The organism is Cupriavidus phytorum (assembly GCF_003254285.1).
GTDB lineage: Bacteria > Pseudomonadota > Gammaproteobacteria > Burkholderiales > Burkholderiaceae > Cupriavidus > Cupriavidus phytorum.
In genome coordinates this window covers 324,849-382,519 of the sequence record NZ_QKZN01000001.1, presented here as the reverse complement: position 1 = coordinate 382,519, position 57,671 = coordinate 324,849, and the positions used below count along the sequence as shown (strand labels likewise).

General features: G+C 67.5%; 50 protein-coding genes and 1 pseudogene (2 of these 51 cut by a window edge). 37 read left to right on the top strand and 14 right to left on the bottom strand.

Annotation, left to right across the window (positions count from 1 at the left end; translation table 11 throughout):
- Both C7416_RS01680 and C7416_RS01675 read right to left on the bottom strand, forming a co-directional pair.
- On the bottom strand, positions 1–1,047 hold the 5' portion of the coding sequence (locus tag C7416_RS01680) for an MFS transporter (protein WP_111516820.1). 279 nt of this gene lie to the left of the window's left edge; 1,047 of the gene's 1,326 nt are visible here — the first part of the coding sequence; its start codon is at positions 1,045–1,047; its stop codon lies off the left edge, out of view.
- A 216-nt stretch (positions 1,048–1,263) separates the two neighbouring features.
- Positions 1,264–2,280: a helix-turn-helix domain-containing protein gene (locus C7416_RS01675; protein ID WP_111516819.1), complete on the bottom strand. Its 1,017-nt coding sequence runs from the start codon at positions 2,278–2,280 to the stop codon at positions 1,264–1,266.
- A gap of 236 nt (positions 2,281–2,516) precedes the next feature.
- Here C7416_RS01675 and C7416_RS01670 point away from each other — a divergent pair, with 236 nt between their 5' ends.
- The 15 genes from C7416_RS01670 (at position 2,517) to C7416_RS01600 (ending at position 19,524) form a co-directional block, all read left to right on the top strand.
- A complete protein-coding gene (locus C7416_RS01670; RefSeq protein ID WP_111516818.1) occupies positions 2,517–3,635 on the top strand; it encodes an aromatic ring-hydroxylating oxygenase subunit alpha in 1,119 nt (372 codons plus the stop codon).
- 27 nt (positions 3,636–3,662) lie between these two features.
- Positions 3,663–5,129, top strand: coding sequence for an aldehyde dehydrogenase family protein (locus tag C7416_RS01665; RefSeq protein ID WP_111516817.1), 1,467 nt, complete (start codon positions 3,663–3,665; stop codon positions 5,127–5,129).
- Positions 5,130–5,216: 87 nt separating this feature from the next.
- On the top strand, positions 5,217–6,947 hold the full coding sequence (betA, locus tag C7416_RS01660) for a choline dehydrogenase (protein WP_111516816.1): 1,731 nt from the start codon (positions 5,217–5,219) through the stop codon (positions 6,945–6,947).
- A gap of 177 nt (positions 6,948–7,124) precedes the next feature.
- Positions 7,125–8,012, top strand: a complete 888-nt coding sequence (locus C7416_RS01655; RefSeq protein ID WP_111516815.1) for a TorF family putative porin — start codon at positions 7,125–7,127, stop codon at positions 8,010–8,012.
- A gap of 48 nt (positions 8,013–8,060) precedes the next feature.
- Positions 8,061–8,372, top strand: a complete 312-nt coding sequence (locus C7416_RS01650) for a CBU_0592 family membrane protein (protein ID WP_111516814.1) — start codon at positions 8,061–8,063, stop codon at positions 8,370–8,372.
- Between the two features lie 364 nt (positions 8,373–8,736).
- Positions 8,737–10,371, top strand: coding sequence for a trimethylamine N-oxide permease (locus tag C7416_RS01645; RefSeq protein ID WP_373425137.1), 1,635 nt, complete (start codon positions 8,737–8,739; stop codon positions 10,369–10,371).
- 88 nt (positions 10,372–10,459) lie between these two features.
- A complete protein-coding gene (locus tag C7416_RS01640; RefSeq protein ID WP_111516812.1) occupies positions 10,460–11,413 on the top strand; it encodes a PDR/VanB family oxidoreductase in 954 nt (317 codons plus the stop codon).
- A gap of 101 nt (positions 11,414–11,514) precedes the next feature.
- Positions 11,515–11,979, top strand: a complete 465-nt coding sequence (locus C7416_RS01635; RefSeq protein WP_111516811.1) for an SRPBCC family protein — start codon at positions 11,515–11,517, stop codon at positions 11,977–11,979.
- The gene (locus C7416_RS01630; RefSeq protein WP_111516810.1) at positions 11,960–12,319 is read left to right on the top strand and encodes an ArsR/SmtB family transcription factor; all 360 of its coding nucleotides are present in this window, start codon (positions 11,960–11,962) and stop codon (positions 12,317–12,319) included. The genes C7416_RS01635 and C7416_RS01630 overlap by 20 nt, the downstream gene beginning before the upstream one ends.
- A gap of 91 nt (positions 12,320–12,410) precedes the next feature.
- The gene (locus tag C7416_RS01625; RefSeq protein ID WP_111516809.1) at positions 12,411–13,625 is read left to right on the top strand and encodes an efflux RND transporter periplasmic adaptor subunit; all 1,215 of its coding nucleotides are present in this window, start codon (positions 12,411–12,413) and stop codon (positions 13,623–13,625) included.
- A gap of 11 nt (positions 13,626–13,636) precedes the next feature.
- Entirely contained in the window at positions 13,637–14,329 is a 693-nt protein-coding gene (locus C7416_RS01620; RefSeq protein ID WP_026164489.1) for an ABC transporter ATP-binding protein, read from the top strand.
- A gap of 12 nt (positions 14,330–14,341) precedes the next feature.
- Positions 14,342–15,496: an ABC transporter permease gene (locus tag C7416_RS01615; protein ID WP_111516808.1), complete on the top strand. Its 1,155-nt coding sequence runs from the start codon at positions 14,342–14,344 to the stop codon at positions 15,494–15,496.
- A gap of 15 nt (positions 15,497–15,511) precedes the next feature.
- Positions 15,512–16,678, top strand: coding sequence for an ABC transporter permease (locus C7416_RS01610; protein WP_111516807.1), 1,167 nt, complete (start codon positions 15,512–15,514; stop codon positions 16,676–16,678).
- A gap of 91 nt (positions 16,679–16,769) precedes the next feature.
- Positions 16,770–17,960, top strand: coding sequence for a sodium/glutamate symporter (gltS, locus tag C7416_RS01605; protein WP_111516806.1), 1,191 nt, complete (start codon positions 16,770–16,772; stop codon positions 17,958–17,960).
- A gap of 1 nt (position 17,961) precedes the next feature.
- Entirely contained in the window at positions 17,962–19,524 is a 1,563-nt protein-coding gene (locus C7416_RS01600) for a TAXI family TRAP transporter solute-binding subunit (protein ID WP_373425015.1), read from the top strand.
- 26 nt (positions 19,525–19,550) lie between these two features.
- Here C7416_RS01600 and C7416_RS01595 read toward each other — a convergent pair whose 3' ends face one another.
- Positions 19,551–19,784: a hypothetical protein gene (locus C7416_RS01595; protein WP_062803537.1), complete on the bottom strand. Its 234-nt coding sequence runs from the start codon at positions 19,782–19,784 to the stop codon at positions 19,551–19,553.
- A 162-nt stretch (positions 19,785–19,946) separates the two neighbouring features.
- Between C7416_RS01595 and C7416_RS01590 the strand changes: the two genes are divergently transcribed.
- Positions 19,947–20,420: a DM13 domain-containing protein gene (locus tag C7416_RS01590; RefSeq protein ID WP_111516805.1), complete on the top strand. Its 474-nt coding sequence runs from the start codon at positions 19,947–19,949 to the stop codon at positions 20,418–20,420.
- A 185-nt stretch (positions 20,421–20,605) separates the two neighbouring features.
- Here the strand turns inward: C7416_RS01590 and C7416_RS01585 are convergent, their stop codons facing one another.
- Positions 20,606–21,673, bottom strand: coding sequence for a porin (locus C7416_RS01585; RefSeq protein WP_111516804.1), 1,068 nt, complete (start codon positions 21,671–21,673; stop codon positions 20,606–20,608).
- Between the two features lie 332 nt (positions 21,674–22,005).
- On the opposite strand from C7416_RS01585, the gene C7416_RS01580 reads away from it, so the two are divergent.
- Positions 22,006–24,645, top strand: a complete 2,640-nt coding sequence (locus tag C7416_RS01580; protein ID WP_111516803.1) for a penicillin-binding protein 1A — start codon at positions 22,006–22,008, stop codon at positions 24,643–24,645.
- A gap of 36 nt (positions 24,646–24,681) precedes the next feature.
- Here C7416_RS01580 and C7416_RS01575 read toward each other — a convergent pair whose 3' ends face one another.
- Positions 24,682–26,013, bottom strand: coding sequence for a DUF1501 domain-containing protein (locus tag C7416_RS01575; RefSeq protein ID WP_111517456.1), 1,332 nt, complete (start codon positions 26,011–26,013; stop codon positions 24,682–24,684).
- A gap of 17 nt (positions 26,014–26,030) precedes the next feature.
- On the bottom strand, positions 26,031–27,635 hold the full coding sequence (locus C7416_RS01570) for a DUF1800 domain-containing protein (protein ID WP_111517457.1): 1,605 nt from the start codon (positions 27,633–27,635) through the stop codon (positions 26,031–26,033).
- Positions 27,636–27,829: 194 nt separating this feature from the next.
- On the opposite strand from C7416_RS01570, the gene C7416_RS01565 reads away from it, so the two are divergent.
- Positions 27,830–28,753 carry a DMT family transporter gene (locus C7416_RS01565; RefSeq protein ID WP_111516802.1) on the top strand — a complete coding sequence of 308 codons (924 nt, stop codon included), beginning with the start codon at positions 27,830–27,832 and terminating at the stop codon, positions 28,751–28,753.
- Positions 28,737–29,501: a helix-turn-helix transcriptional regulator gene (locus C7416_RS01560; protein WP_111516801.1), complete on the top strand. Its 765-nt coding sequence runs from the start codon at positions 28,737–28,739 to the stop codon at positions 29,499–29,501. Before C7416_RS01565 ends, C7416_RS01560 begins: the two co-directional genes overlap by 17 nt.
- Before the next feature lie 32 nt (positions 29,502–29,533).
- Here the strand turns inward: C7416_RS01560 and C7416_RS01555 are convergent, their stop codons facing one another.
- Complete coding sequence (locus C7416_RS01555) at positions 29,534–29,983, bottom strand: group I truncated hemoglobin (RefSeq protein ID WP_062803544.1); 450 nt, start codon at positions 29,981–29,983, stop codon at positions 29,534–29,536.
- A 226-nt stretch (positions 29,984–30,209) separates the two neighbouring features.
- Between C7416_RS01555 and C7416_RS01550 the strand changes: the two genes are divergently transcribed.
- Entirely contained in the window at positions 30,210–31,013 is an 804-nt protein-coding gene (locus C7416_RS01550) for a BPL-N domain-containing protein (protein ID WP_111516800.1), read from the top strand.
- Between the two features lie 11 nt (positions 31,014–31,024).
- On the opposite strand, the gene C7416_RS01545 is transcribed toward C7416_RS01550, so the two are convergent.
- Positions 31,025–32,179 (bottom strand): hypothetical protein, encoded by a 1,155-nt coding sequence (locus tag C7416_RS01545; RefSeq protein ID WP_240988215.1) that lies wholly within the window; start codon positions 32,177–32,179, stop codon positions 31,025–31,027.
- Between the two features lie 183 nt (positions 32,180–32,362).
- Here C7416_RS01545 and C7416_RS01540 point away from each other — a divergent pair, with 183 nt between their 5' ends.
- The 6 genes from C7416_RS01540 (at position 32,363) to C7416_RS01515 (ending at position 38,879) form a co-directional block, all read left to right on the top strand.
- Positions 32,363–32,677: a DMT family transporter gene (locus tag C7416_RS01540; protein ID WP_062803546.1), complete on the top strand. Its 315-nt coding sequence runs from the start codon at positions 32,363–32,365 to the stop codon at positions 32,675–32,677.
- A 137-nt stretch (positions 32,678–32,814) separates the two neighbouring features.
- Positions 32,815–33,804, top strand: coding sequence for a sigma-54 interaction domain-containing protein (locus C7416_RS01535; protein ID WP_111516799.1), 990 nt, complete (start codon positions 32,815–32,817; stop codon positions 33,802–33,804).
- Between the two features lie 195 nt (positions 33,805–33,999).
- Entirely contained in the window at positions 34,000–35,361 is a 1,362-nt protein-coding gene (locus C7416_RS01530; RefSeq protein WP_111516798.1) for an acyclic terpene utilization AtuA family protein, read from the top strand.
- Between the two features lie 26 nt (positions 35,362–35,387).
- Complete coding sequence (locus C7416_RS01525; protein ID WP_111516797.1) at positions 35,388–35,759, top strand: DUF4387 domain-containing protein; 372 nt, start codon at positions 35,388–35,390, stop codon at positions 35,757–35,759.
- Between the two features lie 105 nt (positions 35,760–35,864).
- Positions 35,865–36,899: a tripartite tricarboxylate transporter substrate-binding protein gene (locus tag C7416_RS01520; RefSeq protein WP_111516796.1), complete on the top strand. Its 1,035-nt coding sequence runs from the start codon at positions 35,865–35,867 to the stop codon at positions 36,897–36,899.
- Positions 36,900–37,022: 123 nt separating this feature from the next.
- Positions 37,023–38,879, top strand: a complete 1,857-nt coding sequence (locus C7416_RS01515) for an ABC transporter ATP-binding protein (protein WP_111516795.1) — start codon at positions 37,023–37,025, stop codon at positions 38,877–38,879.
- A gap of 46 nt (positions 38,880–38,925) precedes the next feature.
- On the opposite strand, the gene C7416_RS01510 is transcribed toward C7416_RS01515, so the two are convergent.
- Positions 38,926–39,252: a hypothetical protein gene (locus C7416_RS01510; RefSeq protein ID WP_111516794.1), complete on the bottom strand. Its 327-nt coding sequence runs from the start codon at positions 39,250–39,252 to the stop codon at positions 38,926–38,928.
- Between the two features lie 33 nt (positions 39,253–39,285).
- A complete protein-coding gene (locus C7416_RS01505) occupies positions 39,286–40,167 on the bottom strand; it encodes a helix-turn-helix domain-containing protein (protein ID WP_111516793.1) in 882 nt (293 codons plus the stop codon).
- Between the two features lie 241 nt (positions 40,168–40,408).
- Between C7416_RS01505 and C7416_RS01500 the strand changes: the two genes are divergently transcribed.
- The 10 genes and pseudogenes from C7416_RS01500 (at position 40,409) to C7416_RS01455 (ending at position 51,784) form a co-directional block, all read left to right on the top strand.
- Entirely contained in the window at positions 40,409–41,647 is a 1,239-nt protein-coding gene (locus C7416_RS01500) for an MFS transporter (protein ID WP_111516792.1), read from the top strand.
- Between the two features lie 71 nt (positions 41,648–41,718).
- Positions 41,719–42,567 carry a dihydroorotate dehydrogenase electron transfer subunit gene (locus tag C7416_RS01495; RefSeq protein ID WP_111516791.1) on the top strand — a complete coding sequence of 283 codons (849 nt, stop codon included), beginning with the start codon at positions 41,719–41,721 and terminating at the stop codon, positions 42,565–42,567.
- Positions 42,560–43,510 carry a dihydroorotate dehydrogenase gene (locus C7416_RS01490; RefSeq protein WP_111516790.1) on the top strand — a complete coding sequence of 317 codons (951 nt, stop codon included), beginning with the start codon at positions 42,560–42,562 and terminating at the stop codon, positions 43,508–43,510. Before C7416_RS01495 ends, C7416_RS01490 begins: the two co-directional genes overlap by 8 nt.
- Positions 43,511–43,526: 16 nt before the next feature.
- A complete protein-coding gene (locus tag C7416_RS01485; RefSeq protein ID WP_111517454.1) occupies positions 43,527–44,798 on the top strand; it encodes a hydantoinase/carbamoylase family amidase in 1,272 nt (423 codons plus the stop codon).
- A complete protein-coding gene (pyrC, locus tag C7416_RS01480; protein WP_111516789.1) occupies positions 44,795–45,838 on the top strand; it encodes a dihydroorotase in 1,044 nt (347 codons plus the stop codon). The genes C7416_RS01485 and pyrC overlap by 4 nt, the downstream gene beginning before the upstream one ends.
- Before the next feature lie 31 nt (positions 45,839–45,869).
- Entirely contained in the window at positions 45,870–47,291 is a 1,422-nt protein-coding gene (aspA, locus tag C7416_RS01475; protein ID WP_111516788.1) for an aspartate ammonia-lyase, read from the top strand.
- Between the two features lie 123 nt (positions 47,292–47,414).
- A pseudogene (locus tag C7416_RS01470) lies at positions 47,415–48,677 on the top strand (malic enzyme-like NAD(P)-binding protein); the annotation flags it as partial.
- Positions 48,678–48,736: 59 nt separating this feature from the next.
- A complete protein-coding gene (locus tag C7416_RS01465; RefSeq protein ID WP_111516786.1) occupies positions 48,737–49,804 on the top strand; it encodes a porin in 1,068 nt (355 codons plus the stop codon).
- A 188-nt stretch (positions 49,805–49,992) separates the two neighbouring features.
- Positions 49,993–50,553: a dihydrofolate reductase family protein gene (locus tag C7416_RS01460; protein ID WP_111516785.1), complete on the top strand. Its 561-nt coding sequence runs from the start codon at positions 49,993–49,995 to the stop codon at positions 50,551–50,553.
- 286 nt (positions 50,554–50,839) lie between these two features.
- A complete protein-coding gene (locus tag C7416_RS01455) occupies positions 50,840–51,784 on the top strand; it encodes a DUF808 domain-containing protein (protein ID WP_111516784.1) in 945 nt (314 codons plus the stop codon).
- 266 nt (positions 51,785–52,050) lie between these two features.
- Here the strand turns inward: C7416_RS01455 and C7416_RS29040 are convergent, their stop codons facing one another.
- The 4 genes from C7416_RS29040 to C7416_RS01440 form a co-directional block, all read right to left on the bottom strand.
- Positions 52,051–52,191 carry a hypothetical protein gene (locus tag C7416_RS29040; protein ID WP_181461123.1) on the bottom strand — a complete coding sequence of 47 codons (141 nt, stop codon included), beginning with the start codon at positions 52,189–52,191 and terminating at the stop codon, positions 52,051–52,053.
- 102 nt (positions 52,192–52,293) lie between these two features.
- Positions 52,294–53,541: a hypothetical protein gene (locus C7416_RS01450; RefSeq protein ID WP_111516783.1), complete on the bottom strand. Its 1,248-nt coding sequence runs from the start codon at positions 53,539–53,541 to the stop codon at positions 52,294–52,296.
- A gap of 109 nt (positions 53,542–53,650) precedes the next feature.
- Positions 53,651–55,516 carry an adenylate/guanylate cyclase domain-containing protein gene (locus C7416_RS01445; protein ID WP_258400919.1) on the bottom strand — a complete coding sequence of 622 codons (1,866 nt, stop codon included), beginning with the start codon at positions 55,514–55,516 and terminating at the stop codon, positions 53,651–53,653.
- 50 nt (positions 55,517–55,566) lie between these two features.
- Complete coding sequence (locus C7416_RS01440; RefSeq protein ID WP_181461121.1) at positions 55,567–56,937, bottom strand: FecR family protein; 1,371 nt, start codon at positions 56,935–56,937, stop codon at positions 55,567–55,569.
- Positions 56,938–57,152: 215 nt separating this feature from the next.
- Here C7416_RS01440 and C7416_RS01435 point away from each other — a divergent pair, with 215 nt between their 5' ends.
- A protein-coding gene (locus C7416_RS01435; RefSeq protein ID WP_111516780.1) for a Crp/Fnr family transcriptional regulator crosses the window boundary here: on the top strand, positions 57,153–57,671 show its 5' portion. The gene runs 201 nt beyond the window's last position; the window shows 519 of its 720 coding nt (coding positions 1–519); it begins with the start codon at positions 57,153–57,155; its stop codon lies off the right edge, out of view.

Below are 57,671 nucleotides of genomic sequence, written 5' to 3'. Positions count from 1 at the left end.
CATCGCCAGCACCGTGTTGTGCGGGAACAGCGTGCTGGCCCACATCCCCACCGCTGCCACCAGCAGCGGCAGCGCGGCGTGCAGGCGGCGCTCGCCAGTGCGCTCGGCGTGTGCGGCATTGAGGTTCATCGCCACGCACGCCACGGCATACGGAATCGCCGTCAGCATGGCGATCTCCAGCGGCGACGACATCCCGGTCGACTGGATGATGGTGGGCAGCCAGAACACCAGCCCGTAGTTGCCGATATTGAAGAGCAGGCAGATCGCCATCAGCACCCACAGGATCGGCGACTTCAGCGCGGCGCTGAAACGAGTGTTCTTCTTCGCGTTCTCGGTGTTGAGCGTGCGGGTGATGGTGGCGGCCTCGGCCGGCGTCAGCCAGGGCGCGGTCTCCGGTGATTCCGGCAGCATGCGCAACAGCAGCAGGCCCAGCAGGATGGCAGGCAGCGCCTCGATCAGGAACATCCATTGCCAGCCGTCGAGCCCGTGCAGGTCATGCGTGGCCGACATCAGCGCGCCGGAAATCGGCCCGCCCAGCACCATGCCGAGCGGCATCGCCAGGAACAGGATCGACATGATGCGCGACTGGCGGTCGGCCGGGTACCACTTGTTCAGGTACATCACCGCGGCCGGGAAGAAGCCGGCCTCGGTCACGCCCAGCAGGAAGCGCGCGGCGTAGAACTCCAGCGGCGTGGTCACGAACATGGTGGCGGCCGAGACCAGCCCCCACAGGATCATGATGGCCGCCATGCAGCGGCGCATGCCGAAGCGGTAGATCAGCAGGCTGCACGGCACCTGGCACAGCATGTAGCCCCAGAAGAAGATGCCTGCGCCGAAGCCGTAGACCACGTCGCTGAGCCCGAGCGCCTGCTGCATCTGCAGCTTGGCGAAACCGACGTTGACCCGGTCGAGGTAGCTGAAGAAGTAGCACAGCACGATAAACGGCACGATGCGGCGCGTGACCTTGGCGAACGCGGTATCGGCGGCATCCGGCAGCGCGCCGGCGTGGGCGGGCGCCTGTGGCATGGCTGGCTTGGCCAGGGACATGATGGTTTTCTCCTCCGTGGACAGGCGCGCGGGGGCCGGCGCCAGGAGATGCCATCATAGCCGGTCATGAAACAAACGTTCCAGCATGGTTTACACTGAAACAAACGATATTTCCCGGAACCAAGGTGACGGGAACGCCCCGCCCAAACGAAAAAGGGCGGCAACGCCGCCCTTCGATGATCCGGCCGCTGCGCGGCCAGCCTGTGCTACCAGCCCCTATCCGGGCGTAACGTCCTGCGACGCCCCCACCATCGTCAGCGCATTGCCATGCTCGTCCAGCGTGACCTCGCCTTCCTCATGGATGTCGCGATGGCTGCCGTCCGGCAGCTGGATGCGGTAGTCGACGCGATACGGCGCCTTGTCGACGATGGCGGCGCGGATCGCGGCCTGCACGCGTGGGCGGTCTTCCTCGACGATCGATGCCAAGTAGCGCTCCATGGTCACCTTGAACGCTTGCGGGGCCCAGCCGAAGATGCGATAGGCCTCGTCGGTCCAGGCGCAGTCGTCGGTCTGGATATTCCAGTACCAGCCGCCCAGGTGGGCAATCTGCTGCGCCTTGGCCAAGAGCGCCTCGCTCTGGCGCAGCGCGGCCTCGGCGCGGCGGCGCTCGGTGATGTCGAGGCTGACGCCGATCATCTTGACCGGGCGCTGGTCGAAATCGCGCACCAGCGTGGCCCGCGACGAGATCCAGCGCGTGTTGTCCTCATGCACCACGCGGAATTCCCACTCGTGCATCTCCTGCGCGCCGAGCGTGCGCGCCAGCACCTCCTTCAGCCGCGCCACGTCGCCGGGATGCACGCAGGCCCAGAAGTCGTCCATGTTGCGGATATGGCGGCCGAACAGCGAGACGTCGTTGGAGGAATAGGTCAGGCCATCGGTCAGCACGTTCCATTCCCAGGTGACGATGCCCGAGACCTCCTGCGCAAACTTCATCCGCGCCTCGCTTTCCATGATCTCGGCGAGGTGCTTCTGGCGCAGTTCCTTGATATGCGGGTCGGACGCGGTGCTGGCCTCGAGATCGGCGATGGCCTGCTCGCCGTAGCGCAGCCATAGCCAGTTGACGCCGAGGAAGCGCGCCAGCGCCAGCAGGCGCTCGTACTCGATCTCGCCGCCGCGCGTCCACTTGTGCACGGCCGACGGCGACACCGACAGGGCCTCGGCGACCTGCTTGAGCATGATCCTTTTGCCTTCCAGCACCCCCTTCAGGCGCGTGGCAAAAGTGTCTTCGGTCATGGGCGCTCCTCCGCTTTTTTTCAACCGATGGTGAATTGAGTAACTCGAACCTTACACCATCCCCGTAAATCGCGCGAATTGATAGTTTTTGATAATTAATTTTCCTCACAAGATCGCGTTTTTGAATTGCAACACTCCGATCCTCCTCACTACACTTCTTCTCAAATCACTGTTGGTAATTTAATTTACTTATAGTGAATTCATAAAGCACCGAGATCAACGAGGAGACACCCCAAATGCAAGAGACCGCAGCCCCCGTCTGCACCACGCCGTCGCTCGCCTACACGCTGCCGGCCCACTACTACACCTCGCAGGAAATCTTCGAGCATGAGAAGAAGACCATCTTCGCGCGCAGCTGGGTGTGCGTGATGCACAAGAGCCAGGTGGCCGGGAACAACCAGTACGCCACCGCCCAGGTGGCAGGCGAGAACATCTTCGTGGTGCGCGGCCGCGACGGCGTGCTGCGCGCGTTCTACAACGTCTGCCCGCACCGCGCGCACGAGCTGTTCGCCGACGGCGCCGGCAAGGCGAAAAACGTGATCACCTGCCCCTACCACGCGTGGTCGTTCGGCCTGGACGGCAAGCTGATCCATGTGCGCAACGCCGAAAACGTGCCGGGCTTCTGCAAGGACAACGCCGGCCTGACGCCGGTGCGGGTGGAAGAGTTCTGCGGCCTGGTGTTCGTCAACCTGGACATGGACGCGAAGCCGCTCGCAGAACTGGCCGCCGGGCTGAACGACGAGATCCGCGCGCGCTGCCCGGACGTGGACAAGCTGGTGCCGGCGCACAAGCTCAGCTACGAGATGAAGGCCAACTGGAAGGTGGTGGTCGACAACTACCTGGAATGCCTGCACTGCCAGACCGCGCACCCGGCGCTGGTGGAGTCGATCCGGATGGAGACCTACAAGCACGAAGTGCGCGGCCTCTACACCAGCCAGGTCGGCCAGACCCGCTCGGGCAGCGATGCCTTCACCTATGACAGCGACGCCCCCAACACCGACTTCGCCGCGTACTGGCTGTGGCCCAACGTGACGCTGAACGTGCTGCCGGGCGACGGCAACTACGGCGTGTTCTACATGTTCCCGGTGGATGCCGACACCACCATCCAGCACTTCGAGTTCTACTTCCGCGACAGCACGCCCACGGCCGAGCAGGAACAGCTGATCGAGTACTACAAGAACGTGCTCAAGCCCGAAGACCTCAGCATCGTCGAATCGGTGCAGCGCGGCCTGAAGTCGCGCGGCTACCGCAACGGGCAGGGCCCGCTGCTGGTCACCGACGACAAGACCTCCGCCATCGGCGAGCACGGTGTACAGCACTTCCAGCAGATGGTGCGCGACGCCCTGGCCGCCTGAACCACCAGATCAACCGGAACCGCAGCAATGATCCAGACCCAGCTTTACATCGACGGCCAGTGGCAGTCGCCCATCGACCAAGGCACGCGCGCCATCGTCAGCCCGGCCGACGAATCGGTGATTGCCCAGGCCGCCGAAGCCACCCGCGCCGATGCGCGCCTGGCGATTGCAGCCGCGCGCCGCGCCTTTGACGGCCCGTGGCGCCAGACCACGATCCGCGACCGGGCCAGGCTGCTGAACAAGATCGCCGAACTGATCGACCGCGATGCCGAAAAGCTCGCCCACCTCGAATCGCTCAACACCGGCAAGACGCTGACCGAGAGCCGCACCGACATGGGCGATATCGCCGCCACCTTCCGCTACTTTGCCGGACTGGTGGCATCGGAATCGGGCGCCGTCAACGAGGCGCCGCACCACGTCATCAGCCGCACGCTGCGCGAGCCGGTCGGCGTGTGCGGCCTGATCACGCCGTGGAACTACCCGCTGCTGCAGGCCGCATGGAAGATCGCGCCCGCGCTGGGCGCCGGCAACACCGTGGTGATCAAGCCCAGCAACCTGACGCCGCTGACCACGCATCATTTCACTCAGCTGGTCGCCGAGCTGGACTTGCCGCCGGGCGTGTTCAACCTCGTGACCGGCGGCGCCGAAGTGGGCGCGGAACTGGCCGAAAGCCTCGACGTGGACCTGGTGTCCTTCACCGGCGGCGCCTTTGCCGGCGAAAGCATCATGAAGGCCGCCACCGGCAACTTCAAGCGCATCGGCCTGGAGCTGGGCGGCAAGAATCCGAATATCGTCTTTGCCGATGCCGACCTCGATGCCGCGGTCGACTACGCGCTCAACGCCGCGTTCTTCCATGCCGGCCAGGTCTGCTCCGCGGGTTCGCGGCTGATGGTCGAGGACAGCATCTATGATGCATTCATCGGCCGGCTGGCCGAACGCCTGCCGCGCATCGTGATCGGCAACGGCTTCCATGGCGAAACCCAGATGGGCCCGGTGCAGTCGGCGCAACAGCACGAGAAGATCCTGGGCATGGTGCAGGCCGGCATCGCCGAGGGCGCGCGCCTCGTCCACGGCGGCAAGCGGCCGGCCGGCGACGTGTACAAGCAGGGCTACTGGCTGGAACCGACGCTGCTGGCCGACGTGACGGCAGACATGAAGATTGCGAAGGAGGAGATTTTCGGGCCCGTGATCACCGCCGAGCGCTTCCGCTCCGAGGAAGAAGCGCTGCGTGCCGCCAACGACACGCCGTATGGCCTGGCCGCCGCGGTCTGGACCCGCGACCTGGACAAGGCCAACCGCATGTCGCGCGCGCTGCGCTTCGGCACGGTATGGGTCAACGACTACCACCCGTACTTCCCGGAAGCGCCGTGGGGCGGCTACAAGGCGAGCGGCATCGGCCGCGAGCTGGCACGCATCGGCCTGGACGAGTACACCGAGCTCAAGCACAGCTATATCAACCTCGCCCCCAAGGCGATGGGCTGGTTCGGCGCCTGAGCGCAGCCGACTTCGCAATCGCGTGCGCGGCGGAGCCGTCCCCATGGGCCGCCACGCACGGCGTCACGCAAACAAGGAGATTGCACCATGCAGGCAATCCATGAGTACGACTACATCATCGTCGGCGCGGGCTCGGCCGGCTGCGTGCTGGCGGCGCGGCTGAGCGAGGACGCCGGTGTCTCGGTGCTGCTGCTGGAGGCAGGCGGCCCCGACTGGCGCCTGGACTGGCGCACGCAGATGCCGGCGGCGCTGGCGTATCCGCTGCAGGGCACCACCTACAACTGGGCCTATGTCACCGAGCCCGAGCCGCACATGAACAACCGCCGCATGACGCAGGGACGCGGCAAGGGCCTGGGCGGGTCGTCGCTGATCAACGGCATGTGCTATATCCGCGGCAATGCGATGGACTATGACGGCTGGGCGGAAACCCGGTCGCTGGAGAACTGGAGCTACGCCGACTGCCTGCCCTACTTCCGCAAGGCCGAGACCTACGACAAGGGCGCCAACGACTACCACGGCGGCAACGGACCGCTGCACGTGACCACGCCCAAGGCCGGCATCAGCCCGCTGTTCGATGCCTTTATCCAGGCCGGCGAGCAGGCCGGCTACGGCCGCACCGATGACCTCAACGGCTTCCGGCAGGAAGGCTTCGGCCCGATGGACCGCACCACCACCGCCGGCGGGCGCCGCTGCAGCACCTCGCTGGCCTACCTCGACCAGGCCCGCGAACGTCCCAACCTGACCGTGCATACGCGTGCGCTGGCCGACCGCATCCTGTTCGCCGGACAACGCGCCATCGGCGTGTCGTACCTGCAGGGCGACCACGTGCGCGAGGCCCGCGCGCGCCGGGAGGTGATCGTCAGCAATGGCGCGATCGCGTCGCCGCAGCTGCTGCTGCGCTCGGGCGTGGGCAATGCCGACGAGCTGCGCGCGTTCGGCATCGATACGGTAGTCGACCTGAAAGGTGTCGGCGAGAACCTGCAGGACCACCTGGAGATGTACCTGCAGTACGAATGCACCAAGCCGGTCTCGCTGTACCCGGCGCTGCAGTGGTGGAACAAGCCGGCGATCGGCATCGAGTGGTACCTGCGCGGCACCGGCACGGCCGCGTCCAACCACTTCGAGGCCGGCGGCTTTATCCGCAGCAGCGACGAGTTCGCCTGGCCCAACCTGCAGTACCACTTCATCCCGCTGGCGATGAACTACGACGGCAGCAACCCGGTGAAGTCGCACGGCTTCCAGTGCCACGTGGGCTCGATGCGCTCGCCCAGCACCGGCTTCGTCAAGCTGGCCAGCCGCGATCCGCGCGTCAAGCCGCGCTTGCTGTTCAACTACATGGCGCACGACGTCGACTGGCGCGAGTTCCGCGCCGCGGTGCGGCTGACGCGCGAGATCATCGGCCAGCAGGCGATGGACCAGTTCCGCGGCCGCGAGATCAAGCCCGGCATGATGGTGCAGAGCGATGCCGAGATCGACGCCTTCGTGCGCGAGCATGCCGAGACCGCGCTGCATCCGTCCTGCACCTGCAAGATGGGCGACGCCTCCGACCCGATGGCGGTGGTCGACACCCACGGCCGCGTGCACGGGCTGTCGGGCCTGCGCGTGGTCGACGCGTCGATCATGCCGAAGATCGTCACCGGCAACCTGAACGCGCCCACCATCATGATGGCCGAGAAGCTCGCCGACGTGATCCGTGGCCGCGCGCCACTGCAGCGTTCGACGGCGCCTTACTACAAGGCCGCACCCGCGCGCATGCAGACGGTGGCGGAACGCGCGCAACCGCCTGCCGCGCGCATGCCCCTGCCGATGCCTGCCTGACCCCAGCGGCGCGGCGCCCGGGCCTTCGGCCCGAACCCTGACTGCGGCACCTGTGCTGCCGGGACCGGCGTCCCGGCGGGCAGCGTGCGCCCGGTCGGACGCGTCGCGCCTCCACCACCACCAAAGCCGGCAACCCAACACACAAACCCAGACCGGCTGCACGGAGGAGACACAACCATGCTGCGCAAACCCTTTGCCGCCAGACCAACGCTGTCCTGCGCCCTGCCCCTGCTGTTGTGCCAGGCGCTGCCGGCGCTGGCGCAGGCCGGCGGCGACACCACGCTGGCGGTCGCGCCGGTGCCGCAGGTCACCGCCACCGTTCCGCCTGCGGAGACCACCGCGGCAACTTCGCCCTGGAGCGCCAACATGACGCTGACGTCCCAGTACGTGTCGCGCGGTTTCCGCCAGACCTGGGGCAAGCCCGCGGTGCAGGGCGGCATCGACTACAGCCACCCCAGCGGCTTTTCCGCCGGCACCTGGATGTCGAGCATCAGCGACAAGTTCATCGAGGGCGGCACGGTCGAATGGGATCTGTACGCCGGCTATACCGGCAGCGTCGGCGACTTCGTCTACGCCGGGCAGGTCTATTACTACCTCTACCCGGGTGCGAAGCTGCAATACGCGCAGACCAAATACAACTACGGCGAGGCAGTCGCGTCGCTGACGTGGAAGTGGTTCAACGTCAAGTACTGGCTGACGTATACCCCCGACTACTTCGGCTACAACAGCGCCTCGCTGCTGTCCGGCAACAACCTGCACAGCCGCGGCTCCGGCTACCTGGACATCAACGGCACCTTCGACCTGGGCCACGGCGTCACGCTGCTGCTGCACTACGGCCAGGAGCGCGTGCGCAACTTTGCCGCCTACAACTTCCGCGACGTGCGCGTGGCGCTGTCCAAGGCCTTCGAGGGTGGCTGGACCGTGACCGGAGCCTATACGCGCGGCTGGGGCCGCACCGACGTCTACGACAAATACACCACCGGGGCGCTGGACTCCTCCGGCAACCCGTCCGTTTCCAATCCGCTGAAAAGCACGTTCCTGGTCTCGCTGACCAAGACTTTCTGACGGCGTTTATCCACCGCTGTACCACTGCCTTACGAAGCACACACCACCATGGCCTCCCTGGGTCTTACCGACGCAACCGGACTTGTCGGCGTTGCCGCCTACGTTGCCGCGCACTTTGCCGTGCAGGTCCTGCACAAATCCCCGACCGGCAGGCTGGCCGTCGTCCTCAACGTGATCGGGCCGAGCTGCATCCTGATCTCGCTGGCGGGCGCGTTCAACCTGGCGTCGTTCCTGACCCAGTGCTTCTGGCTGGCGCTGACGCTGCTGGGCTGGTGGCGCAACCGTCGGCGGGGCCACAGCGGGCGGGCGGTGGCGGAAACGCTGGGCGCGCCGCGTCCCGGCCAGCCCGTGCAGCAATAGCCAGGTGGTGGCCAGGACGCCTGGCAACGGCGATACAAAACTTCCGTTGCCTTGCCTCACCGACCTTCCTATACTCACCGAAACACCATAGGTTATCTAATTAACTTCTGGTGAATCAAAAGAACGGGAAACGCCGGGCACCCTGGGAAACGGGTGTCTGGCAACCCCGGGATGACAACAGGAGACAACCATGACGAAGCCGCCCAAAATCGCCGCCACACATTCCCGACCGTCGTAACCCGGCAGGCAGTACCGCAACGTACCCACCCAGACCGCAGACGGCAGACCGTGACGGAGCCTCGCTCCTGCAACACGCAACACGGCAACCGGGAAGCAAGGAGACATCGTGTATTCACAAAAAGACGTGCTGTCGCTCGGCGCGCAGGCGCCGCTCGCCCCTGCGCAGCAGCAGCAAACCCAGCAACAAGCCCCATCGCATGAACTGCAGCGCACCCTGACCTGGAAGGATGCCTTCTGGGTTACCAGCGGCGTGCCCGCGGGCGTGCTCTTCACCATCGGCGGCGTGTCCGCCACCATCGGCAACCCGGCCTGGGTGATCTGGATCCTGGCCATCCTGGTCGGCTTTGCCCAGTGCTTCGTCTACGCCGAGATCTCGGGCCTGTACCCGCACAAATCGGGCGGCGCGTCGGTGTACGGCGCGATGGGCTGGGTCCGCTACAGCAAGTTCGTCGCACCGGTCTCGGTCTGGTGCAACTGGGTGGCGTGGTCGCCGATGCTGGCGCTCGGCACCAGCCTGGCGGCCGGCTACATGCTCAGCGCGCTGTTCCCGGCCGATTCCGTCATCAACACCTGGCAGCTGACGCTGGTGGACCTGGGCTTCGTCAGCAAGGGCCTGACGCTGCGGGTGAATTCCACCTTCCTGCTCGCCACCGCGTTCCTGCTGATCACCTTCAAGCTGCAGCACAGCGGCGCTTCCGCGGCGGCGACCACGCAGCGCATCCTGGGCATCGCCTCACTGACGCCGCTGGTGGTGATCGCGCTGGTGCCGCTGTTCACCGGCGACATGCCTTCGACCAGCTTCTTCCCGCTGCTGCCGCTGACGCATGACGCCTCAGGCGCCGCGGTGCTGGGCGGCTGGAACGCCGCGGGCATCAGCACGGCGATGGGCGCGATGTTCCTGGCGTGCTGGTCGACCTTCGGCTTCGAGACCGCGGTGTGCTACACGCGCGAGTTCAAGGACCCGCAGAAGGACACCTTCAAGGCGATCTTCTGGTCCGGCGTGCTGTGCCTGTTCATGTTCATCGCGGTGCCGATCGCCTTCCAGGGCTCGCTCGGGCTGCAGGGCATGCTGGCGCCGGACATCGTCGACGGCTCCGGCGTGGGCGCGGCCATGGCCAGGTTCGTCGGCGGCGGCGCGGTGGTATTCAACGTGATCGTGGTGATGCTGGTGCTGGCGATCCTGCTGATCGTGATGACCTCGATGATGGGTTCGTCGCGCACGCTGTACCAGGCCTCGGTCGACGGCTGGCTGCCGCGCTACCTGTCGCACGTGAACGAGCACGGCTCGCCCACCCGCGCGATGTGGACGGACCTGCTGTTCAACCTGTTCCTGCTGCTGATGTCGAACTACATGGCAGTGTTGTCAATCTCCAACGTCTGCTACATGATCTTCGTGTTCCTGAACCTGCAGTCGGGCTGGATCCACCGCATGGACCGCCCCGACTGGCCGCGGCCGTACAAGTGCAAGAACTGGCTGCTGGCGCTGGGCGCGTTCCTGGGCTTCTTCGACCTGGCCTTCGTCGGCGCCGGCGCCAACTTCCAGGGCGAACACACGCTGCGCAACGGCCTGATCGCCGCGCTGCTGATCGTGCCGGTGTTCATCTACCGCCATTACATCCAGGACAAGGGCCGCTTCCCCGAGTCGATGCGCCGCGACATGGAACTGCCCAACGCGCGCGCCGGCGTGCTGCCCTATGTGGCGCTGGTCGTCGGCGGGCTGGTGGTGTGGATTGCCGCCAGGCTGACGGTCATTACCTGATGGCCCGGGCGGGCCGGCGCGACGCCGGTCCGCCTTCCCTCCCGCATTTCTCGCGTCTCTAGCAATCCCTGAATTCCGAGGTACCGCCATGACTGACACGCTCCGCGTGCGCGTCGGCCGCGTCGAGCCGCTGGCCGCCGGCATCAAGCGCTTCACCCTGCAACCCTGCGACGGCGCCGCGCTGCCCGCCTTCGACAGCGGCAGCCACGTCGTCGTCCACATGGACGGCGGCCGGCTGCGCAACGCCTACTCGCTGACCAGCACGCTGGACGAGCCCCGCCACTACCAGATCGCCGTGCGCCTGGAAGAAGCCTCGCGCGGCGGCTCGCGCTTCATGCACGAACAGGTGCGCGAAGGCGACGAACTGCACATCGGCGCGCCCGGGAACCTGTTCGGTCTGGACCACGGCGCCGGCCGCCACCTGCTGATCGCCGGCGGCATCGGCATCACGCCGTTCATGACGCATATCCAGGCGCTGGCCGCGCGCGGCGCCGCGTTCGAGCTGCATTACTGCTTCCGCAACACGCAGTCCGCCGCCTTCCTCGACGTGCTGCCGGCCACGCTGCAGCCCGGCCAGCTACACCTGTATGAAAGCGACCACGGCACCCTGCTCGACATCCCCGCGCTGATCGCCGCACAGCCTGCCGACACCCACGTCTACGTATGCGGCCCGGCCCTGCTCAACGATGCCGTGGTCAACGCCGCGCGCGCCGCCGGCTGGGATGCCGCGCGCATCCACTTCGAGCAGTTCCGCAACGAAGTCGACGCCACCGGCGGCGCCTTCGAGGCCGTGCTGCACAAGAGCGGCATGACGCTGCAGGTCGGCGCCGACGAATCGCTGCTGCGCGCGATCGAGAAAGCCGGGATCAAGGTGGACTGCATGTGCCGCGAGGGCATCTGCGGCTCGTGCGAGACCGCCATCGTCGAGGGCGAGGCCGACCATCGCGACCAGTACCTGTCCGACGCCGAGAAGGCGGCGCAGAAAACCATGATGCTGTGCGTGTCGCGCTGCAGTGGGCAGCGGCTGGTGCTGGATCTGTGAGGGAATGGCAGAACTGCAACCTTTTGGTTGCATTTCACGGGCGGAGCTCCTACGATGCAACCATCGCGTTGCATGTTGATACCTGAACCAGGAGACCGCCCATGCCTTCCGACACCGACCGCATCGAACGCAGCATCCTGATCGAAGCCCCGGTCGCGCGCGTCTGGCACGCGCTGACCGATGCCGATACCTTCGGCAGCTGGTTCGGCGTCCGCTTCGACGGCGCCAGCTTCGCCCCGGGCGCACGCGTGGTGGGCAGCATCACCTATCCGGGTTACGAATACCTGAAATTCGACGTCCACGTCGAACGCATGGAGCCGGAACGGCTGCTGTCGTGGCGCTGGCATCCGGCGCCGCTGGAGCGCGGGCGCGATTACTCGGACGAGCCGGCCACGCTGGTGGAATTCACGCTGCGCGAAGTGGAAGGCGGGACCATGCTGACCGTGGTCGAGTCCGGCTTTGACCGGATCCCACCCGAACGCCGCCAGGAAGCCTTCCGCATCAACAGCGGCGGCTGGGACGAGCAGGTCAACAATATCCGCCAGCATGTTGCCGGCACTGCCTGATACGCTGCCGGACGCGCCGGAGCTGCGGCAGTCCGCCGCGGTCTTTGCCGCGCTCGGCGACGAAACCCGGCTGCGGCTGGTGGCGGCGCTGTGCGCCGGCGGCGCGATGTCGATCGCGCAACTGACGGCGGGCAGCGCGATGACGCGGCAGGCGGTGACCAAGCACCTGCAGGTGCTGGCGCAGGCCGGGCTGGTGCACGACAGCCGCGCCGGTCGCGAGCGCCTGTGGCAGTTCGAGCCCGGCCAGCTCGATGCCGCGCGCCGGTCGCTGGAAGCGATCGGGCGGCAATGGGAGTTTGCGCTGGGCAAGCTGAAGCTGGCGGTGGAGGGCGAGCATTAGCTGCCGGTTTGCTCGCCTCGCAATCAACGAAAGCCTTCTCCATCACCGCTATACTGACAGCCCCGCCCATTCCGGAAAAAGGAAGCGCGCAGTGGCTGACCACGACCTGTCCAGGCTCAAGATCGACCGGCAAGCCGCCGCGGCCGGCGCGAGTATCCGCCCCCGGCGCCGGTGGCTGCGCTACGCCGTCATCGCGGTGGTGCTGCTGGCGCTGGCCGGCATTGCCCTCCGGCTGGCCGGCCCGCGGCCGGTGCAGACCGCCACCGTTACCTCCGCCTACCCCACGCAGAACTTCACGCTGCTGAACGCCACCGGCTATGTCGTGCCGCAGCGCAAGGCGGCGGTCGCGTCGAAGGCGCAGGGCCGGCTGGAATGGCTGGGCGTGCTCGAAGGCTCGCGCGTGAAGAAGGACGAGGTGATCGCGCGGCTGGAAAGCAAGGACGTGGCCGCATCGTTCGCGCAGGCGCAGGCGCAGGTGCAGGTGGCGCAGGCCAACCTGGCGCTGCAGCAGGCCGAGCTGAAGGATGCCGAAGTGAACCTGCGCCGCTCCAAGGTGCTGATCGTGCCGAACGCGATCTCGCGCACCCAGTACGATGCCGACGTGGCGCGCTTCGACAAGGCGCGGGCATCGGTGAACAGCTCGCGCGCGTCGGTGGTGTCGGCGCAGGCCAATGCGCGCGCGGCCGAGGTCGCGGTCGAGCAGACCGTGGTGCGCGCGCCGTTCGACGGCGTGGTGCTGGTCAAGCATGCCAACGTGGGCGACAACATCACGCCCTTCTCGGCCGCGGCCGACACCAAGGGTGCGATCGTCACCATCGCCGACATGGAAACGCTGGAAGTCGAAGCCGATGTCGCCGAATCGAATATCGCCCGCATCCGCGTCGACCAGCCCTGCGAGCTGCTGCTCGACGCCCTGCCCGGCCTGCGCCTGGCCGGGCAGGTCGCGCGCATCGTGCCGACGGTGGACCGCTCCAAGGCCACGGTGCTGGTCAAGGTGCGCTTTGTCGACCGCGATGCGCGCGTGCTGCCGGACATGAGCGCCAAGATCGCCTTCCTGTCGCGCGCGGCCACCGCGCAGGATCGCCAGCCGGTGGTCGCGGTGCAGCCGGCCGCGATCGCCACGCGCGACGGCCGCCAGGTGGTCTACGTGGTCAGGGACGGCAAGGCGCACGAGATGACGGTCAGGACCGGCGACAAGCTGGGCGAGCTGGTGGCCGTGCAGGGCGTCAAGCCGGGCGACGTGGTGGTGCTGTCGCCCGGCGACCACATCGGCGACGGCAGCCGCGTAAGCACGGCCAAGCCATGAGCGAGGGCCGCATGCGCGCCGCGCCGCTGGTGCAGATCGACCACGTCGCCAAGTCGTACCGGCGCGGCGTGCAGACCGTGCCGGTGCTGACCGATATCTCGCTGGAGATCGGCGAAGGCGATTTCGTCGCGCTGATGGGCCCCTCCGGCTCGGGCAAGAGCACGCTGCTGAACCTGATTGCCGGCATCGACCGCCCCGACCGCGGCACGCTGCGCGTTGCCGGGCTGGACATCACGCAGCTGCCGGAAGCGGCGCTGGCCGACTGGCGCGCCGCCAATGTCGGCTTTATCTTCCAGTTCTACAACCTGATGCCGGTGCTGACCGCGTTCGAGAACGTCGAGCTGCCGCTGATGCTGACGCGCCTGCCGCGCGCGGAGCGGCGCGCGCGCGTGGAACTGGTGCTGGACATGGTCAACCTGGCCGACCGCATGAGCCACTATCCGTCCGAGCTTTCGGGCGGCCAGCAGCAGCGCGTGGCGATCGCGCGCGCGCTGATTACCGACCCCGCGCTGATCGTCGCCGACGAGCCCACCGGCGACCTCGACCGCACCTCGGCGGCCGAGATCCTGGCGATGATGCAGCGGCTCAACGCCGATGCCGGCAAGACCATCATCATGGTCACGCACGACGCGCACGCCGCCGCCGCGGCCGGCTCGCTGGTGCACCTGGAAAAGGGGGAGCTGATCCGTGGCGAGCCGGCATAGCCTCGATTCACCATGTACGCGCTCAAGCTGATCGCCCGCAATGCGCTGCGGCACAAGCTGCGCACCACGCTGACGGTGTTCGGGCTGGTGATTGCGGTGCTGGCGTTCGGGCTGCTGCAGACCGTGATCGATGCCTGGTATGCCGGCGCCTCGGCCGCCTCCAGCGCGCGGCTGGTCACGCGCAATGCGATCTCGCTGGTGTTTCCGCTGCCGCTCAGCTACGAAAGCCGCATCAAGGGCATCGACGGCGTGACCATGGTGGCGCGCTCCAACTGGTTCGGCGGGGTCTATCGCGATCCGAAGAATTTCTTTGCGCAGTTCGCGGTCTCCGACAACTACCTCGACCTTTATCCCGAATTCATCGTGCCGGACGCGCAACGCGCCGACTACCAGCGCGACCGCAAGGGCGCGCTGGTGGGACGCCAGCTCGCCGACCAGTTCGGCTTCAAGGTCGGCGACGTGATCCCCATCAAGGGCACCATCTACCCGGGCACCTGGGAATTCGTGGTGCGCGGCATCATGGACGGGCGCGACGAGAGCACCATCACGCGCCAGATGGTGTTCCACTGGGAATACCTGAACGAGACCGTGCGCAAGCGCACCCCGCGCCAGGCCGACCAGGTCGGTGTCTATATATTGGGCGTCGGCAATCCCGACAACACCGCGGCGATCTCGCGCCAGGTCGACGGCGTGTTCCGCAATTCGCTGGCCGAAACCCTGACCGAAACCGAGCAGGCCTTCCAGCTGGGCTTTGTCGCGATGTCGAACCAGATCATCGCGGCCATCCGCGTAGTGTCGTACGTGGTGATCGTGATCATCATGGCGGTGATGGCCAACGCCATGGCGATGAGCGCGCGCGAGCGCACCGTGGAATACGCCACGCTCAAAGCGCTGGGCTTCGGCCCCGGTTTCCTGGCGCTGCTGGTGTTCGGCGAATCGCTGGCGCTGTGCGTGGCCGGCGGCGCGCTCGGCATGCTGGCCACGCCGCCGGTGGCCACTGCCTTCAAGCAGGCGGTGGGCGGCGTGTTCCCGGTGTTCACGGTATCGCCTCAAACCATGCAGTTGCAGGCGGCGTGCGCGCTGGCGGTGGGCATCTTTGCCGGCATCGTGCCGGCGCTGCAGGCGGCGCGCGTGCGCATCGTCGAGGGCCTGCGGGCCATCGGCTAGCGCGAGGGGACCGCCATGGCCATCCCGCTGACCTATATCGCACGCAACCTGTGGGCCCGTCGCCTGACCACCGCGCTGACCGCGGCCGGCCTGGCGCTGGTGGTGTTCGTCTTCGCCACCATGCTGATGCTCGACGCCGGGCTGAAGAAGACGCTGGTCACCACCGGAGAGCACGACAACGTGGTGGTGATCCGCAAGGGCGCCGAGACCGAGATCCAGAGCGCGGTCAACCGCGACCAGGCGAGCATCATCGAGATGCACCCGGCCGTGGCCATGAGCGGCGCCGGCCGGCCGCTCGCGTCGCGCGAGGCCGTGGTGCTGATCTCGCTGACCAAGGCCAGCACCGGCCAGCCGTCCAACGTGGTGATCCGCGGCATCTCGCCGGCGGGCATGGACCTGCGCCCGCAGGTGCGGCTGGTGGCCGGGCGCATGTTCCGGCCGGGCTCGTCCGAGATCATCGTCGGCAGCAGCATCGCCGGCGGCTTTGCCGGCGTGCAGATCGGCGAGCACCTGCGCTTTGCGCAACGCGACTGGACCGTGGTCGGCCACTTCGACGCCGGCGGCAGCGGGTTCGATTCCGAGATCTGGGGCGACGTCGACCAGCTGATGCAATCGTTCCGGCGCAATTCGTATTCGTCGATGGTGGTCAGGCTGGCCGATTCCGCGCTGTTCGAGCGCTTTCGCGCCGACCTCGACGTCGATCCGCGCCTTGCCGACGAGGCCAAGCGCGAGCAGGCCTTCTACAGCGACCAGTCCAAGGCGCTGTCGGGCTTTATCAATATCCTGGGCTTTACGCTGTCGACCATCTTCTCGATCGCGGCGATGATCGGCGCCATGATCACCATGTACGCCTCGGTGGCCAACCGCGTGGCCGAGATCGGCACGCTGCGGGCGCTCGGATTCCAGCGTGCCAGCGTGCTGGCCGCGTTCCTGGCCGAAGCGGCGCTGCTGGGCCTGGTCGGCGGTGCCGCGGGACTGGCATGCGCGGCGCTGATGCAGTTCGCGTCGTTCTCGACGACCAACTTCCAGACCTTCGCCGACCTGTCGTTCCGCTTTATCCTGACGCCGGCGATTGCGCTGCAGACGCTGGCGTTCTCGATGGCGATGGGGCTGGTAGGGGGCTTCCTGCCGGCGGTGCGGGCGGCGCGGATGAATATTGTGGAGGCGTTGCGGGCGCGTTGAGGCTACGCCTTCAGCCCATCCTTTCCTTGCCTTCTCCCCGGTGTCCGACTACAACCCGTAGTGATGCATGCTACGCGTCAGGACGCCCCCGATGAACCTTGACCTGCTGGCCTCATTGCTGACTGCCGTGGTGGTGCTGTTGATCGGTACGCTGGTCAACCGCAGCGTCGGCGTGCTGTCGCGCTACAACATCCCCGATCCCGTCACCGGTGGCCTGCTGTTCGCGATCATCGCGTCGACGGCGATGGCGGCGGTGAAGTTCCGCGTGGTGATCGATCCCGGCATGAAGCCGGTGCTGCTGCTGATGTTCTTCGGCGGCGTCGGCCTTTGCGCCGACCTGCGCATGCTCCGGCGCGGCGGCAAGGCGCTGGTGATCTTCCTGGTCATCCTGCTCCCTTATATCGTGGTGCAGAACGTGGTGGGCGTGGCCATGGCACGGGTGCTGGACCTGCATCCGATCTTCGGCCTGGTGAGCGGCTCCATCACGCTGGTCGGCGGGCATGGCACCGGCGCCGCCTATGCCGAGCGCTTTGCCGAGGTCAACAACCTGCAGGCGGTGATGGACCTGTCGATGACGGTCGCCACGGTCGGCCTTATCATCGGCGGCATCATCGGCGGACCGGTGGCGCAATACCTGATTTCGCGCTACCGGCTGCGCTCGACCGCGCGCGAGGCCGGCGACACCGAGGAGGAAGCGGCGGCGGTCTCACCCATCACCACGGTGGGCGCGCTGGCGTCGCTGGCCGGCATCCTGGCCGCGGTGATCGGCGGGCGCTGGATCGCCGCGCAGATGCCGACCGGCGCCATCACCATCCCGGGCTTTCTCTGGTGCATGATGCTCGGCATTGCCATCCGCAACCTGCTGCCCTTTGCCGGCATGCGCTTCGACGACCGCGCCACCGACCTGATCACCAATGTCTGCCTGTCGCTGTTCCTGGTGATGACGATGATGGCGCTGGACCTGGCCGACGTGGCGATGTCCGCCGGTCCGTTCCTGCTGATCATCGCGATGCAGGTGGTGTTCATCATCCTCTACGTGGTGCTGGTGTGCTTCCGCTTCATGGGGCGCGACTACGAGGCCGCCGTCACTTCGGCCGCGTTCATCGGCTTCAACATGGGCTCGACGGCCACCGCCATGGCCAATATGCGCGCCATCACTGCGCGCTACGGCCCGGCGCCGACCAGCTACCTGATCACGCCGCTGGCCGGCGCGTTCTTCGTCGACCTGATGAACGCGTTCGTGCTGACCATGATGCTGGCGCTGCCGCTGATCGGAGGCTGAGATGGGGGCCGAGATGCGGTGCCGCGCCTTGCTCACCCTGCTGTTCGCCGTGCTGGCCAGTGTCTGGCTGGCGGGATGCGGCGGCGGCCCGTCCGGCGACGGCATCCGCGCCGGCGTCGAAGAACGGCTGGCGCTGGCGCTGCCGCCTGGCACGGTGCAGGTGGTGGAGCTGCAGCGCCGCGGCTCGCAGGCCGACACCAAGGCCCCGGCCGGCGAGATCCGCCGCATCGTCTATTTCGACGCGCAACTGAAGCTGCTGCGCGACTATGACTTCGGCGCCTGGGATTCGCCCGGCGTGGCCGGCCTGGTGTCGGCGCTGGGCGCGGGTCCGCGCGGCATCACCGGCATTACCAGCGGCGGCAACAAGGCCGGCGACATCATCCGCGCCCACGGTACCGCGCTGTACCGACGCGACGGCGAGCGCTGGGTCGGTGTGCTGCCGGCCGGCTACCGCCCCGCCGAGGCCCCGGCCGTCGCCACCAATGCCCAGACCGGCCCGGCGGCGATTCTCGACGCGATGCGCAAGGTGATCGACTCGGTGCAGAAAGATGCCTCGCCGGCGCAGCGCGCGGTGATCGAGCAGGAGCTGACCACCGCGCACGCCAATATCCGCGCGCGGCTGGCGCGGGTCAACGAAGGCTATGCCATCGCCGCCGGTGCCGAGCACGGCCAGTACTTGCGCTTTGCGCAGGCGCTGGTGGCCGGCACGCGCGTGCGCGCAATCCCGCTGGTCACGCACGGCGGCGAAGAGAACCTGCGGCTGCTGCGCGCGGGCAAGGTCTCGGTGGCGCTGGCGCAGGGCGATGCCGCGCTGGATGCCTACGAGGGCAAGGACGCATTTGCCGAGGACGGGCCGCAGGCGTCGCTGCGCGCCATCGGCAGCCTCTATCCGGAACCGGTGCATGTGCTGGTGCGCGAAGGCGATCCGGCGCGCTCGGTGTCGGACCTGCGCGGCAAGCGCATCGCCGTGGGAGAGCGCGGCTCGGCCTCGCGCCACACCGCGCTGCGCGTGCTGGCCGCGCACGGGCTGGCGGACAAGGACTTCAAGGCCGAGGAAGTGGGCCTGGGCACCGGCCTGGTGGCGCTGCGCCAGAACCAGGTCGACGCCGTGATCCAGGTGATCGGCGTGCCCGCCGACAGCATCCGCGATGCGCTCGCCGAAATGCCGCTGCGGCTGCTGCCGCTCGACGAAAAGGCCATCGTCGCGCTGGTGGGCCGCAAGGCGGGCTATTTCCGCGCATCGATCGCGCCCGGCACCTATCCCGGCCTGAGCGCGCCGGTGCGCACCATCGCCACCGCGGCCGTGCTGGTGACCGGCCCGGACCTGTCCGACAACGAAGTGGCCGACCTGACGCGGCTGGTCTACCGCAACGGGCGCGATCTGGTCGCGCGCGGCAGCGCCCAGGGCGGACAGATATCGGTGGCCACGGCGCGCCAGGGCCTGATGATTCCGCAGCATCTGGCGGCGGCCAAGACGCTCGACGCCATGGGCCCGGCCGGCACCGCGCCGGGCTCCGCCAGGCCTGCCCGGCCGCCGGCAGCGTCCGGAACGCAGGTCAGATAGGGGATGCGGGGACGCGCTGGCCGGCTTCAGCGCCGGCCCGATACGCCGTAGAACGTTCCTGCGCGTGGATTAGACACCACATAAGCGTGGCGCTGCGCCCAGAACTGTGCGGTACGGAAGGCTTCGGCCTCGCGCTCGCTCCAATCCGTTGCCAGCAACGGCAGGGCCTCGGCATCGGTGGTCAGGTAGACGCGCGCCTGGTAGCGCGCGGATTGCATCGTGCCGGTACGGATGGTGCGGATCGTGACGTGGAGGGTCATAGGCAGCTTCTCGACAGGGCAACTACCAGATCATAACCACTTCCATGTGTTGGATTGGTGAAACCGTTGCGAATGTGCCAAGGACGCCAACACGCCACGTTGCTGTCAGGTTCCAGCGCCAGCGCCGACATACCGCCATCACCGTCCCTTCCGGAGCCCGCCATGACTGCCAGGCCCGCCCTCCTCGTGCTGACCCACCTCGCCATGCTGGCGGTCGGCTTTGCCGCAGGCATCTATGTGCTGCCGATCCTGACGGCACAGCCTGGTGCCAGCGCCGGACAGGTGCGGGCGATATCGCAACAGGCGCGCTATGCCGGCACCTTCCGCAAGGACCTGGCCGGCAGCGACGCGCTGCACTGGGCCAGCGGCCGGCTCCATGTCTCGGCCAGGGCGCTCGCCTTCGAAGGCAGCGTGGCACCGGGGCCGGACTACCGGATCTACCTGGCGCCGGCATTCGTAGACAACAAGGAAGCCTTCCTGCGGATCAAGGACCAGTCCCTGCAGGTGGGTGAACTGAAGACCTTCGGCAATTTCACCGTGGAGTTGCCGGCCGGGGTGGATCCGTCCCGGTATGCGGCGGTGGTGATCTGGTGCGAGCGGTTCGGGCAGTTTATTGGGGCGGCGGCGTATCGGTAGGGACCGCGGGCTACGGAGCCATGGCGCCGATGGAACAGCGAAGCACTCGGCCAAAGGAAAAAAGGGCCGATCAAGGCAACCGGCCCAACGAACCCCGCAAGACCAGCCGCAGGTGTCGATATGAGAGTTAAGCACCCGCCCGTGCTGGCATGGCAGCCGGCCGGGCGGGCATCAGGCAGTGACGCTCAGAAGCGGTGACGCAGGCCGATGGTGGCGCCGGTCTGGTTCTCGCCGGCAACCACGGTGCCGACGCCGTTCAGGCCCAGCGCCGAGCCCGACTTGTTCTTCGAGTAGCCCACGTTCAGGTACACGTCGGTGCGCTTGGACAGCGAGTAGTCCGCCGACAGCACGAACATCCACGGATCCGCGTCGCTGTTGCGCGTGTCGTTGTAGTACGCCGCGCCGGTCACCAGGAACGCCGGGGTGAAGCGGTACTGCGCGCCGGCCCAGTAGACGTTGCTGCGGGTCGTGGCCGCGGTGGCGCTGGACACGCCGTCGTCGCGTAGCCAGCGGTAGCCCGCGAACACCTTGGCGCCGCCGAAGGCGTAGGCCGCGCCCACTGCCGCGCGCTTGGCGGCGCGGTCCTGCAGCGCCACCGTGCCGCCCTGGAACTGGTCGTACGCCGCGCCGACCGAGAAGCCGCCAGCCGCATACGACAGGCCACCGCCGAAGTTGCGCCCGACCTTGGTCTCGCCCGGGATTTCGTTGTTGTCGCGGCCGAAGCTGTAGAAGCCGGTGGCGGTCAGGCCGCCGAACTTGCCGGTGTACTTGACGGCGTTGTCGGCGCGGCCGTTGAAGGCCGAGTCGACGCTGTTGAGCGAGTAGCGCGGGCCCACGCCCATCGGGTCGAAGGCACCGAACAGGTCGTACAGCGCGTTCTGCTGGCGGCCCAGCGTGACCGCGCCCCAGCCGCCCTGCAGGCCGACGTAGGCCTGGCGGCCGAACAGGCGGTTGCCCTGGCCCGAGGTGCCGGTGTCGACGTCGAAGCCGCTTTCCAGCACGAAGATGCCCTTCAGGCCGCCGCCCAGGTCTTCGGTGCCACGCAGGCCCCAGCGCGAACCGGACAGGTTGCCCGAGTTCAGGCGCACGGCCGTGCCTTCGGCGCCGCCGCTGCCCGGCACGTTGCTGATCACTTCGACGCCGGCGTCGACGATGCCGTAGAGCGTCACGTTGGACGTGGACTGGGCCGACGCCACCCCGGATGCGGCCGACGCGGCCGCTGCTGCCGTCATTGCAAGGAGAGCTTTCTTCACTGTAGTTTCTCTGTGTTCTGTTTGAGGCACGACACCGCACCGGACCCAAGGCCCGATCGTCATGGCGAGTCATGTCAAGGCATGACGATCGGGGCCCAGCCGGGCAACCCGGCAACGGCGCATCGTCCGCACGAGTGGCGGCCCCGGCATTGTGGCGGCGCAATATGAAAGCTTTGTGACCCATGCTTCGCAGCAGGAAGTGGCGCATCGCGCCCGGATGGGGGTTTTCCCTGTAACGGGCGGGAACGTTTTGGTAGGATGCAGGCTTTTCCGACGACGGTAATGCCAGTGTTCCGTGCCGCCCCGCGCCTGTGCCTCGACCGCTTCGCCTCATGAAGCTGGCTGAGATCAAGACCCGGCTTGCCCCGCTGCTTGCCTCGTTCCCGGCTTCACTGCCTGCCCCCCTCCGGCAAGGCCTGTCCCGACTGGCGGCGCGCACCGCGCGCGCCGGCCTGACCCGGCCCGGCACGCTGCGCCCCACCCGGCGCGGCCTGCTGTTCGGCGTGGCCGCGCTTCCGGCGGTGCTGCTGCTCTATGTGCTGGTGCTGATCCCGTTCACGCCGGGCATCAGCGATATCCGCAAGGCCAAGTCCGAGCAGCCGGCCCAGGTGCTGTCCGCCGACGGCAAGGAGCTGGCGGTGTTCAAGTGGGCCAACCGCGACTGGGTGCCGCTCAAGCAGATCTCGCCCAACGTGGTGGCGGCGCTGATCTCCACCGAGGACCACCGCTTCTACCAGCACCACGGCCTGGACTGGCGCCGCATCGCCTCGGCCGCGCTGCATACCTTTTCCGGCGACCGCCAGGGCGGGTCCACCATCACCCAGCAGCTGGCGCGCAACCTCTATCCCGACGAGATCGGCCGCGCCCCCACGCTGACGCGCAAGCTCAAGGAAGCGATCACCGCGCTGAAGATCGAGGCGCTCTACACCAAGGACGAGATCCTCGAGACCTATCTGAACACGGTGCCGTTCCTGTACAACGCCTTCGGCATCGAGATGGCGGCGCGCACCTACTTCGACCGCCCCGCCCGCTCGCTCGACGTGCTGCAGAGCGCCACGCTGATCGGCATGCTCAAGGGCAACAGCTACTACAACCCGGTGCTCAACCCCGAGCGCGCGCTCGACCGTCGCAATACCGTGCTGGGGCAGATGGTCAAGCGCGGCAAGCTCGACGCGGCGCGCTACGAGCAGTTGAAGAAGCGCCCGCTGCGCATCGACTTCGAGCGCCAGACCGAGCCGCCCGGCCCCGCCCCACACTTTGCGCAGCAGCTGCGCAAGTGGCTGATCGGCTGGGCCGACCGCAACGGCTACGACATCTACGCCGACGGCCTGGTGGTCCACACCACCATCGACGCGCGCCTGCAGGCCATGGCCACGCAGGCCGTGGTGCAGCAGGGCAACCGGCTGCAGGCGGTCGCCAACGCCGCCTGGGCGCCGCGCGCGGGCTGGGCCGCCAACAAGCCGCTGGTGCAGGCCTTCGTGCGCGAGACCCCGGAGTACCGCGCCGCCGTCGCCGCCGGCACCGCGCCGGACGAGGCGCTGCGCCACCTGATGGCCGACAGCGCCTTCCTGCGCGCGCTGCACCAGAACAAGACCCGGATCCAGGCCGGCTTCCTGGCCATCGACCCGCGCAACGGCGAGATCCGCGCCTGGGTCGGCAGCCGCGACTACAGCCAGGACGCGTTCGACCACGTGCAGCAGGCGCGCCGCCAGCCGGGCTCGACCTTCAAGCCCTTCGTCTACGGCGCGGCCTTCGACGAGGGCAAGACCCCCGACGACACGCTGGTGGACCAGCCGGTGGAAATCGAGCTGGCCGGCGGCGAGATCTGGCGTCCCAGCGACGAAGGCCGCCCCACCGGCCGCGCCATGACGCTGCGCGATGGCCTGGTCTATTCGCGCAATACCATCACCGCGCAGCTGATGCAGGAAGTGGGCCCCGCGCGCGTGGCACGGCTGGCGCGCAACATGGGCGTGCGCGACAGCCAGCTCGACGTGGTGCCGTCGCTGGCGCTGGGCACCAGCCCGGTCACGCTGAAGGAAATGGTGGCCGCCTACGGCACCATCGCCAATGCCGGCGACTACATCGCGCCGACCATGGTGACGCGCATCGAAGACCGCCAGGGCAATGTGCTGCAGGTGTTCCGCCCGGCGCGCGCCGAGCACGCGCTGTCCGCCGCCGCCACGCAAACCCTGCTCGACGTGATGCGCGACGTGATCGACCGCGGCACCGGCGCGGGCATCCGCTCGCGCTTCGGCATCCGCGCCGACGTCGCCGGCAAGACCGGCACCACCCAGGACAATGCGGACGGCTGGTTCATCCTGATGCATCCGGAACTGGTGGCGGGCGCCTGGGTAGGCTTCAACGACAGTCGCATCACGCTGCGCAGCGACTACTGGGGCCAGGGCGCGCACAGCGCGCTGCCGATGGTTGGCGACTTCTACCAGCGCGCGCTGCGCGGCCGCATCATCGACGGCCGCGCGCGCTTTGCCGAGCACGAGGAAACGCATCTGTTCGCCTCGCTCGGCACGCAGCTGCGCGGCTGGTTCAGCCAGCTGTTCACGCGCGACAAGGCCAGCGAGACCCCGGCACCGCGCCCGGCACCGCGCCGCCCGGCGTTGCCGGCGCAGGAAGCCGAGATCGCGCCGCCGGCAGCCGCGGCCTCGGCCGCGATGGCGGACGCAGACCACGATGAATCCAGCCTGGCGCTGGATCGGGGGGAAACGGTGATGGCGGTGCCGCCCCCGGACGTCGCCGCGGGCAGCGCGCCGGCTGCGCCGCCCCCGGCCCATGAACCGGTCCCGGCACCGACCCTGCCCCCCGCGGCTCCGGCTCCGGCTCCGGCTCCAACGCCAACGCCAGCGCCAACGCCAACGCCAACGCCAACGCCAACGCCAACGCCAGCACCAGCACCAGCACCAGCGGCGATCACGCCGCTCGCACCCACCATCATCACCCCGGCCGGCCAACGGTGATCGCTGAACCAGGTGTTCCGTCTGCCGGAGCGCGGTTCACACCAACCCGATATCCCGCCCCGCCACCCCCGGAAACACCTGCGCCAGCCGCGCCGCATCCAGCCCGTACAACCTGCGGAACACCCCGCCCAGCAGCGCCCGGTACTCGTTGCGCACCGGCCAGTCGCGATCCTGGTTGAGCGTGGCCGCTGCCACCGCGACCTGCTCGCCGGCGATGCGGCCGCCGCGCACGCTTCCGCCCAGCACCCAGTAGACCGTGCCGTGACCGTGGTCGGTGCCGCGCGTGCCGTTCTCGCGGAAGGTGCGGCCGAACTCGGACAGCACCACCACGGTGGTCTTGGTCCATGCGGGCCCCATCTCTGCGGCAAAGGCCGACAAACCGCGGCCCAGGTTGTCGAGCAGCCCGGCCAGCTGGCCCTGCGCGGCACCCTGGTTGACGTGGGTGTCCCAGCCGCCCACGTCGATAAAGCCCAGGTTGAAGCGCTCGCGCATCAGCCCCGCCATGCGCCGGGCCTCGACCTCGAAGCCGCGGGCGCTGAGCGCGCGCCGGCTGGCGGCCTGCATTTCCTGCTGGCGCGACGCCATCGTGGCCGGGCCGGCGCGAGCCATGCCGCCCCCTGGCGCTTCCGCCTGCGCCTGGCGCGCGACGGTCTCGCGCAGCTCGAAGCCCTCGTCGATCAGTGACTCGAAGCGCGTGCCGCGATACATCTGCGCCAGCAGCCGCGCCTGGCGCGCATCGAACGGGGCGCGGCCGCTGCCCTTGAGCGAGACATTGGGCACGTCGCGCGGGCCGGACAGCACCAGCGGCAGTCCGTCGGTGAACGCCACCGGCGCGGCCTGGCCGCCCATGGCCTGGGCCAGCCGGTTGAGGAAGCCGCTGCCGCGCAGCGCCGCGGTGGCCTGGCGGCTTTCGTCATGCCCGGGCAGGCCAGCTTCGATGCCGTCCTGGGTCTCGAAGTGGCTGCGCGACAGGTCGTGCGTGCCGGCGAACGGCACGAAGGCCAGCTGGCCCTGCTGCCACAACGGCAGCAGCGTCGGCGCCAGCGCCGGGTGCAAGGCCCAGTCGCCGATGCCGCGCGCGGTGCTGTCGGCGCCAAAGGCGGATGCCAGCGGCACCGCGGCATTGGGATCCGCGTCGGCACCCGCCGCCGGCGGGCGGCGGATGGCGATATTGGGACGCGCCGCGTAGTAGAAGTCGCTGCCGGCCGGCACCAGCACGCTGGCCGCGTCATAGCCGCCGCGCAGGAAGACCAGCAGGAAGCGCGCGTCGGCCTGCGCGGGCAGCGCGTAGACGCGCGAGGCGATGACCGGCAGCGCCAGCCCGAGCGCGGCGCCTCCCATCGTCTTGAGCCATTGTCGGCGTTGCATGGTGCTCTCCGTTGCCTTCAGCGCTGCATCCATTCGGGCGAAGCCAGCAGCAGGGTGTTCCATTCCGCCTGCGACTCAGCCTGGTTCAGCGCGGCGCGCGTGGCGGGACCAAGGGTGGCTTCGATCGCGTCGTAGTAGAACTTGTTGCCGATCGTCGGGAAGCGCGCGCCGCGCGGCGTGGTGCCATCGCTCGCGAACAATCCCGCCGGCCCCGAGCCGATCGCGCGCGCGATCTCGAAACGCCGCACCATCTGCCCCGAACTGGCCCACGCACTTTCCGCCGACGGGTAGCCGTCGGGCGCCACATGGCCGTACAGCGGTTCGCCCAGCTGGTTCAGCCAGTTCATCACCGGGCGCAGGTTGGCCACCTGCCGGCCTTCATACGCCAGCCGCAGCGACGACACCACATAGACCATCGGGTCCTTGAACTTGCGCGGCAACGCGCCCGCCTGCCGGTCCAGCTCGGGCGCCAGCAACATGGTGCGCAGCACCGCGGCGATATCTCCATCGGTACGCGTGAAGGTCTGCGCCATGCGCTCGACCACCGCGACAGGCGGGTTGTCGGCGATAAAGTGGGCCGCGAGCCTCGCGCTGACATAGCGCGCCGTGGCCGGCTCGCGCGCCAGCATCGACACCGCGCGCGCCACTTCGTCGAAACCGGACGGCTCGATGCGCTGGCCCAGCAGCAGCTTGGCGCCGAAGTCGTGGCGTGCGGGATTGAACTCGAACAAGCCGTCACTGCGGTACAGGCCCGCACGCGCCGGCGGTAGCTGTGGCGGCGGCGTGCCGCGCAGGTTCACGCCCACGCCGGTCAGCACGCGCGCCAGTTCCTGCACGTCCTGCTGCGTATAGCGCGATCCGCTGGGCCCGCCGGAGACGCCCAGCGTATGCAGTTCCATCAGCTCGCGCGCGTAGTTCTCATTGACGCGGTTGGCGCTGCTCTGGGCATTGTCGAGATAGACCAGCATCGCCGGCGCGGTCACCGTCGCCATCAGCAGGTCGCGAAAACGGCCGAGCGCATGCGGCCGGATCGCGCGCTCTTCGTACTCGGCCAGCAGCAGCCCGACCTGGCCCTTGCCCGCATAGACGTTGAAATGGTTCATCCAGAACCATGTCATCTGCTCGCGCAGCTGCGCCGGCGAATACAGCGCGCGCAGCAGGTGGCGCCGCGCCACATCGGCCACGATCTCGCGGCCCTGCAGGTTGAGCGCCTGGCGCGCCTGCTGCCGGCTGGTGTCGTCGGGCAGTGCATCGATGCGCTGGCGCGCCTCGCGCGCGGCCTGGACCTGCGCGGCGGCGCCGTCGCGCAGGTTGGGCAAGGCCGCGATGGCGGCCGCCAGCTCGGGCGGATCGGCCAGCGGCAGCGCCAGTTGCTGCGCAAGGAAGTCCTTGCGGCCCAGCCGGCGCAGCGCGTCCAGCGACGCCTCGTCGGCGCCGTAGGTGACGGTATTGAGCCAGCGCAGGTCGGCGGCGGCCGTGGCGCCACGGTCGTCGCCGTTGCCCCGCCCCGCCTGCAGCTCGGCACAGCCAGCCAGGCAAGCGGCCAGCGCCAACGCCGCGGCGGCACGCCAGGCGGTCACGCGCCCGCGGCCAAGTGGTCTTGGATGCTGCGCTGGATCCATGTGGTCCACCTCTTTCGATTCGATCCCCATCCACATGTTACGTGGCAAGCCCGGGCCGGTTGACGCGGCGACGCTACACGAGTGTTACCAATGCTTTCAGTGGGCGATTGCCGGAATTGCCAAGACAGCGGCGCCGCGCCTCGCTAGCCTTGCGCTTTGCCCTTCCCGCTACCGCAGCGGAAACGCCTGCCAACATGTCGCGCCCCTTGTCCACTGTCGCCTGGCTGCCCGCCATGGCCTTCGTCCTGATCTGGTCCACCGGCTTTATCGTCGGCAAGGCGATCGTGCCGCTGGCCGACACCAGCCTGTTCCTGCTGGGCCGCTTTGCCGTCGCCGGGCTGATGTTCGTGGCCTGGTCGCTGGCCGCGCGCGCGGCCTGGCCGCCGCTGCGCGAGGCGCCGCGCCACCTGCTGGCCGGCGCGCTGATGCAGGGCCTCTACCTGTGCGCCGGCTATGGCGCCGTTGCCAGCGGCCTGCCGCCGGCGATCATGGCCCTGCTGGGCGCGCTGCAGCCGCTGCTGACCGCTCTGCTTGCCATCCCCCTGCTGAAAGAGCTACCTTCCAGGCGGACCTGGCACGGGCTGGCGCTAGGTGCGCTCGGGGTTGCGCTGGTGGTCGCCCCCGCCCTGCAGGCTGGCCCGCACGGCGCGGCCGGCGCGGTATCGCCCGGGATCGTGCTGCTTGGCGTGCTGGCCATTATCTCCATCACCATGGGAACCCTGTTGCAGAAAACCGCCATCGCCACCTGTGACCTGCGCGCCAGCTCGGCGTGGCAGAACCTGGGCGCCATGCTGGTCGCCGCCGCGATGGTGGCGATCCAGGCAGCCGGCGCGCCGCTGCACTGGCACGGCGGGCCGGCGCTGTGGGCCGGGCTGGCCTGGGCCGCCATCGGCCTGTCCGGCGCCGGTACATGGCTGCTGGTCAGCCTGGTGCGGCGCGGCCAGGCCGCCAACGCCGCGGCGCTGATGTTCCTGGCGCCGCCGCTGGCGGCGCTGCAGGCCTGGCTGCTGTTCGGCGAGCGCCTCGGTGCCGTGCAGATGCTGGGCATGGCGGTGGCAGGGGCCGGCGTCTGGCTGTGCCAGACCCGCGGCAGGATGCGGCATGCCGAAGCCCGCTGAAGCGCGCGCCGCGCCGCTGGTCGAGCACCGGCGCTACCGGCCGCAGCCGGAGGGCCACCAGCACGGCTACCACCAGCTGCTGTTCGGCCTGGCCGGCGCTTCCGAACTGGAGCTCGACGGCCACCTCTACCGCGTCGACGACCGCACCGGCCTGATCGTGCCGGCCGGCAGCCATCATGACTACATGGGCTACCAGGGGAACCTGCAGCTGGTGGCGGACTTTCCCGCGCAATCGGTGGCGCTGCCCGCGCGGCTGATGGCGCGTCCGCGCGCGTTCGCGCTGGACGGCGCCCTTGGCAACCGGGTGCGGGCGCTGGCGGCGGGGCGCACGGCGTTGGCGGCACGCGCGCCGCAGGCAGACTGGCACCTTGCGGCAACCCTGGCCGCGACGCTGGCCGACAGCCTCGGCATGCCCGCCGACCGCGAGGTCTTTCCGCTGATGGCCGTCGATGCCCACCTGCGCGCCAACCTGGCCGCGCCGCTGCGCGTGCCGGAACTGGCCGCGCATTTCGGCTGGAGCGTGCGGCGCTTCCAGACGCTGTTCGCCGAGGCCTTCGGCGATACCCCGCACCGCTACCAGACCCGGCTGCGCCTGGACCGGGCGCTGCAGTGGCTGTCGAACTCCCGGCTGCCGCTGGCCGAGATCGCGCTGATGTCAGGCTATCCGGACCAGACCACGTTCACGCGCAGCTTCACGCGGCGCTTCGGGCTACCGCCGGGAGCATGGCGGGCCGCCGCGCGCGGCTGAGACCGAGCGTGCTGACCGCCTTGCGCGACTGGTTAGCGAGAGACGATATCCTGGCGCATCGGCCCCAGAATCCCCAGCAATTCCTTCTGCTCGCGCGCCGGCACCTTGAACTTGTTGAGCGATTTCACCAGGTCATCGACCAGCGCATCGAAATCGTCATTGCTGATGGCCATGCCGGCATGGGCGGTTTTCATATCGCGGCCCGAATAGGTACAGGGCCCGCCCGTACCCGCGCAGATCTGTTCGACCAGCCGGGTCTTCAGCCGCGGAATATTGGCATTGGCGAACCTGGCATTGATGCGCGTGTCGGTTGCCACATTACCGACAAAATCGTCGACCACCGCGGTAATCGCCGGCATGCCGCCAAGCCGGTCGTATAACGACGAAGTCGTGGCAGGCTTGGCACGATCCGGCGTTGCGCAACCGGCAAGCGCAAACACCGCCGTCAGAAGAAATCCGCACAGAACAGCAGAGATACGCATGGCTGCCTCCTTCCCTTACCGAGTGGTTACCGGTGAGTTTCCGGATCGGAGCCAGCGCCGCCGCGGCGTAAATTGCATTGTCAACTTGCGAGGGTCAGGCCGACAGCGCCGGCTTCGGCTGTTTCAGCATAGCAGGTTGGTTTTGCCTTGCTTTCATGCCGATGACGGCATGGCGTTTTCGATACCAAACGGCTAGAGTCGGAGACGACAAGACACGGATGCGGCCATGCCCAAGCCACAGATCCTTACCTATGTCGACGCCGGCGCGTCGGACTGGACCGCATGCCTGATGCGCACCATCGGCCATCAGCTGCCTGCCGGGGCCTATGAGATCCGTGCGGTGATAGCCAGCGAGATCCGGCACGACGCCACGCTGTTCGACGATGCGGTGATGTTCGTCATGCCGGGCGGCGCCGACCTGCCCTATTGCGCCTTGCTGAACGGCGCGCCGAACGCGCGCATCCGGCAGTTTGTCGAACGGGGCGGCGTCTACTTCGGCATCTGCGCGGGCGCGTACTACGCCTGCGGCGAGCTGGCGTTTCATGCGGGCACCCGCGGCGCCATCTGCGGCCCGCGCGAACTGCGCCTGGTCGATGCGGTGGCGGTCGGCTCGCTGCCCGAACTGACCGGCGGCAAGCTCTATGACGGCACACCGCGCACCACGGCCGCGGCGGAACTGCGGACCACAGACAAGCTGACCGAAGTCCCGCTGTCGGTCTACACGCATTACCACGGCGGCTGCCGCTTCGACTTCGCCGATACCCCCGGGCCCGGGACCGAGGTGCTGGCTGTCTATGCAGGCATCGCCGGCACACCGCCCGCCATCGTCAGCGCGCAGGTTGGCCAGGGCCGCGCGCTGCTGAGCGGGGTCCATCTGGAGATTTCGGAGCGGGAGTGCAAGGATGCGTTGCGCGGACACAGCGACATGTCCGAATACCTCCATGTGTGCGACCGGCTGGCGGAAACGGGCGATGCGCGCCTGGCGATGTTTCGGCAGTTGCTGGCGCAGGGTGGGCTCGAGCTGGGCTGAAGAGGCGGCACCTAGCGCGCCAACTTTCCCTCCGCATCCTCGTTAAAGTGGTAAAGGTGTGTATTGTCCGGCGCCTCGCTGACGCCCTCGCCGCTCGGACGGAATTCGATATGGCGCTGGAATTTTTCGCTGTCGCCCCGGGCATCGCGCTCGGCGGCCTGCAGCGCCTCGGCATAGGGCATCGGGTCCTTCGATTTCTCGATTTCCAGCAGCAAGGTCTGTTCGTTGACCCGCACGCTGTACTTGCCAAGATTGAACAGCAGGTACATCGCCAGCAGGTTGTCATAGTCCTGGTAAGCCCCGGCCTCGCGGCGGAAGTCGAGCGACAGCACCGAGGGAAAGCGGTCGGGCAGATCCTTGAAGGCGATCTTCTCTTCCTCTTGCGGATCGACATAGGTCGAGCCGCGGTATTTCTTGTACAGCACCACATCCATGCCGTAGTGGCGCTGGCCCCATTCCCGGATCAGCTTCATCGCCATCTCGGTCGGGATATTGGCGGTGGCTGCCGCGATCATGCGCTGCCCTGAAAACAGCGTCGCGCCGGTCACTGCCAGATCGCGGTAGCCGGCGCCATACTTGAAGGCGGCGCCGATGGTCTTGGCGCAGTTCAGGCGCAGGTAGTCGTAGCGGATCGGCCCGTGGTGATATTCGGTGTTGCTGCGCTGCTGGTGATAGTCATCGTTGATGCGGCGGAAGTACGCGGCCAGCGCCGCCTTGTCCACCGCCGGCACGCCGTAGACCCGCACCCCGATGACCGAACGCTTGTAGATCTCGCCGAAGTCGAGCCCGAACGATGCGGTCTCGGCGACCGTGGATACGGTCTTGAACAGATATTCCTGCTTGGGGATGGCGACCATCAGGTCGGCGATGTAGCGGCCGCTCGCGTGCGCGGGGTCGCGGTCGGCGTAGAAGTTGGCCGAGTACACCCTCTCTTCGCCCGCCGCATCGTCACGCAGCGCCAGCGCGATATGGCCGGCGGATCCGCCCTTGGAGGTGCCGAAGCTGATCAGCAGTTCCAGGTCATAGGGGTCCTCTCGCAGCCGTGCGGCTATCTGTTCGAGGTTGGCGGGCTCGGGCCCGCCCTTGCTGCCGAATTCGCTGGCCAGGGCCAACTGCGGCAAGAGCAACACCATCGCGACGAACCACAGCACCGACCTCGTTCTCATAATTCCCCCCGATTCTGGACGACCCAGGGCATGACCATGACATGCCGACGATACCATGCTGCACCTCGCCACGGCGCTCGCCCGCCCCGGCGATCCGGTACAATGCCCCACTTTCGAGGACGACCTCGCCCGCAACCGGGTATGAATGTCCGGGACGGCCCGGCTCTTGATCAAGGAGCCATCATGGCTTGGATATATCTCGTCATCGCCGGAGTGCTGGAAGTCCTTTGGGCGTACTCCATGAAGCTGTCCGAGGGCTTTTCGCGCCCCGGCTACTCGGCCATCACCATCGTGGCCATGATTGCCAGCTTCGCCCTGCTTTCCCTGTCCATGAAAAGCCTGCCGCTCGGCACGGCCTATACCATCTGGACCGGCATCGGCGCCGTGGGCGCGTTCCTGGTGGGACTGTTCGTGCTGGGCGAACCGGCCAGCGCAGTCAGAATCCTGGCGGCCGGGCTGATAGTCAGCGGCTTGGTCATGATGAAGATGGCTTCCTGAAGCTTCGGCATGGATTGGCTTGCGCCGGGCTGCTGAATCCCGGGCCACGGCTGCCCTGCCCGCTCGTTTAGAATGCCTCGCACGCGCCGCGATTCGGACGGATCCGGCGCGTTGCCTTGTCATTCACACCGTGCGCAATGAATGCTCCCCTGGAACTCGTCGGAAACCATCCGTCGGTCGCCGCCCTGCGCGACCTGGTCGCGCGCGTGGCGAAAAGCCAGGCGCGTACCGTCCTGCTCTACGGTGAAACCGGCACCGGCAAGAGCCTGGTGGCGCGCCTGCTGCACCAGCAGTCCAGCCGCGCGGACGCGGAGTTCATCGACATCAATTGCGCGGCGATCCCGGGGCAACTGCTGGAGTCCGAGTTGTTCGGCCACGAACGCGGTGCATTCACCGGCGCGGTAGGCAAGAAGGAAGGGTTGATCGAAGCCGGCAATGGCGGCACGGTGTTCCTGGATGAGGTGCGGGAGCTCGACCTGGTGATGCAGTCCAAGCTGCTGACGCTGCTGGATACCCGGCGCTTCCGTCGCGTCGGTGCGATCAGGCCGATCAGTGTCGACGTGCGCTTTATCGCCGCCACCAACAAGATCCTGCTCAGCGAAGTCAATGCCGGCAAGTTCCGCGAGGACCTGTACTACCGGCTGCAGGTCATCTCGATCAATATCCCGCCCTTGCGCGAACGCGGCGACGACATCCTGCTGCTCGCGCACAACGCGCTGCAGCGCTACAACCGCCAGTACGGCAGCCGCATGGAGCGGCTCGACCCGGAAGTCGAGCGCATCTTCCGCGCATACCGCTGGCCCGGCAATGTGCGCGAGCTGGAGAACCTGCTGGAGCGCATCTGCCTGCTCGAGCCGGGCCACTGCGTGTTGCCGGCCCACCTGCCGGCGCGCATCCTGCGCGAGATGAACCTCGGCGCGACGGCTCCGGCGGACCTGATGCCCATGCCTGCTGCGCCGGCCGGCCCGCTGGATTACCACGCCGCCACGGCACGGTTCCAGGCGGGGTTGATCGAACAGGCCCTGGCGGCCTGTGGCGGCAATCTCGCCGAGGCCGCACGCCGGCTTGGACTGAGCCGCCATGCGCTGCGGCACCAGATGGGCAAGCTCGGATTACCCGCCGGCTGACACGGCGCGCACTCCGCGCAATAGCGTGAAATTCACGCCACCCAGGCGCGTGAAAATCGCGCGCCATCCCCTCTCCTCACCACAAGCCTTTGATCTTCAAAGGAAATTCCAGCATCGTCCGGCTGGCACAGCTTCTGCGTATTGGGTGTCGCGTGACTCGCTCCAACGAAGCGACACCTAACCGGAGAATGTTGAATGCAGTCGCTGAAGATCATTTGCCCCAATGGCCATCTCGGCTTTGCCCCGCTGCGCACGGGCAGTTTCGAGATCGGCGTGGCCGCTGGACCGCACTACATCGCGGCCGATTCGGGCAGCGATGATGTCGGGCCGGTGCCGCTAGGCTCCGATACCTCCACCAGCCCCGAAGCGTGGCAGCGCCACGACCTCGAGCAGATGCTGCTGGCCGCGCGGCGGCTGGGCGTGCCGATGATCATCGGTTCGGCCGGCGATACCGGCACCAACAGCCGCGTCGACCGCTATGTCGAGATCCTGCGCGAGCTCGCGCTACGGCACCGCCTGCCGCGTTTCCGCATCGGGTATTTCTATTCCGAAGTGCCGAAGTCGCTGGTGCGGGAGCAAATGGGCGCTGGCGAAGCCATCCGCGGCCTCGATGGCTTTGCCGACCTGACCTTGTCCGAACTGGACGCCACCGACCGCATCGTCGCCATGGCCGGCGTGCATCCGTACCTGGAACTGCTGCGCCAGGGCGTCGACGTGATCATCGGCGGCCGCAGCTCCGATGCCGCGGTGTTCGCCGCGCCGGCGCTGCATCACGGCTTTGCCGCCGACCATGCCTACTACCTGGGCAAGGTGCTGGAGTGCGCCTCGTTCTGCGCGGAGCCGTACGGCGGCAAGGAAACCGTGCTGGGCGAAATCACCCGCGACGACGTCCGCGTCACGGCCATGCATCCCGAGCAGCGCTGCACCATTGCCTCGGTGGCCGGGCATGCGATGTACGAGCGCTCCAATCCGTTCGAGGAATTCGTCGCCGGCGGCCGGCTCGACATGAGCCAGTGCCGCTACGAACAGCTCGATCCGCGCACCACCCGCATCACCGGCGCCCGCTTCGAACCCGCGCCGCAGGTGCGCGTCAAGCTGGAAGGCTCGGGCAAGGTCGGCGAGCGCTACGTGGGCCTGTGCGGCATCCGCGACCCCTACACCATCGCCAACGTCGACCGCGTCATTGCCTGGGCGCGCGAACAGGTGCGCGCGCGCTTCGGCGACACCGGCTATTCGCTGCACTACAACGTTTATGGACGCGACGGGGTGATGGGCGAACTGGAACCGCTGCGCGACCGCCCCGGCCACGAGCTCTGCGTCATGGTGCAGGGCGTCGCGCCCACGCGCGAGATGGCGGAGGAAGTCGCGATGATCGGCCTGCGCCAGATGTTCTACGCGCGGCTGCCGGATGTGAAGGGCACCGCCGGCTCCGTATCGTTCCCGCTGGACGAAGTGCTGCATGCCAGCCCCGCCTATCGCTGGACGCTGAACCATACGATGGCAGTGCGCGATCCCCTCGCGCTGTTTCCCACCCATGTCGTCGAAGCCGGCGTTTGACGCGCCCCGTTGCCAAGGAAGCCACCATGACCATTGCCAGCCACCCATCGCCCTCCCCGGCCGCCGCCCCCACTACCGCATCGACGCTGCCGCTGCACGCGCTCGCCAAGACCATCCGCAGCAAGAACGCCGGGGTCAACAAGATCACCTTCGACATCATTTTCCGCGAGCAAGCCGAGTACGAACGGGTCAAGCGCTCCCGCGTGCTGACCCGCGAAAGCATGGCCGCGCTGTTCGGCGTCCCGGTCTCGCGCATTTCGGATTTCGTCGAATACGAGCCGGCCTTCGCCATCAAGTTCACCATGTACCGCGCGCAGCCCAGCGGCAGCGCGGGCGATGGCGACATTTTCGGCGCGCAGCAGTATGCGCCGCTGCTGACGCTGGAGATCCCGGCCTGATCCCTTCTGCGCGGCCTGCCGCGGTCCGGGTGGTCCGGGCCGCGCGCCGGCCGCTTCCGCAGCGTTGCCGCGCTGCCTTGCTGCAACACGATTTCGGAACGACGTATGGACAAGACCTGTTTCAAGCGCATCTGGCACCGGCTGGCGTGCCGCCTGCCCACGGCCGCAGCCGTGGCCGCGGCGGCGATGGCCGCCTCCCCGCTGTCCGCCACCGCTGCGCCGCCCGATCATGCAGCCACGGTCCCGCCGCTGATGCGGATCGTGGTGCCGTTCTCGGCTGGCGCCAGCAACGACGTGATCGCGCGCGCCATCGCGCCGGCGCTGGCGAAGCGCCTCGGCAACACCGTGATCGTGGAGAACCGCCCCGGTGTGGCGGGCGTGCTGGGCGCGGACTACGTGGCCAAGGGGCCGCGCGACGGCTCCATGCTGCTGCTGACGTCGTCGACCTTCCTGACCGCTGCGGCCACGCAGGCGCGCTCGCCGTATGACCCGCTGACTGCGTTCGCGCCGGTGGCGCTGGTGGCCGACGGTCCACTGCTGCTGGCGGTATCGTCCACCAGTGCGGCATCGCGGTCGATCCGCACGCCGGCCGATCTTGTCGCCGCGGCGCGCGCCAGGCCTGGGGCCATCAGCTATGGCTCGGCCGGGGTGGGCTCGCTCGGCCAGCTCGCGACCGAACTGCTGTGCGACACCTCCAAGGTCCAGATGATGCATGTGCCGTACAAGGGCGCGGCCAACGCGCTGATCGACCTGGCCGCCGGGCAGATCGACGTGATGATGTCGAACTACAGCTCGATCGCCACGCAGATCAAGTCCGGCAAGGTCAGGCCGCTGGCCGTGACCTCCGCGGCGCCGAACCCCGCGTTTCCGGACTTGCCTCCATTGGCCGCATCGGTGCCGGGCTATGGCATCGAGATCTGGGTCGGCGTGCTGGCGCCGGCGGGCGCGCCGGCAGCGCTGGTGCAGCGGCTCAATCGCGAGATCGCCGAGATCGCCGCGTCGCCGGAGGTGCGCGCGATCCTGGAGCCGGACGGCTCGCGCCCGCTGGCCGCGACGCCCGCGGAGTTCGGCGCGCGCATGAAGCAGGACCTGGCGCAGTGGAAGCGCATCGCCGTGGAACGCAAGATCGTCGCGGAATAGGCTCTGCCGCCACGCCCTGCACCGCCTGGCTGACGGGGGTAGAATCTGCGCCTCACACCGTCGAAGGCCGCCCGGTCCGCATGCCGGCTGGATCGCGGGCCTTCTGCCGTTTCGGAGGACCCCGTGCTGCGCGCGTTCGAACGTCTGCTTGATCCCTTCCCGCCCGACGAGGCACCGCCGCCGCCCAAGGGGCTGGCGGCCTTCCTGTGGGCCTGCACCCGCGGCACCCGCCGCTACTTCGTCGCGCTGGCGCTGCTGAGCGCCGGCGTGTCGATCTACGAAGCCTGGCTGTTCTCCTTCCTCGGGCAAGTGGTGGATCTGCTGTCGGCGTGGCAGGGTAACCGGGAAGCCTCGGCACAGGAGCAGCGCGTGCTGTGGGGGATCGGCATCGTGCTGGTGACCAGCATCGGCCTGGTGGCGCTGCGCACCATGGTGCAGCACCAGGTGCTGGCAATCAACCTGCCGCTGCGGCTGCGCTGGGATTTCCACCGGCTGATGCTCAGGCAGAGTCTGTCCTTTTTCTCCGATGAATTCGCCGGACGGGTCACCACCAAGGTCATGCAGACCGCGCTGGCGGTGCGCGAGGTGCTGTTCACCTTTATCGAGATCGTGCTCGCCATCGGCGTGTACTTCATCACCATCATCGCGCTGGCGGGCGGCTTCGATTTCCGGCTGATGCTGCCCTTCATCGGCTGGATCGTGCTGTTCGGGCTGGCCATGCTGTACTTCGTGCCGCGGCTGGGCAAGGTCGGGCAAGAGCAGGCCCATGCCCGCTCGTCGATGACCGGACGCGTCACCGACGCCTACACCAACATCACCACCGTCAAGCTGTTCTCGCACACCCGGCGCGAGGCGCACTTCGCGCGCGCGGCGATGGAGGATTTCAAGGAAACCGGGTTCCGGCAGATGCGCCTCGTCAGCCAGTTCGAGATCGTCAACCAGGCTTTGGTGGTGGCGCTGATCCTGGCGGCGGGCGGCTATGCGCTGTGGTTGTGGCATCGGGCCGAGATCGGCACCGGCGCGGTGGCCGCGGTCACCGCCATGGCGCTGCGCATCAACGGCATGTCGCACTGGATCATGTGGCAGATGGCCTCGCTGTTCGAGAACATCGGCACGGTGCAGGACGGCATTGCCACGCTGACGCATGTGGCCAAGGTACAGGATGTGCCCGGCGCGCCGGCGCTGCAGATCCGGCGCGGCGAAGTGGAATTCGACCAGGTCCGCTTCAACTACAACGGCGAACGCCAGGTACTCGACGGCCTCAGCCTGACCGTGCGTCCCGGGGAGAAGATCGGGCTGGTCGGCCGCTCCGGCGCGGGCAAATCCACGCTGATCAACCTGCTGCTGCGCTTCTACGACGTGGACAGCGGCCGCATCCGCATCGACGGGCAGGACATCGCCAGGGTGACGCAGGACAGCCTGCGCAGCGCCATCGGCATGGTCACGCAGGACACCTCGCTGCTGCATCGCTCGATCCGCGACAACATCGCCTACGGCCGCCCCAACGCGACCGATGCGGAGATCCGCCACGCCGCCGTGCACGCCCAGGCCGATGACTTTATTCGCCAGCTGAGCGACCAGCATGGCCACACCGGCTACGACACGCTGGTCGGCGAACGCGGCGTCAAGCTCTCGGGCGGCCAGCGCCAGCGCATCGCGATTGCGCGCGTGATGCTCAAGAACGCGCCCATCCTGCTGCTGGACGAAGCCACCAGCGCGCTCGACTCCGAAGTGGAGGCCGCGATCCAGGAAAGCCTCGACGAAATGATGGAGGGCAAGACCGTGATCGCGATCGCCCACCGCCTCTCGACCATCGCCGCGATGGACCGCCTGATCGTGATGGACCAGGGCCGCATCATCGAACAGGGCACGCACGCCGAACTGCTGGCGAAGAACGGCACCTATGCGCGGCTGTGGCGGCACCAGAGCGGCGGCTTTTTGGGGGAAGAGCAGGATGAGGTGTCGGAGTCGGTGCAGTAGCGCGGCGGGCGATCGTCAGGCACGGACAAGCCCCCATCTGGCCAACTCAAAAGAGCTGGCGCCGGCCATCATAGTCGAGAACGATCCGGTTCATCGCGCCCAGCAGCGCCTGTTCCCCGCCGCTAAGCGACTGCTCGATAGCGCGCATATAGCCCAGCAACTGCGCCTGGGCGGCATTGGCCACATCGGTGGTGATCCCCTCGTCGTCATGCAGGATCACATACGACCGCGCAAAACCGTAGACCAGAAAGTAGGCGGCGGCGTGGTCCGGATCGGCGGACATCAGGGCCAGCGATTGCTCCTTGACCTTGAGGAATGCGTCCGTCCCCGGAACGCTGCTGGCAAACTGCTCTGTAACCGTCTTGAAGTCCATGGATAGTCTCTCAGGGGAAAAAAAACGAACCGCTCAGACCTGCTGCAGCATGCGCCGCAACAGTCCGGCACCATCGGGGCCCTTGTAGGCGCGTTGCCAGAGTGCCTCGACCATGTTTGTGTAAAGCGATACCGCTTCCGGCGCGGCCGTGACCGAGGCGATGCCCGCCGAAATGTTGGGAAATTCGCCGAAGCGGAACGGACTGATGGCCACATACGAGCCGCTTGGCCGCTCGAAGATCTGGAACGTTGCGTGGGGCATGCTCTCGTTGACGATGCCGATCTGCATCCCCGCATGCTGCTGTTCCAGCAACACCGCGATGCGCTCCACTTCCGCGCGCGCCGCCAGCGATCGCTCCATCCGGGTCGCGGGAGGCAGGTCCATCCGGCCGATCAGCCCGAAATGGACGAATCTTTCAAGCTCGCGCAATCCGATCAAGCTGAGGATTGGCGCCGGGTGCGATGCATACGATTCCTTGCGCTCGCGCAGCAAGGCCATGACGGCCTGGATGCGGCCGTCGTCGTTGTCGCCGCTCTCTCTGAGCATCTGCTCAAGAAAGCGGTCATAGTCCGGCGAGGTCAGCAGGAACGAAATCGGCTCGAAATGCGCAAGGATCCGGGTCGCGCCCTGCTCGAGCTGGCGCATGCGTTCGATGTAGGCGATGGCTGACGGGTAGTATTCCGTGCCCGCGCCGAGGAGCGATTCCAGCGAGGTGTCGAGGATGCCGGCCAGGCGCTCGAGCGTCTCGATCTTGACGATCTCGCCCTTCTCCATGCGATAGACCGCTGCGCGGGAAATGCCCAGCACCTCGGCAATCTGCTCGGCCCGCAACTGCGCACCCAGGCGGTAGGCACGCAGCCGCGCGCCCAGCGCCTCGAAGTCGATCCCGCCGGTTCCGCTGGCGCGACGTTCCATATCTGTCTCAATAATTAGATTGATGTCACTATAGCATGGTGCCGGCGCGGCGCACATCCGTCGCTGCAATGCATAGGGAAAAACCCGGAAACATCCCGAAAGCGCTTGCCATGCTGCGCAATGCCGCATAGTCTAAAAAAATAGATTTTCACTAGCACTACAGAGCTTCCTTGTATCAATCGCCACCAGGAAAGCGCTGCAGTGCTTTTTGAGGCGTATTCAGTCTAAAAATGGAGACAACATGACAAGCCAGCCCCTGACCCAACCTGTAGCCGCGACGGAGGCGCCAACTTCGCCGTACGCGTGGAAGGCCCTGGCCGGCTCCGCCATCGGCTATGCCATGGATGGGTTCGACCTTTTGATCCTGGGCTTTATGCTGCCGGCGATCAGTGCCTCGCTGCTGCTGACCACCGGCCAGTCCGGTGCGCTGGTCACGTGGACGCTGGTCGGGGCCGTGGCCGGCGGCATCATCTTTGGCGCGTTGAGCGACCGCTATGGCCGCGTCAGGGTGCTGACCTGGACCATCGTCTTGTTCGCGGTATTCACCGGCATGTGTTCCCTGGCCCAGGGCTTCTGGGACCTGCTGGTCTACCGGACCATTGCCGGCATCGGGCTCGGCGGCGAGTTCGGCATAGGCATGGCGCTGGCCGCCGAGGCGTGGCCGGCCAGCAAGCGCGCACGCGTGTCGTCCTATGTCGCGCTGGGCTGGCAATCGGGTGTGCTGATGGCCGCGCTGCTGACGCCGTTGCTGCTGCCGCTGGTGGGTTGGCGCGGCATGTTCGTGATCGGCGTGCTGCCGGCCTTGGTGGCATGGTTCATCCGCAACCGGCTGCATGAGCCCGAAGTGTTTGTGCGCAGCGCACGCACGGAGAAGAAGCCCAATGCATTCAGGCTGCTGGTCGCGGATGGCAAGACCACCCGCACCAGCCTGGGCATCGTGATCCTGTGCTCGGTCCAGAACTTCGGCTACTACGGCATCATGATCTGGTTGCCCACCTACCTGTCCAAGGCGCTGGGCTTCTCGCTGACCAAATCGGCCTTGTGGACCTCGGTGACCATCGTCGGCATGATGATCGGCGTCTACGTCTTTGGCCACCTGGCCGACCGCATCGGCCGCAAGCCGACCTTCCTGATCTTCCAGGCGGGCGCGGTGGCAATGGTGCTGGCCTATGCCAGGCTGTCCGATCCCATGACCATGCTGTGGGCCGGCGCCGTCATGGGCATGTTCGTCAACGGCATGATCGGCGGCTATGGCGCGCTGATTTCCGAGGCGTACCCGACCGCGGCACGGGCCACCGCGCAGAACGTGCTGTTCAACATCGGGCGCGCCGTCGGCGGGCTGGGGCCGATCGTAGTCGGCGCCATCGCCGCGGCGTATTCGTTCCAGCTGGCGATCGCACTGCTTGCAAGCATCTACGTAATCGACATGATCGCCACCCTGTTCCTGATCCCCGAACTGAAGGGCGTGGAACTGGAATAACGCCGGAACTACTCACCAGCCATTCCTCCGCTGCGCCGCCCGGCGCAGCGCCATCCTCAGGAGTCACCAACATGTGTGCCACCGTGTGTAGCGCGGATTCCGCGGCTACCGTAGCCTCCTATCGCTGTCGAATCGTTGAACACTACCGGGTCAACCAGCGCTACAAGTACATCCGGCTCGAATCGGAGGCCCCGATCGCGGCGATGACCCGGCCGGGCCAGTTCTACCAGCTTAGCTGTCCCGCCACCGCCGAAGCCCAGCCCTTCCTGCTGCGGCCGATGAGCGTCTATGGCGCCGGCCCGGAAAGCGGGCGCATCGAGTTCCTCTACAACGTCACCGGCGTTGGCACGCGCGCGTTGGCCACGCTTCCGGTCGACGGCCACCTGGACATCGTCGGTCCGCTTGGCAACACGTTTACGTTCGAGCCCTCGTTCCGGCGCATTGTGGTGGTCGCGCGCGGCGTCGGGCTGGCGACGATGGCGCCGCTGATCCGCCAGGCTGCCGAGGCCGGCACGGCCATCACCGCGATCATGTCGGCACGCAGCCCGGCCGACCTGATGGAGAAAGAGTTTTTGCGCGGCGCCAGCGCCGAGGTGCACGCCGTGTTCGATGCCGACGGCACTTCCTCGGTCGAGGCGGTCGAGGCCCTGTCTCGCCGCCTGATCGACACGCAACGACCCGACGCTGTCTACACCTGCGGCTCGCACCGGCTGCTGATGCTGCTCCAGCGCGTACTGGAGGACCACCCTGCCATCCGGGGCGAGGTCGCGATGGAGCAGCGCATGGCCTGCGGCATGGGCGTGTGCCTGTCGTGCGTGCGGCTGTTCGATTGCGATGGCGACAAGCAGTTCCTGCGCGTCTGCCGCGAAGGTCCCGTTTTCAAGATTCGTGAAGTGGTTGGGGAGGTGGAATTTGACTGATCTGACTGTCCGGGTTGGCGACCTGACGTTGCGCAACCCCGTGATGCCCGCATCCGGCTGCTTCGCCATCGAGTACCGCGAGGCGATGGATCTCAACCGCCTGGGCGCACTGGTCATCAAGAGCGTCTCGCCCAAGTCTCGCGCGGGCAACCCCACCCCGCGCGTGGCGGAAACCTTCAGCGGAATGCTGAATTCGATCGGCATTCCCAGCAAGGGGCTCGACTACTACCGCAAGGAAGTGCTGCCCGCCTATACGCAATACGACACGCCCGTGGTCGTATCGATTTCCGCCGATACGGCCGAAGAGTTCGGCGCCGCCTGCGAAGAGATGTCGTTGCCGGAAGTCGCCGTGATCGAGGCCAATATCTCGTGCCCCAACCTGGAAGCCGACGGCATGGCCTTTGCCATGTTGCCCGAGACCACCTACAGGGCTGTCTCAGCGATCCGGCGTCGCACCCGGCACCCGTTCTGGGTCAAGCTGACGCCCAACGCGGGCAATATCGCCGCGGTCGCGCGCGCGGCCGAGGAAGCCGGTGCCGATGCGATCGTGATGGGCAACACCGTGCTCGGCATGGCCATCGATATCCGCACGCGCAAGCCCAAGCTTGGCAATGTCATGGGCGGCCTGTCCGGTCCGGCGATCAAGCCGGTTGCCCTGCGGCTGGTGCACCAGTGCTATCGCGCCGTGCGCATCCCCATCATCGGCTGCGGCGGCATCCAGAGCGCCGAGGACGCGATCGAGTTCATGCTGGCGGGGGCGTCGGCGATCCAGGTCGGCACCGCCTCGTTCCGGGATCCCGGCATCATGCCGAAGATCATCGCCGGGCTCGACGCGTACTGCGAGCAAGCCGGCATCGCCTCGATCCGCGACCTGACCGGGCAGGTGATCCTCGACCGCCAGCTCAGCGACCGCTGGCTGCGCTTCGCGCAGCAGTCGGGTTGAGCAACGGGACATGCCCATGGATATCCTTGAACTCAAGCCACTGGCGGAACAATTGTTCGCCGACATCGGCGCGCTGACGTTCGACGGCGTCGGCATTACCCGCGACAGCTATGGTGCCGGCGAATCGGCCGCGGCCGACTACCTGCGTCGCTTTGCCGGGCAGCACGGGCTGGACGTACAGAGCGATCGCGCGGCGAACCTCTTGTTCGCCCTGCCCGATGAAGATTCGCACGCGCCGGCCGCGTGGGTCGGCTCGCATGTCGATTCTGTCCCACAAGGCGGCAACTTCGACGGCCTCGCGGGAATCGTCGCTGGCCTGCTGTGCCTGATCGCACGCAAGGCGCAGGGCGGGTGCGGCGCCGCGCCGCTGCGCGTGATCGCCTTCCGGGGCGAGGAAAGCGCCTGGTTCGGCAAGGCCTACCTGGGATCTGGCGCCGCGCTGGGCAAGCTTGGCCCGGACGACCTGGCGCTGAAGCACCGCAGTTCGGGCAAGACACTTGCCGATTGCATGGCCGCGGTCGGCGCCGACGTCGAGGCCATTGCGGCACAACAACCCTTGTTCGACCGCGCGGCAGCCTCGGCATACCTGGAATTGCATATTGAACAGGGCCCGGTGATGGTGGCCCGCAAGCTGCCGCTGGCGGTGGTGCCCGGTATTCGCGGGAACATCCGGCACAACCGCATTACCTGCCTCGGCGAACCTGGCCATTCCGGTGCGGTGCCGCGCTGGCTGCGCAAGGATGCGATGTTCGCCGTGGCCGAGCTGATCACGCGGCTCGACGAACACTGGAAGGTTCTGCTCGAGCGCGGCATGGACCTGGTGGTGACCACGGGTGTGGTGTCCACCGACCCCGCGGAGCATTCCATTTCACGGATTCCCGGCAAGGTTGAATTCAGCTTCGAGGTTCGCAGCAAAAGCGTGGACACGCTGGAAGGCTTCTACCAGTTGCTGCGCACGGAGTGCAAGGCCATCAGCCGCGACCGCGGCGTGCATTTCGAATTCGACCGCCGTATCGAATCGGCACCGGCGACGATGGACCCGGCGCTGGCCGGCCTGCTGCACGACGCGTGCGCCGGCGCCGGACTCCCGATCGAAATGGTGCCGAGCGGCGCCGGACACGACGCCGCGCTGTTTGCCAATGCCGGCATCCCCACCGCCATGCTCTTTGTCCGCAACGAGCACGGCTCGCACAATCCGGACGAAGCGATGGACCTGGACGATTTCATGCTCGGCACTCAAGTCATGTATCGGGCACTCGAAGGCATCCGCGCCGGGAGGCAGCCATGACCGTGCAGGCCCTGACCATCCGCCGCCCGGACGACTGGCACCTGCACCTGCGCGACGGCGACCTTCTGCGCGCGGTGCTGCCGGCGTCCGCCAGCCAGTTCGGCCGCGCCGTGGTGATGCCCAACCTGAAACCGCCGGTCACCACCGCGCAAGCCGCCATCGCCTATCGTGAACGTATCGTTGGCGCATTGCCGCCGGGGTCCGCCTTCACGCCGTTGATGACCTGCTACCTGTGCGACACCACCGCCGCGGCGGAGATCCGCGCCGGTTTCGACGCCGGTGCCTTTGCCGCCGCAAAGCTGTATCCCGCCGGCGCGACCACCCATTCCGAGTACGGCGTGACCTCGATCGACCGCATAGCGGACGTGCTGGCGGTCATGCAGGACATCGGCATGCCGCTGCTGATCCACGGCGAAAGCACCGATCCTGCGGTCGATGTCTTCGATCGCGAAGCCGCGTTCCTGCAGGCCACGTTGCGGCCACTGCTGGCGCGCTATCCGCGCCTGAAGGTGGTGCTGGAACATATCACCACCGCCGAAGCGGCCGATTTCGTCCTTTGCGACATCAGCGGCAGGCTGGCGGCCACCATCACGCCGCAGCACCTGATGTTCAACCGCAATGCCATGTTCGCGGGCGGCATCCGGCCGCACTACTACTGCCTGCCGGTCTTGAAGCGCGAGCGGCACCGGCTGGCGCTGCGCCGCGCCGCGACCTCGGGCTCGCCGGCATTCTTTCTCGGCACTGACTCGGCGCCGCACGATACCGACGCCAAGGAATCCGCATGCGGTTGCGCGGGGATCTTCAGCGCGCCGGTCGCCTTGCAGGCCTACCTGACCGTATTCGAGGAAGAGCATGCCCTGGGTCGCTTCGAGGCCTTCGCCAGCGACAACGGCGCGCGCTTCTACGGCATGCCGCCGAACCAGGACACGATCACGTTCCACCGCAGCCCCATGAACGTGCCGCAGCACGTCGAATTACCGGACGGCCGGCGCATCCGCCAGTTCCTCGCCGGCGAGACGCTGCCATGGATGCTGGCCTAGCCCACGCCAACCCCAATCGGATCGCATCACCATGACCAATACCTATCGCACCGAAGCCGACCTGCTTGGCGAACGCCAGGTGCCGGCCGACGCCTACTACGGCGTCCACACGCTGCGGGCCTGGGAGAACTTCCAGATCAGCGGCACGCCCATCTCCTCGTGGCCCGAGCTGATCATTGCACTGGCATCGGTCAAGCAGGCCGCGGCCGAGGCCAACGCCGAGCTTGGCCTGCTGCCTGCGAACCTGCGCGACGCCATCCTGGCCGCCTGCCATGACGTGCGCGAGGGCATGCTGCACGACCAGTTCATTGTCGACACAATCCAGGGCGGAGCCGGCACGTCGACGAACATGAATGCCAATGAGGTCATCTGCAATCGGGCGCTCGAGCACATGGGTCACGGCAAGGGCGAATACCGGTTCCTGCACCCCAACGAGCACGTCAACATGGCGCAAAGCACCAATGACGTCTATCCGACCGCACTGCGCATTGCCACGTACTTTGCCATCGAGCACCTGCTCGAAGCGATGGAAGTCCTGCGCGCCGCCTTCGAACGCAAATCGACCGAGTTTTCCGGCCTGCTCAAGCTCGGCCGCACCCAGTTGCAGGATGCGGTGCCGATGACGCTGGGGCAGGAGTTCTCGACCTACGCGGTCATGCTCGAAGAAGACATCGCGCGCCTGCGCGAAACCGCCTTGCTGATCCGCGAGATCAACCTGGGCGCCACCGCGATCGGCACCGGCATCACCGCGCACCCTGACTATGCGCCGAAGGCCTTGTCCGCGCTGCGCCGCATCACCGGCATCGACCTGTGCCTCGCGCCCAACCTGGTGGAAGCCACGCAGGATTGCGGCGCCTTCGTGCAGATCTCCGGCGTGCTAAAGCGTATCGCCGTCAAGCTGTCCAAGACCTGCAACGACCTGCGGCTGCTGTCGAGCGGGCCGCGCGCCGGCTTTGGCGAGATCAACCTCCCGCCGATGCAGGCGGGCTCGTCGATCATGCCGGGCAAGGTCAACCCCGTCATTCCCGAGGTGGTCAACCAGATCGCCTTCGAAGTGTTCGGCAACGACACCACCATCACCTTTGCCGCCGAGGCCGGCCAGTTGCAGCTCAACGCCTTCGAACCGGTGATTGCCGCCAGCCTGCTCCGCAGTTTCCGCCACCTGAACAACGGCTGCCTGACGCTGGCGCACAAGTGCGTCGACGGCATTACCGCCAACCCCGAACGCCTGCGCGAGACCATCGAGCGCTCGATCGCGCTGGTCACGGCGCTCAATCCCGTGATCGGCTACAAGAACGCGACCTCGGTCGCCGCCGAGGCCCATGCCAGGGGCACCACCATCCGCGAAGTGGTACTGGCACGCGGCCTGATGACCGCCGAGGCGCTCGACGAGGCATTGCGCCCTGAAACCCTGATCCGCCCGCGTGCCGACAAGCTCGGCGGCAAGCCATGAACGGCAGGCACGGCAGGTACGGCGGCGGCGCCGCGTAGCCCTTAACAACAGATCCCTTTCCGGCCGCTCGCCCGTCATCACGGGCGGTGGCCCCCTTTTGCCCGAATTTTCCTCAAACCCACCATGGACGACGCCTTCAAGCAAAGCGCCCTCGCCTACCACTGCACCCCAACACCCGGCAAGATCTCGGTCACGCCGACCAAGCCCCTCGACAACCAGCACGACTTGGCGCTTGCCTATTCGCCTGGCGTGGCCGCCGCCTGCGAGGCCATCCACACCGAGCCTCTCAACGCCCGGCACTACACCGCCCGCAGCAACCTCGTCGGCGTGGTCACCAACGGCACGGCGGTGCTGGGACTGGGCAACCTCGGGCCGCTCGCGGCCAAGCCCGTCATGGAAGGCAAGGCCTGCCTGTTCAAGCTGTTCGCGGATATCGATGTCTTCGACCTGGAGCTGGCGGAGACGGACCCCGGCGAGCTGGTCGATACCATCGCGATGCTTGAGCCGACCTTCGGCGGCATCAACCTCGAAGACATCAAGGCCCCGGAGTGCTTTCACGTCGAACAGGCCCTGCGCCAGCGGATGCAGATCCCGGTTTTCCACGACGACCAGCATGGCACCGCGATCATTGCCGCCGCGGCGATCCTGAACGGCCTCAAGGTAGCCGGCAAGTCCATCGACCGCGTCAGGCTGGTGTGCTCCGGGGCCGGCGCCGCCGCGCTGGCGTGCCTGGACCTGCTGGTCAGCCTTGGACTGCCGCGCGGCCACATCGCCGTGCTGGACTCGCGCGGCATCATCCTGACGGACCGGCATGCGCTCGATCCCAGCAAGCGCCGCTTCGCGCAGGACCCCGCCATCTACGCGGCGCGAACCCTCGGCGAGGCACTGGAAGACGCCGACGTGTTCCTGGGTTGCTCCAGTGCGGGGGTGCTCAAGCCTGCCATGCTGCGCGGCATGCGCGAACGGCCGCTGATCCTGGCGCTGGCCAACCCCGAACCGGAAATCCGCCCGGAAGCGGCGCGCCAGGCGCGGCCGGACTGCCTGGTCGCGACCGGCCGCTCCGACTATCCCAACCAGGTCAACAACGTGCTGTGCTTCCCGTTCATATTCCGGGGCGCGCTCGACGTGGGTGCGACCACGATCACCGAATCGATGAAGCTGGCTTGCGTACACGCGCTGGCCGCACTGGCCGAAGAGGCGCCCGGGCCTGAAGTTGCCGCCGCCTACCCCGGCAAGTCATTGGCATTCGGCCCCGACTACCTGATTCCTACGCCATTCGATCCGCGCCTGATCACCCGCCTGGCACCGGCAGTGGCCCAGGCGGCCGCCGATGCCGGCGTGGCGCGACGTCCGATCGAAGACATGTCGGCCTATCGCGCGCAGCTCGCGGCGCGCCGCCGGCAAGTTTTTCCACACCACACCAACTGAAACAAACGGAGGAGACCATGCATCTGAAACACCGGGCCGTGGCAGCGGCCGCCATGGCCGCGAGCCTTGCACAGCCGGCCCTGGCGCAATCCAGCGTCACCTTATACGGCCAGGTCGACGCCTTCGTCGGCAGCACCCGCGCCCCTGGCGGTGAGCGCACGGCCATCGTCGGCGCCGGCGGCATGCAGACTTCCTACTGGGGTATGCGCGGCACCGAAGACCTCGGTGACGGGCTCAAGGCGATAATCGACCTGAACGGGTTCTACCGCGTCGACACCGGGCGCTTCGGCCGCTCCGATACTGACGGCTTCCTGACCCGCAGCGCTTATGTCGGGCTGCAATCCTCGAAGTACGGCACCGTGCGGCTCGGGCGCAATACCACGCCGTATTTCCTGTCGACGATCCTGTTCAACCCGCTGGTCGATTCCTACAATTTCGGCCCGTCGATTTTCCACACCTACAGGACGGCGACCGATGGACGCGTGTTCGACCCCGGGATCATTGGCGATTCCGGATGGTCGAACTCGGTCGTGTACTCGTCGCCAACCGCCGGCGGCCTGACGGTGAACCTGATCTATGCGTTCGGCGAGCAGCCGGGCAGCAACGGCCAGAACAAATGGGGCGGCAACGTAACCTGGTTCAACGGCGCCTTCGCCGCGACGGCTGCATTCCAGCAGGTCAGGTTCAACGCCGTCCCCGGCGACGTGACTGCTCCCGCGGCCCTCGCCGGTTTCGACAAGCAGACAGCGGCGCAACTGGGCGTCTCCTATGACTTCGGTGTCGCCAAGCTGTTCGGGCAGGCACAATACATCCGTACCGCCATCAACGGCGCGCAGGGCGATATCCGGCACGCGAACGGACAAGTGGGCGCGTCGATTCCTGTCGGGGCGGGCAGTGTGTTGGCCTCCTACGCCTATGGCAACACTCGCAACGAGGTGGCCGGGATGGGCCGGCATACGGCCGCCATTGCCTATGACTACAACTTATCAAAGCGGACCGATCTGTATGCCGCGTATTTCTATGACCGCGTAACAGGGCGGCCGCATGCCGAGACGATCGGTGCCGGCATGCGGCATCGGTTCTAGGGTCAGTACCGCCGGAGTGTTGGCCGTTACGCCGCCACGGACTCCCGTGCAAACGCTTGCCCGAGTCCCGGCCGTGATCAGCCATACAATGCGATGAACGCCTTCGGCTAATCGAAAACGTTCGCCGCGGCGAGGCATTTTTCGACAAGCGATATTCCACCGGACCGCACGACTCGGAGCAGACTCGCATGGGACTTCTAACCTTCAGCCTCAACGTCACCCTGGACGGTTGCGTCGATCACCAGGAGGGTATCGCCGACGACGAGACGCACGCCTTCTTCACCCGCCTCATGGACGAGGCTGGGGCGATGCTGTGGGGCCGCGTCACCTACGAGATGATGGAGAGCTACTGGCCCGCGGTCGCCCGTGGCGATGTCGAGGCGCCCCCGATGGTGCGCGAATGGGCGATCAAGCTGGAGACCAAGCCGAAGTACGTCGTGTCGTCGACGCGAACGGACTTCCCGTGGACCAACAGTCACCACATCGGCGGCGACCTGTGTCCGGGCGTGCAAAAGCTCAAGGACGCGACCCCGGCCGGCGTGCTGCTCGGTAGCGGTACGCTGGCGACCGAGCTGGACCGGCTGGGTCTGATCGACGAGTACCAGTTCCTCGTTCACCCCAGGATCGCCGGCCACGGCCCCACCCTGTACCAGAACGGGCTGCCCGACACACGACGGCTTGAGCTGGTCTCGGCAAAGCCGCTCAGCAACGGCGCAGTTGCCATGCACTACCGGCGCGCGCGCGACTGACCATCGGTTGCAGCGGTCAGCTCGCCACAACAAGCTACCTCCAAGTCGAGATGCCTGCCGGTGCGGAACTGATCGCATGTTTTACAATCTCGCCGGCTAACCCCTGAAACCACGCAGTACCGGCACATTCCCGAAGGCCAGGCCACCATTGACGATGCCGGCCGGCGCGATATGCAACGGCGACCGGTACAAAACCTGCTTTAGCGGATCCACGACATCGAGGAGCATGACCGAATGACCAACCGGCTGCATCAGCGGCAGCGTTGCCGCGCGCGGAGGCCCTGACATGGCGGGTTCGAGCTTGCTGGTATTGATCGACGATATCGCCACCATCCTGGACGATGTCGCCGTCATGAGCAAAATGGCGGCCAAGAAGACCGCCGGCGTGCTGGGCGATGACCTGGCGTTGAACGCGCAACAGGTCAGCGGCGTGAAGGCCGAGCGCGAGCTGCCGGTGGTCTGGGCGGTCGCGCTGGGATCGATCCGCAACAAGGTGATCCTGGTGCCGGCGGCACTGGCGATCAGCGCCTGGGCCCCGTGGGCCGTGGTGCCGTTGCTGATGATCGGCGGCGCGTTTCTTTGCTACGAAGGCTTTGAAAAACTGGCACACCGGTTCCTGCACAGCAAGGCCGAGGACGCCGCCCACCACGCGCGCGAAGTCCAGGCCGTGGCCGACCCCGCCGTCGACATGGTGGCCTTCGAAAAAGAGAAGATCAAGGGCGCAGTCCGCACCGACTTCATCCTTTCCGCGGAAATCATCGTGATCTCGCTCGGCACCGTCGCCAACGCGCCCTTCGGCCAGCGGCTCGCCGTCCTGTGCGCGATCGCGGTCATCATGACGGTCGGCGTCTATGGCCTGGTGGCCGGCATCGTCAAGCTCGACGACGCGGGCCTGTACCTGAGCAAGCAGGCATCGGCGGGACTGCGCTGGCTGGGGCAGGGTCTGCTGCGGCTGGCGCCGCTGCTGATGAAGACCTTGTCGTTTGCCGGAACGGCGGCGATGTTCCTGGTGGGCGGCGGCATCCTGATGCACGGCATCCCGGCCATGCACCACGTGACCGAAGCCGCCGCACTGGCCGTGGCGTCGGTGCCGGCAATCGGCGGTGTGCTGGCGGTGCTGGCGCCGGTGGTGATCGACGGCATTGCCGGCATCGTCGCCGGCGGGCTGGTGCTGGCGGCGGTGAGCCTGGTGAAGGCGGGGATGCGGGCGGTGCGGCCTTCGGCGCGGTAGGCGCCGGCGGGCCGGATGCGCATGTGACCCCACCTTGGGGGGATCTCGAACAGATCCGCCTGCCGGTGTGACGCGCATCACCGGCAGGTCTGGCCCGCACACCTAGAATCCTTCGCAACGGTCTTCTCTACGGCCGTTAATCCCCGCACTTTCCGCCAGTTGCTCCCTGGGGCACTGGCGGCATTTTTTGTGCACCTGGTGCAAGCCCGCACCGGGTTCCATGGCCTGCTCGGCCAAGCCGGCGAAACAGGAAATAGATTTCTGGTTCAACGCATCCAGTACCCGACCGCCAGCGCCACGACAATGGCCAGCACAAGAAGGACAGGCACGGTGCGGTTGCGGCGGCCTCGCCTCGGATAGCGATGGAATTCGCCCAGGCCGCCGTTGGTGAGTTTTTCCCAATCCATGAGAAGCGCAAAGTTTCCATATCAGGCGCAGCAGGCGATTGTGGCAGCGCCAGCTGCGCGATACTGTGCCCGCCGGCACAATCGCGCAGTCTGTCGCACCGCTCAGAACTCCATCAGCACGCCGGTGCTGATGGTGCCGGCACGGTAGCGGAACAGGGCAATGGAATCGTCGGACTGCTGGTACAGGCCCTGGACATAGAACGACAGATCGGGCGCATGGCGATAGGTGTAGCGCAGCAGGACCTGGCCGAGCACCTGGCGTCGGCGCGTGTCGCCGAACAATGCGCGGAAGTAAGGCTGGCGATCGCGCAGTTCCTGGCGCTGCGCAAGCGCCACCATCAGGTGGCGCGGATGTGGCAGCCATGTCAGGTTGGCAAGGATGGCGTAGCCGTCGCGGTCGCCTCCCGCGCGCTCGTTGCGCGCCAGATCGCGGATGACACCGACCGCGGCCGACACCTGCATATTTGGCGTAAGGTCCAGGCGCCCGCGCAGACGCAGGTCGTGGCGGTGCGCGTCGAAGGCATGACCGTCGGGATAGCGGTCGAGTGCCATGCTGGTATCGATACCGACCCGGTAAGGCTTGCCTGCCAGCTGGCGCTCCGGCAGCCAGTAGCCCAGCAGCATGCTGCCGCCATACTGGTACGGCCGCCCGCCCAGCCATGTATAGCCAAGCGCGGCCTGTCCCTCCACCAGCCCGGCGCGAGTTTCGCTGCCATAGTGGATGGCCAGGCTTGTGCCGTACTGGCTATAGTCGTGGCGCCGGGCGTATTGCCGGATCGAGGCGCCAGCGGACACGTTCAGCCCTTCGACGCCGCCGGTGCCCCAGTTCACGCTGCCATCCATGCCGGCAAAGCGGTCCGCCTGCGCCAGCTGGGACGGCTGCAGCAACAGGTATGGCAGTTGCGCACCGGTTGCCAGCGGCACCACCGGATTGCGCGGGCCATAGTTGGCGTTGGTGGTGTAGCCGGCCTGCAGCGATAGCTGACCGCGCACACGTGGGTCCGGGCGCCTGCATCCGCCCCGCACATAGGAATCGATCAGCACCCGGATCGCCGGCGGCACATCGGCGCCGCCTTGCAACCGGGAAAACTGCGTGAAGGCGCGCTCGCGCTCGCCCAGTTCGCACAGGGCAATGGCGATGTCGAGCCGTGCGCCGGCGTGCGGCAGCGGCAGCCGCTCGACATCCAGCAGCAGCTGCCGCGCCGCATCGAAGTCGCCGTCGCGCATCGCGCCGTGGACCCGCTGGTAGAAGGCTTCGTAAGCCCCGCCCGCGTCGAAAGCCGCCGCGGGCAATTCTGCGACGATGCCGCCCGGGGATGCCGGCTGGTGCGGCGCCACCAGATCCGGCATGGCGGGCCGGACCGGCAGTACGGGCTGAGCCGAGTGCGCCCATTGCGTCGCACCGGCAGCACACATCAGCATTGCGCACAGCTTCGCCCGCGTGCACCGGGCACGCGCATCACGCAACAGCCGGCTCCGACAGGTCGAAAGGCTGGGGATATGGCCGGCCGCGGACTGCGTAAATCTGCTCGGCCCGGCTGCGCCCGCGCAAGCGCGCGCGGCCGACCGGCTCCAGCACGTGGCGCTGCACCAGCGCCGCGGTTCCCTCTCCCACCAGCAAGTCGGCCGAGACCGCCTTGCACAGGTCCTGCAGGCGCGAAGCGATATTGACCGTATCGCCGATGGCCGTGTAGCTCTTGCGCAGCGGCGAGCCGATCTCGCCAACCACGGCGTCGCCGCTGTGCAATCCGATGCAGATGCGCACCGGCGCCAGCCACGGGCATTCGGCCTGCAGCCGCGCGTTCAGCGTCGGCATGCCGGACAGGATGGCGCAGGCGCATGCCAGGCCGCGATCCGCGTGGTCGGGCTGATCGAGCGGGGCGTTCCAGAACGCCATCACCGCGTCCCCGATGTACTTGTCCACCGTGCCGCCGGCGGCGTGGATCTGCGCGGTCAGCGCTTCCAGCACGATCTCGGTCACCTTGACCAGCCGCTCCGGCGCCATGGTCTCGGCCAGCGCAGTGTATCCCTCCATGTCGGCGAACAGCACGGTCAGCGTCCGGCGCATGGGCAGCATTGCCTCGTAGCCGCGCTCGCGCAGCAAGGCTTCCATCACCGCGGGGGGCAGGTAGCGGCGGAACCGGCGCTGGAACTGCCGCGCCTGCGCGCGCGCCAGCGCCCACTCCGCCGGCGCCTGCAAGACCAGCAGCATCAGCACGGCCACCACGGGCAGCACCGCGGCGCGCCCCGCCGCGCCCGGCGGCAAGCCCAGCAGCACCAGCAGCCATAGTCCGGCCATGCCGGTCAGGGCGCCATAGGCCGCCAGCAGGTTGCCGCCGCGCGATAACCAGGCGAGTCCAAGCACCGTAGCAATGGTCCAGGCCCAGCCCAGCCACGGCAGCATCAGCCGCGGCGAGGGCGCCGCGGCTTCCGCCAGCAGCCAGTCGAGCATTTCGGCATGCGCCATCACTCCCGGCAGGCGTGGATCGTGCGGGCTGACGACATGGTCCGACAGGCCGAGCGCCGACGCCCCGACCAGCACATAACGTCCCGCCAGCGCTTGCGCCGGCACGCGCCGGGCCAGCACGTCGACCGCGCTGAATACCGGAAACCCTGCGCTCGCATGGCGCCACGGAATGGGCACGAAGCCGTCGGCCTCCCTGGCCGCCGCCATCAGCGGCGCCAATGCAGGCCAGGGCAGCGCCGCGGGCAAGCCAGGCCTGGCGCACAGCAGGGCTGCCGCCGCCAGCATCGGATACTGCTGGCCCGCATAGCCGATTACCGGCGCCATGCGCCGCACCACCCCGTCGGCATCCACCTGGGGCGTGATATGGCCGACGCAGTCGCCGGGGGCGGCGGCGAAGAAATTGCCGAGATGGCCCGTCGCGGCCGGCACCCCGGCCAGTCCTGCGGCGGTCGACGGTTCGGCCGACGCCGGCAGCGCGCCCCCGGGATGGCCCGTCCGCACCGCTGCCGGCGTCAGGTAGAAGGCCTGCGAAAACACCATCCGGTGCTGCCTGGCAAGCGTTAGCAAGGCGGCGTCCGCGGCGGCATCCCGGGGCTCCGGAAATACCATGTCCAGCGCCACCACGCGGGCTCCATGCCGCGTGAAGAGCTCGCCGGCCAGGCCGGCGACGACTTCGCGCGGCCATGGCCAGGGCCCGACGACATCCAGGCTGGCCTCGTCGATCTCGACCACCGCGACATGCGCCGACTGGCCCGCGGACGGCCCCAGCCGCCAGCGCAGGTCCGCCATCAAGTCCTCCAGGCGGTGAAACCAACGCGGCGACCACGTGCCGCTGCCAAGCAGGGCGCAGGCACCCAATACCAGGGCGAACAGGCCCGGGCGCAGCCAGTCGCGCGGCGTGGCCGCGCCTAGCGCCCCCAATTTGTCGCCCCGACCGCAGTCTGCCCGGAGGCGCCGATCTCGCTGCTGAACACGTAGCCGGCCTGCGACGCGTCGGTGCCGGCCAGTGCGCCGCGCACCGTGGCATTGCCCGCGGCCTGGTCGCTGCGCATCATGCCGTCGGACGTCACCGAGCCTTGCGCGCGCATCTGATGGGTGAGCTGGCTCGTACTGACCGTAAGGCTTGTGTCGAAGCGGCGCTTGCCGAAGTCGACTACCAGCGAAGGATCGGCCACGGTCGCTGCGGTCGCCTTGCCGTCGCCCACCACGTAGGCCTCGGCGCCCTTGAGCTGAAAGCCGAACACCCCCTTGACCGGCATCGTCATCGGCTCGCGCGTATCGCGCACCAGGGCGAACGGGCCGAAACCGCCCATCGCAACGATGTCGTGGACGCCTGCGCGAAGTGCCTCTAGGGTGGTGTCCGCCGGCAAGCTGGCCAGGGCCTGGTAGCGGCCCCAGAACAACTTCTGCGATTCAGGCGGAGGTGGGACGGGCTGCGGGCGCACTACCGGCGCCTCCGGCGCGGGCGGGGTGTTGGGACGCGGCTCAGGCAGCAACCTGACAGCGTCGTCGAGTATTTCCATCTCGTTGGCGGTGACCACCGCCGGTGCCGCCGGTGCGCTAACCGCAGAGGTCCTGACCTGTCCGCCGGCGGCGCTGCCCTCGTCCTTGCCGGGCGGTGCCACCGCCTCCGGCGACAGGTGCTGGAACTGCGGTCCGAGCAGGGTCGGCTGGGTCTCGCCATGGCGCAGCTGCAGGATGCTGCCGCCGGCCTGGCTCGACAGCCCTATGCCGCCATCGCACGGGCCCACGTCCGCTGGCCGGCAGCCTGCAAGGAACGGCGACATCACAATGCCGCCGGCGCGCACGCTGGCGCGCGTGGTGCGGGCGTCAGTGAAGACCGAGAAGTCGGTGCCGCGGATGCCGATCGCCGCCACCGGGGTATTCATGCGGAAGCGCTCCCGCGCCGCCTGGGCGCCTTCGCCGGAGATGGTGCGCACCACGCCGCGGTTCAGCCTGAGCTTGATCTGGGTATTGCCCGGCGCGGCGCTGTCGTAGGCATAGGCCTCTATGGTCAGGCTGGAGTTCGGGCGCAGGCTGACAAAACCTCGGTCCACCGTGTTGACGTAGACGTAGCCGTCGCTGCCGGTCTCCAGCGTCGCGCCTTCGTGCAGCACGCTGCCGGCCTGCAGCGGCTGGCGCTGGCCACGAGCCTCGACCCAGGCGCTGCCGGCCACCACGGCGATCTTGCCCACCTCGGCCGGTCCCTGCGCCCAAGCCAATATCGCCCAGCCGATCGACAGGCAGCCGATCAGCATTCCCCGGTTCAACGTTTTCATTGCAACCCCTTCTGACTTCGGCGCGGCCCTGGGGACGCACGCCGGCCCCTGTGCGGGTCGCCCCGGAGGCTCCCGCATCGTCGACAGGCTGGCAATGATGATGACCGAGCCATGCCCGGTGCTTTGTGACAGGAGTCACAAACGCGGCCAACGCGGACGTGTTAGCTTGGATGTGGGGTGACAGCTATGTAACGTCCATGTCTAGAATTTCAGCAATGAAGCCGCTTGAGCTGCTCAGGCGACAACGTCTCCTGGCCGGCCTGGATGACGAAACGCTGCTCGAGCTGCAGGCCGAGATCCGGATCCAGCGGTTTCGCAAGCGGGAATTTGTCGTCCACCACGGCGCCGCCGGCGATTCGCTGATGATGCTGCTGAGCGGCCGGCTGCAGGTCATCGCACTGGCGGAGGACGGGCGCGAAGTGGGGCTCGATTTCGTCGAGCCAGGCGACTATTTCGGGGAGCTTTCCATCATCGACGGCCTGCCCCGCTCCGCCTCGATCGTCGCCAGCGTCGATTCGCTGGTCGGCTTCCTGCCGAGGCAAAAGGCGAAGTGGTTGTTCTACAACCACCCCAGCGTGATCGAGACACTGCTGCAGAAGCTGTGCAATACGATCCGCCAGGCCTCCAGCTACCGTTCAATGCTCGGCATGAACCGGGCCTACTCGCGCGTCTATGCGATCCTGATGAGCGCCGCGCGCAACCCCACAGGCAACCTGGTCACGATCGAGAACCTG

What these genes read in the sequence shown, in the direction of transcription:
- C7416_RS01600 (WP_373425015.1), top strand. Translation starts at nt 17,962, where the DNA reads ATGGGGGCCGAGATGCGGTGCCGCGCCTTGCTCACCCTGCTGTTCGCC.
- C7416_RS01525 (WP_111516797.1), top strand. Translation starts at nt 35,388, where the DNA reads ATGACCATTGCCAGCCACCCATCGCCCTCCCCGGCCGCCGCCCCCACT.
- C7416_RS01465 (WP_111516786.1), top strand. Translation starts at nt 48,737, where the DNA reads ATGCATCTGAAACACCGGGCCGTGGCAGCGGCCGCCATGGCCGCGAGC.
- C7416_RS01655 (WP_111516815.1), top strand. Translation starts at nt 7,125, where the DNA reads ATGCTGCGCAAACCCTTTGCCGCCAGACCAACGCTGTCCTGCGCCCTG.
- C7416_RS01495 (WP_111516791.1), top strand. Translation starts at nt 41,719, where the DNA reads ATGTGTGCCACCGTGTGTAGCGCGGATTCCGCGGCTACCGTAGCCTCC.
- C7416_RS01485 (WP_111517454.1), top strand. Translation starts at nt 43,527, where the DNA reads ATGGATATCCTTGAACTCAAGCCACTGGCGGAACAATTGTTCGCCGAC.
- C7416_RS01545 (WP_240988215.1), bottom strand. Translation starts at nt 32,179, where the DNA reads ATGAGAACGAGGTCGGTGCTGTGGTTCGTCGCGATGGTGTTGCTCTTG.
- C7416_RS01440 (WP_181461121.1), bottom strand. Translation starts at nt 56,937, where the DNA reads ATGAAAACGTTGAACCGGGGAATGCTGATCGGCTGCCTGTCGATCGGC.
- betA (WP_111516816.1), top strand. Translation starts at nt 5,217, where the DNA reads ATGCAGGCAATCCATGAGTACGACTACATCATCGTCGGCGCGGGCTCG.
- aspA (WP_111516788.1), top strand. Translation starts at nt 45,870, where the DNA reads ATGACCAATACCTATCGCACCGAAGCCGACCTGCTTGGCGAACGCCAG.
- pyrC (WP_111516789.1), top strand. Translation starts at nt 44,795, where the DNA reads ATGACCGTGCAGGCCCTGACCATCCGCCGCCCGGACGACTGGCACCTG.
- C7416_RS01670 (WP_111516818.1), top strand. Translation starts at nt 2,517, where the DNA reads ATGCAAGAGACCGCAGCCCCCGTCTGCACCACGCCGTCGCTCGCCTAC.
- gltS (WP_111516806.1), top strand. Translation starts at nt 16,770, where the DNA reads ATGAACCTTGACCTGCTGGCCTCATTGCTGACTGCCGTGGTGGTGCTG.
- C7416_RS01565 (WP_111516802.1), top strand. Translation starts at nt 27,830, where the DNA reads ATGTCGCGCCCCTTGTCCACTGTCGCCTGGCTGCCCGCCATGGCCTTC.
- C7416_RS01530 (WP_111516798.1), top strand. Translation starts at nt 34,000, where the DNA reads ATGCAGTCGCTGAAGATCATTTGCCCCAATGGCCATCTCGGCTTTGCC.
- C7416_RS29040 (WP_181461123.1), bottom strand. Translation starts at nt 52,191, where the DNA reads ATGGATTGGGAAAAACTCACCAACGGCGGCCTGGGCGAATTCCATCGC.
- C7416_RS01550 (WP_111516800.1), top strand. Translation starts at nt 30,210, where the DNA reads ATGCCCAAGCCACAGATCCTTACCTATGTCGACGCCGGCGCGTCGGAC.
- C7416_RS01635 (WP_111516811.1), top strand. Translation starts at nt 11,515, where the DNA reads ATGCCTTCCGACACCGACCGCATCGAACGCAGCATCCTGATCGAAGCC.
- C7416_RS01460 (WP_111516785.1), top strand. Translation starts at nt 49,993, where the DNA reads ATGGGACTTCTAACCTTCAGCCTCAACGTCACCCTGGACGGTTGCGTC.
- C7416_RS01510 (WP_111516794.1), bottom strand. Translation starts at nt 39,252, where the DNA reads ATGGACTTCAAGACGGTTACAGAGCAGTTTGCCAGCAGCGTTCCGGGG.
- C7416_RS01630 (WP_111516810.1), top strand. Translation starts at nt 11,960, where the DNA reads ATGTTGCCGGCACTGCCTGATACGCTGCCGGACGCGCCGGAGCTGCGG.
- C7416_RS01560 (WP_111516801.1), top strand. Translation starts at nt 28,737, where the DNA reads ATGCCGAAGCCCGCTGAAGCGCGCGCCGCGCCGCTGGTCGAGCACCGG.
- C7416_RS01555 (WP_062803544.1), bottom strand. Translation starts at nt 29,983, where the DNA reads ATGCGTATCTCTGCTGTTCTGTGCGGATTTCTTCTGACGGCGGTGTTT.
- C7416_RS01590 (WP_111516805.1), top strand. Translation starts at nt 19,947, where the DNA reads ATGACTGCCAGGCCCGCCCTCCTCGTGCTGACCCACCTCGCCATGCTG.
- C7416_RS01615 (WP_111516808.1), top strand. Translation starts at nt 14,342, where the DNA reads ATGTACGCGCTCAAGCTGATCGCCCGCAATGCGCTGCGGCACAAGCTG.
- C7416_RS01640 (WP_111516812.1), top strand. Translation starts at nt 10,460, where the DNA reads ATGACTGACACGCTCCGCGTGCGCGTCGGCCGCGTCGAGCCGCTGGCC.
- C7416_RS01455 (WP_111516784.1), top strand. Translation starts at nt 50,840, where the DNA reads ATGGCGGGTTCGAGCTTGCTGGTATTGATCGACGATATCGCCACCATC.
- C7416_RS01620 (WP_026164489.1), top strand. Translation starts at nt 13,637, where the DNA reads ATGCGCGCCGCGCCGCTGGTGCAGATCGACCACGTCGCCAAGTCGTAC.
- C7416_RS01570 (WP_111517457.1), bottom strand. Translation starts at nt 27,635, where the DNA reads ATGGATCCAGCGCAGCATCCAAGACCACTTGGCCGCGGGCGCGTGACC.
- C7416_RS01675 (WP_111516819.1), bottom strand. Translation starts at nt 2,280, where the DNA reads ATGACCGAAGACACTTTTGCCACGCGCCTGAAGGGGGTGCTGGAAGGC.
- C7416_RS01520 (WP_111516796.1), top strand. Translation starts at nt 35,865, where the DNA reads ATGGACAAGACCTGTTTCAAGCGCATCTGGCACCGGCTGGCGTGCCGC.
- C7416_RS01535 (WP_111516799.1), top strand. Translation starts at nt 32,815, where the DNA reads ATGAATGCTCCCCTGGAACTCGTCGGAAACCATCCGTCGGTCGCCGCC.
- C7416_RS01650 (WP_111516814.1), top strand. Translation starts at nt 8,061, where the DNA reads ATGGCCTCCCTGGGTCTTACCGACGCAACCGGACTTGTCGGCGTTGCC.
- C7416_RS01580 (WP_111516803.1), top strand. Translation starts at nt 22,006, where the DNA reads ATGAAGCTGGCTGAGATCAAGACCCGGCTTGCCCCGCTGCTTGCCTCG.
- C7416_RS01665 (WP_111516817.1), top strand. Translation starts at nt 3,663, where the DNA reads ATGATCCAGACCCAGCTTTACATCGACGGCCAGTGGCAGTCGCCCATC.
- C7416_RS01450 (WP_111516783.1), bottom strand. Translation starts at nt 53,541, where the DNA reads ATGCCGGATCTGGTGGCGCCGCACCAGCCGGCATCCCCGGGCGGCATC.
- C7416_RS01540 (WP_062803546.1), top strand. Translation starts at nt 32,363, where the DNA reads ATGGCTTGGATATATCTCGTCATCGCCGGAGTGCTGGAAGTCCTTTGG.
- C7416_RS01595 (WP_062803537.1), bottom strand. Translation starts at nt 19,784, where the DNA reads ATGACCCTCCACGTCACGATCCGCACCATCCGTACCGGCACGATGCAA.
- C7416_RS01500 (WP_111516792.1), top strand. Translation starts at nt 40,409, where the DNA reads ATGACAAGCCAGCCCCTGACCCAACCTGTAGCCGCGACGGAGGCGCCA.
- C7416_RS01505 (WP_111516793.1), bottom strand. Translation starts at nt 40,167, where the DNA reads ATGGAACGTCGCGCCAGCGGAACCGGCGGGATCGACTTCGAGGCGCTG.
- C7416_RS01610 (WP_111516807.1), top strand. Translation starts at nt 15,512, where the DNA reads ATGGCCATCCCGCTGACCTATATCGCACGCAACCTGTGGGCCCGTCGC.
- C7416_RS01575 (WP_111517456.1), bottom strand. Translation starts at nt 26,013, where the DNA reads ATGCAACGCCGACAATGGCTCAAGACGATGGGAGGCGCCGCGCTCGGG.